The sequence below is a fragment of the Bradyrhizobium sp. CCGE-LA001 genome (assembly GCF_000296215.2).
Taxonomy (GTDB): domain Bacteria; phylum Pseudomonadota; class Alphaproteobacteria; order Rhizobiales; family Xanthobacteraceae; genus Bradyrhizobium.
In genome coordinates this window covers 168,674-224,033 of sequence record NZ_CP013949.1, presented here as the reverse complement: position 1 = coordinate 224,033, position 55,360 = coordinate 168,674, and the positions used below count along the sequence as shown (strand labels likewise).

At 64.7% G+C, this 55,360-nt stretch carries 56 protein-coding genes (2 of these 56 cut by a window edge); 24 read left to right on the top strand and 32 right to left on the bottom strand.

Annotated features, from left to right (window positions below; translation table 11 throughout):
- Together BCCGELA001_RS01050 and BCCGELA001_RS01045 are read right to left on the bottom strand one after the other, a co-directional pair.
- Window positions 1-31 carry the start of a cyclic nucleotide-binding domain-containing protein gene (locus BCCGELA001_RS01050; RefSeq protein ID WP_060734414.1) on the bottom strand. It extends 413 nt beyond the left edge of the window, so only the first 31 of its 444 coding nucleotides appear in the window; it begins with the start codon at window positions 29-31; the stop codon falls past the left edge of the window.
- A gap of 58 nt (window positions 32-89) precedes the next feature.
- On the bottom strand, window positions 90-776 hold the full coding sequence (locus tag BCCGELA001_RS01045) for a response regulator transcription factor (protein WP_007598630.1): 687 nt from the start codon (window positions 774-776) through the stop codon (window positions 90-92).
- Window positions 777-978: 202 nt separating this feature from the next.
- On the opposite strand from BCCGELA001_RS01045, the gene BCCGELA001_RS01040 reads away from it, so the two are divergent.
- Window positions 979-1,548 (top strand): L,D-transpeptidase family protein, encoded by a 570-nt coding sequence (locus tag BCCGELA001_RS01040; protein ID WP_008539560.1) that lies wholly within the window; start codon window positions 979-981, stop codon window positions 1,546-1,548.
- A 6-nt stretch (window positions 1,549-1,554) separates the two neighbouring features.
- Entirely contained in the window at window positions 1,555-2,340 is a 786-nt protein-coding gene (locus BCCGELA001_RS01035) for a 2-keto-4-pentenoate hydratase (protein ID WP_008539561.1), read from the top strand.
- A gap of 51 nt (window positions 2,341-2,391) precedes the next feature.
- Here the strand turns inward: BCCGELA001_RS01035 and BCCGELA001_RS01030 are convergent, their stop codons facing one another.
- Entirely contained in the window at window positions 2,392-3,081 is a 690-nt protein-coding gene (locus BCCGELA001_RS01030) for a YggS family pyridoxal phosphate-dependent enzyme (protein WP_008539564.1), read from the bottom strand.
- 108 nt (window positions 3,082-3,189) lie between these two features.
- On the opposite strand from BCCGELA001_RS01030, the gene BCCGELA001_RS01025 reads away from it, so the two are divergent.
- A complete protein-coding gene (locus BCCGELA001_RS01025) occupies window positions 3,190-4,890 on the top strand; it encodes a diguanylate cyclase domain-containing protein (protein WP_060734413.1) in 1,701 nt (566 codons plus the stop codon).
- A 154-nt stretch (window positions 4,891-5,044) separates the two neighbouring features.
- Here BCCGELA001_RS01025 and BCCGELA001_RS01020 read toward each other — a convergent pair whose 3' ends face one another.
- Window positions 5,045-6,091, bottom strand: coding sequence for a GGDEF domain-containing protein (locus tag BCCGELA001_RS01020; RefSeq protein WP_008539579.1), 1,047 nt, complete (start codon window positions 6,089-6,091; stop codon window positions 5,045-5,047).
- Between the two features lie 192 nt (window positions 6,092-6,283).
- Between BCCGELA001_RS01020 and leuS the strand changes: the two genes are divergently transcribed.
- The 3 genes from leuS to holA all read left to right on the top strand — a co-directional run bounded on the left by leuS (window position 6,284) and on the right by holA (window position 10,608).
- Window positions 6,284-8,908 (top strand): leucine--tRNA ligase, encoded by a 2,625-nt coding sequence (gene leuS / locus BCCGELA001_RS01015; RefSeq protein WP_060734412.1) that lies wholly within the window; start codon window positions 6,284-6,286, stop codon window positions 8,906-8,908.
- Entirely contained in the window at window positions 8,895-9,446 is a 552-nt protein-coding gene (gene lptE, locus BCCGELA001_RS01010; protein ID WP_008539593.1) for an LPS assembly lipoprotein LptE, read from the top strand. Before leuS ends, lptE begins: the two co-directional genes overlap by 14 nt.
- A gap of 133 nt (window positions 9,447-9,579) precedes the next feature.
- Window positions 9,580-10,608 (top strand): DNA polymerase III subunit delta, encoded by a 1,029-nt coding sequence (gene holA, locus BCCGELA001_RS01005; RefSeq protein WP_060734411.1) that lies wholly within the window; start codon window positions 9,580-9,582, stop codon window positions 10,606-10,608.
- 228 nt (window positions 10,609-10,836) lie between these two features.
- Here holA and BCCGELA001_RS01000 read toward each other — a convergent pair whose 3' ends face one another.
- The 7 genes from BCCGELA001_RS01000 to hemJ form a co-directional block, all read right to left on the bottom strand.
- Window positions 10,837-11,724, bottom strand: coding sequence for a ParB/RepB/Spo0J family partition protein (locus tag BCCGELA001_RS01000; protein ID WP_060734410.1), 888 nt, complete (start codon window positions 11,722-11,724; stop codon window positions 10,837-10,839).
- 147 nt (window positions 11,725-11,871) lie between these two features.
- Window positions 11,872-12,738 (bottom strand): ParA family protein, encoded by an 867-nt coding sequence (locus BCCGELA001_RS00995; RefSeq protein ID WP_060734409.1) that lies wholly within the window; start codon window positions 12,736-12,738, stop codon window positions 11,872-11,874.
- Window positions 12,739-12,767: 29 nt separating this feature from the next.
- Window positions 12,768-13,535: a 16S rRNA (guanine(527)-N(7))-methyltransferase RsmG gene (rsmG, locus tag BCCGELA001_RS00990; protein WP_060734408.1), complete on the bottom strand. Its 768-nt coding sequence runs from the start codon at window positions 13,533-13,535 to the stop codon at window positions 12,768-12,770.
- Between the two features lie 9 nt (window positions 13,536-13,544).
- Entirely contained in the window at window positions 13,545-15,425 is a 1,881-nt protein-coding gene (gene mnmG / locus BCCGELA001_RS00985; protein ID WP_060734407.1) for a tRNA uridine-5-carboxymethylaminomethyl(34) synthesis enzyme MnmG, read from the bottom strand.
- Window positions 15,426-15,808: 383 nt separating this feature from the next.
- A complete protein-coding gene (mnmE, locus tag BCCGELA001_RS00980) occupies window positions 15,809-17,122 on the bottom strand; it encodes a tRNA uridine-5-carboxymethylaminomethyl(34) synthesis GTPase MnmE (RefSeq protein ID WP_060734406.1) in 1,314 nt (437 codons plus the stop codon).
- A 308-nt stretch (window positions 17,123-17,430) separates the two neighbouring features.
- Window positions 17,431-18,696 carry a transcription termination factor Rho gene (gene rho / locus BCCGELA001_RS00975; protein ID WP_011083462.1) on the bottom strand — a complete coding sequence of 422 codons (1,266 nt, stop codon included), beginning with the start codon at window positions 18,694-18,696 and terminating at the stop codon, window positions 17,431-17,433.
- 255 nt (window positions 18,697-18,951) lie between these two features.
- The gene (hemJ, locus tag BCCGELA001_RS00970; protein ID WP_008539646.1) at window positions 18,952-19,386 is read right to left on the bottom strand and encodes a protoporphyrinogen oxidase HemJ; all 435 of its coding nucleotides are present in this window, start codon (window positions 19,384-19,386) and stop codon (window positions 18,952-18,954) included.
- Window positions 19,387-19,841: 455 nt separating this feature from the next.
- Here hemJ and BCCGELA001_RS00965 point away from each other — a divergent pair, with 455 nt between their 5' ends.
- Genes BCCGELA001_RS00965 through dnaQ form a run of 4 tightly spaced genes read left to right on the top strand, consistent with a single transcriptional unit; the run spans window position 19,842 to window position 22,696 of the window.
- A complete protein-coding gene (locus BCCGELA001_RS00965; RefSeq protein WP_008539648.1) occupies window positions 19,842-20,681 on the top strand; it encodes a pyruvate, water dikinase regulatory protein in 840 nt (279 codons plus the stop codon).
- Window positions 20,682-20,689: 8 nt separating this feature from the next.
- A complete protein-coding gene (locus BCCGELA001_RS00960; protein WP_060734405.1) occupies window positions 20,690-21,298 on the top strand; it encodes a Maf family protein in 609 nt (202 codons plus the stop codon).
- Window positions 21,299-21,321: 23 nt separating this feature from the next.
- On the top strand, window positions 21,322-21,921 hold the full coding sequence (coaE, locus tag BCCGELA001_RS00955; protein ID WP_008566257.1) for a dephospho-CoA kinase: 600 nt from the start codon (window positions 21,322-21,324) through the stop codon (window positions 21,919-21,921).
- 46 nt (window positions 21,922-21,967) lie between these two features.
- Window positions 21,968-22,696, top strand: coding sequence for a DNA polymerase III subunit epsilon (gene dnaQ, locus BCCGELA001_RS00950; RefSeq protein ID WP_060734404.1), 729 nt, complete (start codon window positions 21,968-21,970; stop codon window positions 22,694-22,696).
- On the opposite strand, the gene secB is transcribed toward dnaQ, so the two are convergent.
- Complete coding sequence (secB, locus tag BCCGELA001_RS00945) at window positions 22,687-23,172, bottom strand: protein-export chaperone SecB (RefSeq protein ID WP_008539662.1); 486 nt, start codon at window positions 23,170-23,172, stop codon at window positions 22,687-22,689. The genes dnaQ and secB overlap by 10 nt on opposite strands.
- Window positions 23,173-23,579: 407 nt before the next feature.
- Between secB and BCCGELA001_RS00940 the strand changes: the two genes are divergently transcribed.
- Genes BCCGELA001_RS00940 through BCCGELA001_RS00930 form a run of 3 tightly spaced genes read left to right on the top strand, consistent with a single transcriptional unit; the run spans window position 23,580 to window position 26,414 of the window.
- Window positions 23,580-24,275 (top strand): Tim44/TimA family putative adaptor protein, encoded by a 696-nt coding sequence (locus tag BCCGELA001_RS00940; RefSeq protein WP_008539665.1) that lies wholly within the window; start codon window positions 23,580-23,582, stop codon window positions 24,273-24,275.
- Complete coding sequence (gene mltA / locus BCCGELA001_RS00935) at window positions 24,253-25,827, top strand: murein transglycosylase A (protein ID WP_060734403.1); 1,575 nt, start codon at window positions 24,253-24,255, stop codon at window positions 25,825-25,827. Before BCCGELA001_RS00940 ends, mltA begins: the two co-directional genes overlap by 23 nt.
- Window positions 25,824-26,414, top strand: a complete 591-nt coding sequence (locus BCCGELA001_RS00930; protein ID WP_060734402.1) for a Smr/MutS family protein — start codon at window positions 25,824-25,826, stop codon at window positions 26,412-26,414. The genes mltA and BCCGELA001_RS00930 overlap by 4 nt, the downstream gene beginning before the upstream one ends.
- Before the next feature lie 160 nt (window positions 26,415-26,574).
- Here the strand turns inward: BCCGELA001_RS00930 and BCCGELA001_RS00925 are convergent, their stop codons facing one another.
- The 5 genes from BCCGELA001_RS00925 to hslV form a co-directional block, all read right to left on the bottom strand.
- A complete protein-coding gene (locus tag BCCGELA001_RS00925) occupies window positions 26,575-27,699 on the bottom strand; it encodes a hypothetical protein (RefSeq protein ID WP_008539674.1) in 1,125 nt (374 codons plus the stop codon).
- 201 nt (window positions 27,700-27,900) lie between these two features.
- Window positions 27,901-29,205 carry an ATP-dependent protease ATPase subunit HslU gene (hslU, locus tag BCCGELA001_RS00920; RefSeq protein ID WP_060734401.1) on the bottom strand — a complete coding sequence of 435 codons (1,305 nt, stop codon included), beginning with the start codon at window positions 29,203-29,205 and terminating at the stop codon, window positions 27,901-27,903.
- A 49-nt stretch (window positions 29,206-29,254) separates the two neighbouring features.
- Window positions 29,255-29,872, bottom strand: a complete 618-nt coding sequence (locus BCCGELA001_RS00915; protein ID WP_008539682.1) for a DUF2585 domain-containing protein — start codon at window positions 29,870-29,872, stop codon at window positions 29,255-29,257.
- A complete protein-coding gene (locus tag BCCGELA001_RS00910; protein ID WP_008539684.1) occupies window positions 29,869-30,351 on the bottom strand; it encodes a GNAT family N-acetyltransferase in 483 nt (160 codons plus the stop codon). Before BCCGELA001_RS00910 ends, BCCGELA001_RS00915 begins: the two co-directional genes overlap by 4 nt.
- 3 nt (window positions 30,352-30,354) lie before the next feature.
- A complete protein-coding gene (gene hslV, locus BCCGELA001_RS00905; protein WP_008539686.1) occupies window positions 30,355-30,915 on the bottom strand; it encodes an ATP-dependent protease subunit HslV in 561 nt (186 codons plus the stop codon).
- Window positions 30,916-31,098: 183 nt separating this feature from the next.
- Between hslV and hisB the strand changes: the two genes are divergently transcribed.
- From hisB to BCCGELA001_RS00865, 8 genes are all read left to right on the top strand, one after another.
- Window positions 31,099-31,692 (top strand): imidazoleglycerol-phosphate dehydratase HisB, encoded by a 594-nt coding sequence (gene hisB, locus BCCGELA001_RS00900; RefSeq protein ID WP_008539687.1) that lies wholly within the window; start codon window positions 31,099-31,101, stop codon window positions 31,690-31,692.
- Between the two features lie 63 nt (window positions 31,693-31,755).
- A complete protein-coding gene (locus BCCGELA001_RS00895; protein WP_008539689.1) occupies window positions 31,756-32,286 on the top strand; it encodes a DUF2628 domain-containing protein in 531 nt (176 codons plus the stop codon).
- A complete protein-coding gene (gene hisH, locus BCCGELA001_RS00890) occupies window positions 32,283-32,933 on the top strand; it encodes an imidazole glycerol phosphate synthase subunit HisH (protein WP_008539692.1) in 651 nt (216 codons plus the stop codon). The genes BCCGELA001_RS00895 and hisH overlap by 4 nt, the downstream gene beginning before the upstream one ends.
- Window positions 32,921-33,664 carry a 1-(5-phosphoribosyl)-5-[(5-phosphoribosylamino)methylideneamino]imidazole-4-carboxamide isomerase gene (gene hisA / locus BCCGELA001_RS00885; protein ID WP_060734400.1) on the top strand — a complete coding sequence of 248 codons (744 nt, stop codon included), beginning with the start codon at window positions 32,921-32,923 and terminating at the stop codon, window positions 33,662-33,664. The genes hisH and hisA overlap by 13 nt, the downstream gene beginning before the upstream one ends.
- A gap of 10 nt (window positions 33,665-33,674) precedes the next feature.
- Window positions 33,675-34,448, top strand: coding sequence for an imidazole glycerol phosphate synthase subunit HisF (gene hisF / locus BCCGELA001_RS00880; RefSeq protein ID WP_018646048.1), 774 nt, complete (start codon window positions 33,675-33,677; stop codon window positions 34,446-34,448).
- An 80-nt stretch (window positions 34,449-34,528) separates the two neighbouring features.
- Complete coding sequence (locus BCCGELA001_RS00875; RefSeq protein ID WP_008539706.1) at window positions 34,529-34,855, top strand: phosphoribosyl-ATP diphosphatase; 327 nt, start codon at window positions 34,529-34,531, stop codon at window positions 34,853-34,855.
- Window positions 34,856-34,876: 21 nt separating this feature from the next.
- A complete protein-coding gene (coaA, locus tag BCCGELA001_RS00870) occupies window positions 34,877-35,833 on the top strand; it encodes a type I pantothenate kinase (RefSeq protein ID WP_008539708.1) in 957 nt (318 codons plus the stop codon).
- Between the two features lie 97 nt (window positions 35,834-35,930).
- Window positions 35,931-36,170, top strand: a complete 240-nt coding sequence (locus tag BCCGELA001_RS00865) for a hypothetical protein (RefSeq protein WP_060734399.1) — start codon at window positions 35,931-35,933, stop codon at window positions 36,168-36,170.
- A gap of 4 nt (window positions 36,171-36,174) precedes the next feature.
- Here BCCGELA001_RS00865 and BCCGELA001_RS00860 read toward each other — a convergent pair whose 3' ends face one another.
- From BCCGELA001_RS00860 to BCCGELA001_RS00840, 5 genes are all read right to left on the bottom strand, one after another.
- Window positions 36,175-37,233, bottom strand: a complete 1,059-nt coding sequence (locus BCCGELA001_RS00860) for an AI-2E family transporter (RefSeq protein WP_060734398.1) — start codon at window positions 37,231-37,233, stop codon at window positions 36,175-36,177.
- 220 nt (window positions 37,234-37,453) lie between these two features.
- Window positions 37,454-38,083, bottom strand: coding sequence for a histidine phosphatase family protein (locus BCCGELA001_RS00855; RefSeq protein ID WP_060734397.1), 630 nt, complete (start codon window positions 38,081-38,083; stop codon window positions 37,454-37,456).
- 108 nt (window positions 38,084-38,191) lie between these two features.
- On the bottom strand, window positions 38,192-40,420 hold the full coding sequence (locus tag BCCGELA001_RS00850) for a PAS domain-containing hybrid sensor histidine kinase/response regulator (protein ID WP_060734396.1): 2,229 nt from the start codon (window positions 40,418-40,420) through the stop codon (window positions 38,192-38,194).
- Between the two features lie 124 nt (window positions 40,421-40,544).
- The gene (locus BCCGELA001_RS00845; RefSeq protein WP_008539739.1) at window positions 40,545-41,012 is read right to left on the bottom strand and encodes a hypothetical protein; all 468 of its coding nucleotides are present in this window, start codon (window positions 41,010-41,012) and stop codon (window positions 40,545-40,547) included.
- Between the two features lie 99 nt (window positions 41,013-41,111).
- Window positions 41,112-42,650: a YifB family Mg chelatase-like AAA ATPase gene (locus BCCGELA001_RS00840; protein ID WP_008539746.1), complete on the bottom strand. Its 1,539-nt coding sequence runs from the start codon at window positions 42,648-42,650 to the stop codon at window positions 41,112-41,114.
- A 227-nt stretch (window positions 42,651-42,877) separates the two neighbouring features.
- Here BCCGELA001_RS00840 and BCCGELA001_RS00835 point away from each other — a divergent pair, with 227 nt between their 5' ends.
- Entirely contained in the window at window positions 42,878-43,123 is a 246-nt protein-coding gene (locus BCCGELA001_RS00835) for a PilZ domain-containing protein (RefSeq protein ID WP_060734395.1), read from the top strand.
- An 81-nt stretch (window positions 43,124-43,204) separates the two neighbouring features.
- Window positions 43,205-43,984 carry a tetratricopeptide repeat protein gene (locus BCCGELA001_RS00830; protein ID WP_060734394.1) on the top strand — a complete coding sequence of 260 codons (780 nt, stop codon included), beginning with the start codon at window positions 43,205-43,207 and terminating at the stop codon, window positions 43,982-43,984.
- Window positions 43,985-44,005: 21 nt separating this feature from the next.
- Here BCCGELA001_RS00830 and BCCGELA001_RS00825 read toward each other — a convergent pair whose 3' ends face one another.
- From BCCGELA001_RS00825 to rsmI, 7 genes are all read right to left on the bottom strand, one after another.
- Window positions 44,006-45,295: an AAA family ATPase gene (locus BCCGELA001_RS00825; RefSeq protein ID WP_008539764.1), complete on the bottom strand. Its 1,290-nt coding sequence runs from the start codon at window positions 45,293-45,295 to the stop codon at window positions 44,006-44,008.
- Complete coding sequence (locus BCCGELA001_RS00820) at window positions 45,292-46,026, bottom strand: CpaD family pilus assembly protein (protein WP_008539766.1); 735 nt, start codon at window positions 46,024-46,026, stop codon at window positions 45,292-45,294. Before BCCGELA001_RS00820 ends, BCCGELA001_RS00825 begins: the two co-directional genes overlap by 4 nt.
- A 57-nt stretch (window positions 46,027-46,083) precedes the next feature.
- Complete coding sequence (locus tag BCCGELA001_RS00815) at window positions 46,084-47,601, bottom strand: type II and III secretion system protein family protein (RefSeq protein WP_008539768.1); 1,518 nt, start codon at window positions 47,599-47,601, stop codon at window positions 46,084-46,086.
- A 13-nt stretch (window positions 47,602-47,614) separates the two neighbouring features.
- Complete coding sequence (gene cpaB / locus BCCGELA001_RS00810) at window positions 47,615-48,424, bottom strand: Flp pilus assembly protein CpaB (protein WP_008539770.1); 810 nt, start codon at window positions 48,422-48,424, stop codon at window positions 47,615-47,617.
- A gap of 405 nt (window positions 48,425-48,829) precedes the next feature.
- Window positions 48,830-49,774 (bottom strand): glutathione synthase, encoded by a 945-nt coding sequence (gene gshB / locus BCCGELA001_RS00805; RefSeq protein WP_008539771.1) that lies wholly within the window; start codon window positions 49,772-49,774, stop codon window positions 48,830-48,832.
- Window positions 49,775-49,784: 10 nt separating this feature from the next.
- Window positions 49,785-50,186 carry a YraN family protein gene (locus tag BCCGELA001_RS00800; protein ID WP_008539773.1) on the bottom strand — a complete coding sequence of 134 codons (402 nt, stop codon included), beginning with the start codon at window positions 50,184-50,186 and terminating at the stop codon, window positions 49,785-49,787.
- Window positions 50,173-51,123 (bottom strand): 16S rRNA (cytidine(1402)-2'-O)-methyltransferase, encoded by a 951-nt coding sequence (gene rsmI / locus BCCGELA001_RS00795; protein ID WP_060734393.1) that lies wholly within the window; start codon window positions 51,121-51,123, stop codon window positions 50,173-50,175. Before rsmI ends, BCCGELA001_RS00800 begins: the two co-directional genes overlap by 14 nt.
- A gap of 332 nt (window positions 51,124-51,455) precedes the next feature.
- Between rsmI and BCCGELA001_RS00790 the strand changes: the two genes are divergently transcribed.
- Window positions 51,456-52,688 carry a penicillin-binding protein activator gene (locus BCCGELA001_RS00790; RefSeq protein ID WP_193409754.1) on the top strand — a complete coding sequence of 411 codons (1,233 nt, stop codon included), beginning with the start codon at window positions 51,456-51,458 and terminating at the stop codon, window positions 52,686-52,688.
- A 117-nt stretch (window positions 52,689-52,805) separates the two neighbouring features.
- Here the strand turns inward: BCCGELA001_RS00790 and hemW are convergent, their stop codons facing one another.
- The 3 genes in view from hemW to rph are tightly spaced (at most 16 nt apart) and all read right to left on the bottom strand, a layout consistent with a single transcriptional unit that may run on beyond the window.
- Window positions 52,806-53,990, bottom strand: coding sequence for a radical SAM family heme chaperone HemW (hemW, locus tag BCCGELA001_RS00785; RefSeq protein WP_060734392.1), 1,185 nt, complete (start codon window positions 53,988-53,990; stop codon window positions 52,806-52,808).
- A gap of 16 nt (window positions 53,991-54,006) precedes the next feature.
- Window positions 54,007-54,642: an RdgB/HAM1 family non-canonical purine NTP pyrophosphatase gene (gene rdgB, locus BCCGELA001_RS00780; RefSeq protein WP_060734391.1), complete on the bottom strand. Its 636-nt coding sequence runs from the start codon at window positions 54,640-54,642 to the stop codon at window positions 54,007-54,009.
- Window positions 54,643-54,652: 10 nt separating this feature from the next.
- Window positions 54,653-55,360, bottom strand: partial view of a ribonuclease PH gene (gene rph / locus BCCGELA001_RS00775; RefSeq protein ID WP_008539796.1) — the 3' portion only. 6 nt of this gene lie beyond the right edge of the window; the window shows 708 of its 714 coding nt (coding positions 7-714); its start codon lies off the right edge, out of view; the stop codon is at window positions 54,653-54,655.

The window sequence follows — 55,360 nt, the reverse complement described above, 5'->3', positions numbered from 1 at the left end:
CGAGAAGCGCTACATCATCGTCGATTGACATTCAGGTCCGAGGCTCAAGGGCATGCGATCTAAAACGATTCGCACGCCCTTCAAGCGTATCACGGCACCAGCTTGTAGCCACCGGCTTCCGTGACCAGGATTTCCGGGTTGGCGGCGTCCTTCTCGATCTTCTGGCGAAGGCGGTAGATGTGGGTTTCCAGCGTGTGGGTGGTGACGCCGGAATTATAGCCCCAGACCTCCTGCAGCAGGGTCTCGCGCGAGACCGGCATCTGGCCGGCCCGGTAGAGGAAGCGGAGGATGGCGGTCTCCTTCTCGGTGAGGCGGACCTTGCGGGCATTCGCCGCCGTCAGCATCTTCGAGCCCGGGCGGAAGGAGTAGGGGCCGACCGAAAACACCGCGTCCTCGCTGGCCTCGTGCTGGCGCAGCTGGGCGCGGATGCGGGCGAGCAGCACGGCGAAGCGGAAGGGTTTTGCCACATAGTCGTTGGCGCCGGATTCCAGCCCCAAAATCGTGTCGGAATCGGTGTCGTGGCCGGTGAGCATGATGATCGGGGCCTTGAAACCGCCCTTGCGCAGCGAGCGAACCACTTCGCGGCCATCGGTGTCGGGCAGGCCGACATCCATCAGAACGAGATCGGGGGCATTGGCCTTTGCGGCGCTTGCGCCTTTGGCGCCGGTATCGACGGCGGACGCTTCAAATTCTTCGTGCAGCGATAATTGCTCCACCAACGTGTCGCGCAGATCGGTATCGTCATCCACGATCAGGATCTTGCGGGCATTGGCCATAGGGGGTCATCCTTTTGGATCCGGCTCGGCGCGCAACCATGCCGCACCCAGCCGCGAGGGGAAGTTCAGGGGTCGCCGTTATTATTGTTGTTCGTGTTGAAGTAGTGGGCTGTTACCGATTCACAAGCCAGAACCACTCTAACCCAAAATAGCAGGGCGTTTTGATGAATGTCCTGTAATGAATTCGACATCGCACGTTCACATGAAAAACAAAGCCGTGTCAGCTAGTTACGCCGAGAAGCAGAGTGCCAGGCCGCTGTCCGCGATCCGCGTTAAGCCTGCTGCCGGTAATCCGCGCCGGGGCTGGCTGACGGCCGGACCACTGGTCATACCGGTGGCGCTGGGGCGGGGAGGCATTCTCGCCAACAAGCGTGAGGGTGATGGCGGCACGCCGCGCGGCAGCTTTCGTCCCCGGCGCTTGTGGTGGCGGGGCGACCGGCATAGCCGCCCGCAGACGTTGCTGCCGGCCCGGATCATCACCGCCGCAGACGCCTGGTGCGAGGACCCCAAGGACCGCCATTACAATCAGGACATCCGGCTCGCTGAAGGGCAGGGCGGTGACCGGCTCAAGCGGGCCGACCATCTCTACGATTTCATCATCGAGATCGACCACAACACCCGGCCGCGGATCGCCGGACGCGGCAGTGCGGTGTTCCTGCATCTGGCCCGCGACAATTTCGGTCCGACCGCGGGCTGCGTCTCCATGACCAAATCCGCGATGCTGCAATTGCTGCGACGACTGGGACCACGAACAAAAATCATCATCGGGTGAGGACACATGCTCGACAAGGATCAGATCGCCGCCGCTTCGCAAGTCCTGGTGAAGCATTGGCGTGACGGTACCAAGCTCGAGGCGTTGGATGCGCGGTTGCGACCGCAGAACCGCGCTGAAGGCTATGCCATCCAGGCTGCGCTCGAGACGACGGCGCCTGGTAAATTGTTCGGCTGGAAGATTGCGGCGACGAGCGAGGCCGGACAGAAGCACATCAATGTCGCGGGACCACTGGCTGGCCGCATCATGAGCGACACCGTGATTGCCGATGGCAGCACTGCGTCGATGAAGGGCAATGAGATGCGCGTCGGCGAGCCGGAATTCGCCTTCCGCATCGGACGCGACCTGCCGCCGCGCGCGGCGCCATACACCGTCGACGAAGTGGTCGCCGCCGTCGCCACCCTGCATCCCGCCATCGAGATCCCCGACTCGCGCTTTGTCGATTTCGTCAGTGCCGGCGAGGCGCAGCTGATCGCCGACAATGCTTGCGCGCATCTGTTCGTGCTGGGGGCGGCGGCGAACGCGGATTGGCGCGCGCTGGATCTCGTCGAGGAACGGCCGCAGATCACGCTACGCGGCGAGCGCTATCTCGGTCACGGCAAAAACGTGCTCGGCGATCCCCGCGCTGCACTTGCCTGGCTTGCCAACGAACTTCGCGGCCTCGGACTCACTTTAAGGGCAGGGGAGGTGGTGACGACAGGCACATGCCATCCGCCGCTGCCGATTCAGGCCGGCGATCATCTTGCCGCGGATTTCGGCGCGCTGGGCAAGGTGTCGGTGGGGTTTGTGTAGGCTGCTCTCCGGCGTCGACCTGGCTGTCGCCACGACCACCTAAAACAACGATCACCGATGCCCGAAGATCGCGCTGCCCACGCGGACATGGGTGGCGCCCAGCATGATCGCGGTGGCGAAATCTGCGCTCATGCCCATCGAGAGATTCTTCAGTCCGTTGCGCGCCGCGATCTTGGCGGTGAGCGCGAAATGCGCAGCCGGCGGTTCGTCCACCGGCGGGATGCACATCAGGCCGGAGATCGTCAGCCCATAGGTGTCGCGGCAGGCCGCGAGGAAGGCATCGGCCTCGCCGGGTGCGACGCCGGCCTTCTGCGGCTCCTCGCCGGTGTTGATCTGGACGAAGAGCTGCGGGTGCTTGTTCTGGGATTCAATTTCCTTGGCTAACGCCTGGCAAATGCTCGGGCGGTCGACCGAATGGATGGCGTCGAACAGCGCCACCGCCTCTTTCGCCTTGTTGGATTGCAGCGGTCCGATCAGGTGCAGCGCGATGTCGGCGTAAACAGACGTTAACGCAGGCCACTTGCCCTTGGCCTCCTGCACCCGATTCTCGCCGAATACGCGCTGTCCGGCCACGATGACCGGGCTAATCGCATCCGCGGCGAAGGTCTTGGACACCGCGATCAGCGTCACCGAGGCGCGATCGCGCTGCGCATCCTTGCAGGCGCGTGCAATCTCGGCCTCGACGGCAGCGAGGGCGTTTGGTGAATGGCCGGTTACCGGCGCGGCATTGGCGTCTGTCATGGCATCGATCGGCTGTGGTCGTACCGAGGTAGGTCCAATTTTACCGAGTTCAAGCAAGAGTTTTTGAACCCTTCGCTTTACCTTGGCTGATTGGGGTGGGTAGCGAAGATGGCAAGCGTCAGTCTCAACCGCAAACGGGCGAAACTCAAGCAGGTTCTCGGAATCCGGGCGCGGCTCGCTTTGCTTGCGGTGATTCTGGTGGCCCCCTTGATGCTCGAGCGCATCCGTTCGCTCGAAGACACGCGCGCGCAGCAGATCGCGCAGGCCGCGGCTGAATTCACCACCGTCGCGAGGCACAGCGCAGATGCGCAGCGCCAAGTGATCTCGTCGGTCGAGACCATCCTTAAGTCGGAGGCCTTCATCCGGGCGTCCGCCGGCGGCATCAGCAAGAGCTGCGACGTGCTACGCGCCAGCCTGCCGTCGAGCCTGCCCTGGATCCGTACGCTTCTGATCGCCGGTCAGGACGGACGCATCCAGTGCGCCACCAACAACATGTATGTCGGTCTCGACCTCAGCGATCGGCCATACTTCCTGCAAGCGCAGCAGACCGGCCGCTTCGTGCTGAGCGACTTCATCCTGTCCCGGCCCGCGTCGACGCCGACCGTCATGGCGGTCTACCCGGTGTCGGCCTTCAGCGGTGTTCCCGATGCCGTCGTGCTCGCCACCGTCAATCTCGACTGGATGTCGAAGGTCATGAGCAATCTCGGCGGTCGCGTCGGCATCACGGCCGTTCTGGTCGACAGCGCCGGCACCGTGCTGGCAGCCCCCGCCGACCAGCACAGCGCGGTCGGCCGCCCGCTCGACAACATGCCGCTGATGTCGGCCATCGCCGATCGCGCCCTGCGCTCGGACCAGGACGAAGGCTCGCTGTCGTTTCTTGCCGCCGACGGCTCGCGCCGTGCAGTGAGCTACATTCGTATCGCCGGCACCAACGCTCGCCTGATCGCCAGCATCGACGAGGACAAGGTGTCCGCTGCGGTCAACCGCGACATCCGCACCGCCTATCTGCAGCTCGCCTTCGTCGTCGTGTTCGTCCTGCTCGGTGCGCTGATCGCCGCCGAGAAGCTGGTGATCAAGCCGATCGAGATGCTGGCGGACATGGCCAAGCGTCTCGGCGAAGGCGATCTGTCGGCGCGGGCGGCGCGCAGCCGACTGCCTGGCGAGTTCGTGCCGCTGGCCCGCGCCTTCAATGCGATGGCCGCTCAGCTCAGCCAGCGTGAGCGCGAGCTGATCGCGAGCAATGACCGCCTCACGGTAATGGCCTCCATCGACATGCTGTCGGGTCTCGCCAACCGCCGCGGCTTCCAGAGCCGGCTCGATTTCGAATGGATGCGCGCGCAGCAATATGGCAGCGACCTCGCGCTGCTGATGATCGACGTCGACCACTTCAAGCTCTTCAATGACACCTATGGCCATCTAGAAGGCGATTCCTGCCTGACCCGGCTCGGGGAATCGCTGTCCGGCATCGCAGCAGACACGATGGGCTTCGCGGCCCGTTATGGCGGCGAGGAATTCTGCCTGCTCTTGCCGAACACGGACGTGAATCGCGCCGTCGAGATCGGCGAACTGGTGCGTGCGGCCGTGCTGAAATTGTGCCTGCCGCACATCACCTCGAACCACATGATCGTCACGGTCTCGATCGGCGTTGCCGCAGCCAAGCCAAACGAGGCCTTGCGTCCCGGTGATCTCATCGAAGCCGCTGACGCTGCGCTCTACGCCGCGAAACACCGCGGCCGCAACAACGTCGTCGAGCACGGCGTGCAGGCGATCGAGACCGGCGCGACGGAAATGATGCTGGCGGCGGGCTGAGCAAGCGCCTCGTCCTTCGAGACGCCGCTCACGCGGCTCCTCAGGATAAGGCTAATCGGCATCTAGCCCGTTCAAACTGCTGCCGCACACTCCCGTCCTCATCCTGAGGAGCCCGCCCAAGCGGGCGTCTCGAAGGATGGCGAAGGGGAATTCGCTAGCCGGCAGCTCCCGCACGATCGAGCTCGATCTCCGTCACCACGCGATTACGGCCGCCGCCCTTGGCGAGATAGAGCGCGCGGTCGCAGCGCTCGATGAGATCGGTGACCGCTTCACCTTGCCGGTACTGCGCCACGCCGATCGACACGCTGATATTGGGCAGGGTCTCGCCGGTCGAGCGGCGGGTGATCCTGGCGTCGGCGATCGCACGCCTGATCCGCTCGGCGATCTCGGCAGCGGCTGCAAGGTCGGCGTCCGGCAGCACCGCCATGAGCTCCTCGCCGCCATAGCGGGCCGGCAGATCCTGCGCGCGGACCTTTTCGCGCAACACTTTTGCCATCAACCGCAACACCTGGTCGCCGACGCCGTGGCCGAAATTGTCGTTGAAGAACTTGAAGTGGTCGATGTCGAGCAGGAGCACGCTGAGCGGCTCGCCCCATTCGGCGGTCGCGTGGGCCTTGCGCAGGAATTCATCGAGCGCCCGCCGGTTTGCAAGGCCCGTCAGCGTATCGGTCCGGGCGCGCTCCTCGGACTTGGAGAGCGAGTCGCGGATCACGTCGAGCTCGCGGGTCTTTTCCGCAAAGCCTGCCTCGAGCCGCGTCGTCCTGGTGGCAGCCCGCGCCAGCTCGTTCATGAGCTGGGCGACCAGCGCCTTCGGATCGACGCCGGCCTTGCCTTGGTCGGCGACTTCGCTGATCGCCTGCATCTGGGAGCGATTGTCGGCAATCGCGGTCGCCAGAAACTCCTTTGCCGCACCCATCAGGGTATGCAGCCGCTCGGAGGTATGAACGACGATGGCACTCACCTGGGGCGCGATATAGGTCTCGAACAGGTCCTGATTGGTTCTGGCATCGAAGGGGCGGTTATGGTCGATCAGGAGATCGATCGCATTGCGCAGATCGTCGTGGCCCCCTGCGAAATATTGGTACCAAACCGCGAAGTTGGTCGGGGTCGGCGCGATGCGCTGCTCGGCCATGGCCTGCATCGCCCGTCCGGCGATGGACGCGGCATAGTCGTAATCGGGATCATCGAAGCTGGAATTCATCGTGGTAATGCGGCCTTGTCGGCCGCAAATTGGCATCGACGCCTTAATCACACCCCAACGGCGGCCTCGGTAGTTATGCGGAGGACTCCCGGCTGGTTCCAGAATTGGGGCAACCCATTGACCCCTTGCGGACTTCTATGGCCTAGTCCGCCGTCTTTAGACGGCCGAACCCAAGAAAAACCAAACGATTCCATGACCTCCGAACGCTATAACGCCCGCGACGCCGAGCCGCGCTGGCAACGTCTCTGGGATGAGCAGGCGATCTTCGTCTCCAAGAACGACGATCCGCGGCCGAAATACTACGTCCTCGAGATGTTCCCCTACCCCTCTGGGCGCATCCATATCGGCCATGTCCGCAATTATACGCTCGGCGACGTGCTGGCCCGCTTCATGCGCGCCAAGGGATTCAACGTGCTGCATCCGATGGGCTGGGATGCGTTCGGCCTGCCCGCGGAGAACGCCGCGATCGAGCGCAAGGTGGCGCCGAAGGCCTGGACCTACGACAACATCGCCGCGATGAAGAAGCAGCTCCGTTCGATCGGGCTGTCGCTGGACTGGTCGCGGGAGATCGCGACCTGCGATCCCTCCTATTACAAGCACCAGCAGAAGATGTTTCTGGACTTCCTGCGCGCGGGCCTTGCCGAGCGCGAGAAGCGCAAGGTGAACTGGGATCCCGTCGACATGACCGTGCTCGCCAACGAGCAGGTGATCGACGGCCGCGGCTGGCGTTCCGGCGCCGTGGTCGAGCAGCGCGAGATGAACCAGTGGGTCTTCAAGATCACGAAGTACTCGCAGGAACTATTGAGCGCGCTGGACGGGCTCGACCGCTGGCCCGACAAGGTGCGGCTGATGCAGCGCAACTGGATCGGGCGCTCGGAGGGCCTGCTGATCCGCTTCGCGCTGGATGCGGCGACGACGCCGGCCGACGAGAGCGAGCTGAAGATTTTCACGACGCGCCCGGACACGTTGTTCGGCGCCAAGTTCATGGCGATCTCGGCGGATCATCCGCTGGCGCAGGCAGCGGCCGCGAAGAACCCTGAGCTTGCGGCGTTCATCGGCGAGATCAAGAAGATCGGCACCGCGCAGGAGGTGATCGACACCGCGGAGAAGCAGGGATTCGACACCGGCATCCGCGCGGTGCACCCGTTCGATCCGTCCTGGAAGCTGCCGGTCTATGTCGCCAATTTCGTGCTGATGGAATACGGCACCGGCGCGATCTTCGGCTGCCCCGCCCATGACCAGCGCGACCTCGACTTCGTCAACAAGTACAATCTCGGCAACACGCCGGTGGTTTGTCCTGAAGGGCAGGATCCGAACAGCTTTGTCATCACCGACACCGCCTATGACGGCGACGGCCGCATGATCAATTCGCGCTTCCTCGACGGCATGACCATCGATGCGGCGAAGGAAGAGGTCGCAAAACGGCTGGAAGGCGAACTGCGCGGCAACGCGCCGGTCGGCGAGCGTCAGGTCAATTTCCGCCTGCGCGACTGGGGTATCTCGCGCCAGCGCTATTGGGGCTGCCCGATTCCCGTCATCCATTGTCCCAAATGCGATGTCGTGCCGGTGCCGGATGCCGATCTGCCGGTGAAGCTGCCCGACGATGCGACTTTCGACAAACCAGGCAACGCGCTCGACCATCACCCGACGTGGAAGCACGTCACCTGCCCGCAATGCGGGGCTAAGGCTCTGCGCGAAACCGACACCATGGACACTTTCGTGGATTCGTCCTGGTATTTTGCGCGCTTCACCGATCCCTGGAACGAGGCGGCACCGACGACGCCTGCGGTCGCCAATCGGATGCTGCCGGTCGACCAATATATTGGGGGCGTCGAGCACGCGATCTTGCATCTGCTCTACAGCCGCTTCTTCACCCGCGCGATGAAGGCGACGGGGCACATCGCGCTCGACGAGCCATTCGCCGGCATGTTCACGCAAGGCATGGTGGTGCACGAAACCTACCAGAAGGCCGACGGCACCTACGTGCAGCCGGTGGAGGTGAAGGTCGAGGTCGCCGGCAATGGCCGTCGCGCGACGCTGCTGGCCTCGGGTGAAGACATCCAGATCGGCCCGATCGAGAAGATGTCGAAGTCGAAGAAGAACACGGTCGATCCCGACGACATCATCGCGACCTACGGCGCCGACGTCGCCCGCTGGTTCATGCTGTCGGACTCCCCGCCCGAGCGCGACGTGATCTGGAGCGACGAACGCGTCCAGGGCGCCTCTCGCTTCGTGCAGCGGCTATGGCGGCTGGTGAACGACAGCGTCGAACTGAGCAAGACGGCGCCGGCCACCCGGCCGGCTTCGTTCGGCCCGGATGCCACCGCCTTGCGCAAGGCTGCCCACGGCGCCCTGGACAAGGTCACGACCGGCATCGAGCGGCTGCACTTCAACGTCTGCCTCGCCCATATCCGCGAATTCACCAATGCGCTGTCCGAGGTGCTTCAGCGGCCCGGCCAGCCCACCCCGGACCTTGCCTGGGCGATCCGGGAGGCCGGCCAGATCCTGGTCCAGCTGTTCTCGCCGATGATGCCGCATCTGGCTGAGGAGTGCTGGCAGGCCTTGGGGCAAAGTGGGCTGGTTTCGGAGGCCAATTGGCCCCAAATCGAACGCGATTTGCTGGTTGAAGACAGCGTGACCCTGGTGGTCCAGGTCAACGGCAAGAAGCGGGGTGAGGTCACAGTTGCAACACTGGCCCAGAATCCGGAAATCGAGGCTGCCGTTTTGGCCCTCGATGCGGTAAAGCTGGCCCTGGACGGCAAGCCCGTCCGCAAGGTGATCATTGTCCCCAAGAGGATCGTGAATGTTGTCGGCTAGGTTCCGCATCGCAGCCCGCTTGCTGGCGGTCGCCGCCCTGGCGGCGCTGACGGCCGGCTGCTTCCAGCCGATGTATGCCGAACGTGGCGACGGCACCCCCGGTCTGCGCGAGAAGCTGATGGGGGTGGAGCTCCCGCCGATCAACAAGCCCAACGCCTCCCGCGACGCGCGCATCGGGGTCGAGGTCCGCAATGCCCTCGCCTTCAAGCTCTACGGCACCGCGACCGGCATGCCGCCGACGCACCGCCTCGACATCCGCTTCAACTCCACCCGCTCGTCCCTGATCGTCGATCCCAACACCGGCCTGCCGAGCACCGAGAATTACGGCATCGACTGCCAATACAATCTGGTCGAGGTCGTCAGCGGCAAGTCGGTGATGACCGGCACCACGTTCGCCCGCGTGTCCTATGACATGCCTGGCTCCTACCAGCGTTTCTCCCGCAACCGAGCGCTGCGCGACGCGGAAGACCGCGCCGCCAACGAGATCGCCGAGAACATCAATACAAGGCTCGCTGCGTTCTTCACCGCCGGCACCTGACCCTCGCGGTCATTCCGGGGCATGCGAAGCATGAACCCGGAATCCAGACATTGCGGATCGAGATTTTCATGTGCGCAATTGCGCACGTAGTTTGGCTGTTCGAGCCGCCCCGGAATGACGCCGTTGAGGCAACATGGTCGCGCTGCGCGGAAAAGAGATCGACGCCTTCCTCGCCCGCCCCGATGCGGGACGACCGATCATCCTGCTCTACGGTCCTGACGCGGGCCTCGTGCGCGAGCGCGCCGAGGCACTGATCGCCTCCGCCGTCGACGATCCCAACGATCCGTTCGCACTGGTGAAGCTCGACGGCGACGAGCTCTCTGCCGAGCCATCACGCCTCGTCGACGAAGCCATGACGGTGCCGCTGTTCGGCGGCCGTCGTGCCATCCGCATTCGCGCCGGTTCTCGCAGCTTTGCCAGCGGCGTCGACACCCTGGCCGAGATGAACGTGAAGGATTGCCGCATCGTGATCGAGGCCGGCGAGCTGCGCCCGGAATCACCGCTGCGCAAGGCCTGCGAGAAAGCCAAGACGGCGGTTGCGATCGGCTGCTATCCCGACACCGAACGCGACCTTGCCAAGCTGATGGACGACGAGCTCCGCATTGCCAATCTGCGCATCGCGCAGGACGCGCGCGCGGCGCTGATGTCGTTCCTCGGCGGCGACCGCCAGGCCTCCCGCAACGAGCTGCGCAAGCTCACGCTCTATGCGCATGGCAAAGGCGAGATCACGCTTGATGACGTGATGGCCGTCGTCGCCGATGCCTCCGAGCTGAAGCTCGATCCCATCGTCGATGGTGCTTTCGCTGGCCGACCGGACATCGTCGAGACCGAATTCGCCAAGGCCATGATTGCCGGCACCTATCCCGGCGTGATCATTTCGGCGGCGCAGCGCCAGGCCGCGTGGCTGCACAAATCGGCGCTCGCGATCGCCGACGGCACGCCGGCTTCGGCCGTGCTCGACAGCGGCTATCCGCGCCTGCATTTTTCGCGAAAGCCGGCGGTCGAGACCGCGCTGCGCAACTTCAGCCCGGCCCGGCTCGCTGCCATCATCGAGCAGCTCGCGACCGCCGCGCTCGACACCCGCAAGCAGGCCTCCCTCGCCCCGGCCATTGCCCAGCGCACGCTGATGGCGATCGCGGCGAATGCAAAGCGGCGGGGATAGGCCCCGGTCTCGCCACGTCATTGCGAGGAGCGTAAGCGACGAAGCAATCCAGAATCCCTCCGCGGAAAGATTCTGGATTGCTTCGCTGCGCTCGCAATGACGGTGGTAGAACCTCATCCTGAGGAGCGCGCTCTTGCGCGTCTCGAAGGATGAAAGGCCCGGGCCCTCGCCCTTCGAGACGCCGCTTCGCGGCTCCTCAGGGTGAGGGTGACAGAATGCGAATGACGACTACAGCCCGCCCTTTGCGAGCCGCTTCATCACCTCATCGAGCTGATCGAGGTTGCTATAATTGATCTGCACGGAGCCGCCGGGGTCGCGGTGGTTGACGGTGACCTTGAGGCCGAGAGCGTCGCTGACGCGCTTTTCGAGATCGATCGTGTCGGGATCCTTTTCCTTGGCGCCGGTGCTGCGCGCCTTCTGCGGCTTGCGCTCGGGCACGCCCTCTTCATGCGCGAGCGCCTCGGCCTGGCGGACATTGAGGCCCTCCGCGACGATGCGCTTGGCGGCGCCGAGCGGATCTGGCACGCCGATCAGGGCGCGGGCGTGGCCGGCGGTCAGTTCGCCGGTTGCGATGAAGGCCTGCACCTCGGCCGGCAGCTTGGTCAGCCGCATCATGTTGGCGACATGGCTGCGGCTCTTGCCGACGACCTTTGCGATGTCGTCCTGGCTGCGTTTGAACTCGTTGGCGAGCGCGTGATAGCCCTGCGCCTCTTCCAGCGGGTTGAGGTCTTCGCGCTGCACGTTTTCCACGATCGCGAATTCCAGCGCGTCGCTGTCGCTGATGTCGACCGGCACGATCGGGACGTCGTGCAGGCCGGCCATTTGCGAAGCGCGCCAGCGCCGTTCGCCGGCGATGATCTCGTAGCGGTCCTGCGCGCCCTTCACCGGACGCACCACGATCGGCTGGATCACGCCGTGCTGCTTGATGGACTCGGAGAGCTCCTTGAGCTCGGTGTCCGAAAAGGTGCGGCGCGGGTTGCGCGGATTGGCCTTGATGAATTCGATCGGCACCTTGCGCTGCGCGCGCGGACGATCGACGTGCTGAGCCTCGCCGCCGACATCCCCGATCAGACTTGCAAGACCCCGGCCCAGTCGCGAACGCGCTTCGTCGGCCATCGCCAGCTCCCTTGGATTCACGGTGCAGCACTCCAGAACTAAATTTCAATCGTAGGGTGGGTTAGCGAAGCGTAACCCACCTCTTCTGTTTCCACAGAGATAGACAGTGGTGAGTTACGCCTCCGGCTAACCCACCCTACGGCAGCATCAATGCGTCGTGCGCAGCTCGCGCTCGCGCTGGATCACTTCGGTGGCGAGCCGCAGATACGCTTCGCTGCCGACGCATTTGAGATCGTAGACCAGCACCGGCTTGCCGTGGGACGGCGCTTCGGAGATGCGCACGTTGCGCGGGATCATGGTCTTGTAGACCTTTTCGCCCATGAACTGGCGGACGTCGGCGACGACCTGATTCGAGAGGTTGTTGCGCGAGTCGAACATGGTCAGCACGATGCCGTGGATCGACAAATTCGGATTGAGCGTCGAGCGCACCTGCTCCACCGTCTGCAGTAATTGCGACAAACCTTCGAGCGCGAAGAACTCACATTGCAGCGGCACCAGAATCGCATCGGACGCCGCCATCGCGTTCACCGTGAGCAGGTTGAGCGAGGGTGGACAGTCGATCAGCACATAGGTGTAGTCCGCATCGGGCGAGACGTTGTTGTTCAGCGCCCCGATGGCATCGCGCAGCTTGAAGGCGCGGCCGGGCGTGGTGCCGAGCTCGAGCTCGAGGCCTGAGAGGTCCATGGTCGAGGGCGCGATGTGCAGCCGTGGCACTGCAGTCGAAACCACCGCTTCACGCAGAGGCGCTTCACCGATCAGGACATCATAGGTCGAGCAGGAGCGGCTGCGGCGATCGATGCCGAGCCCGGTCGAAGCGTTGCCCTGCGGATCGAGATCGACGATCAGGACGCGCTCACCAATCGCAGCGAGCGCCGTGCCGAGGTTGATCGCTGTGGTTGTTTTCCCCACACCGCCCTTCTGATTGGCCAGCGCCAGTATGCGCGGGTGGCCATGCGGCACCTCGGGCTGCTCCTGGCCGGATTGTTCTTGCTGCGGCTCGTCAATGACGCTCATCGCCAATTCCCCACTCAGGCCCTAATGCCTCACCCGCGCCGTTCGACGGACGTCAGTTCGACGATCCAGCCGTCCCCGGTACGGCTTCGATGGAGCTGAGGCTGAATATTCCAATATTTAGCGGCTTCGGTCAATTCTGCCTCTACATCTTGCCCCTTCGGAAACAGCGCTTTTGCGCCCAGGCGCATCAGCGGCTCCGCAAAGCCGATCAGTTGATGTAGCGGAGCCAGTGCACGCGCGGTGACGCAATCGACGGGGCCGGTGATTCTATCCACATTATCCCCGATCTCAGCGAGATGTACGACTCCCGGAGATGTGGTGAGGCGGATCGCTTCACGCAAAAAGGCGGCCTTCTTGGCGATTCGTTCGACGAGATGGACGCTGGCGCCCGGTGTGCCGGCCATCGCGCAGGCCAGCACGACGCCGGGAAAACCGCCGCCGCTGCCGAGGTCGGCCCATCGTTTTGCGGACGGCACGAGGTCGACGAGCTGGAGCGAGTCGGCGATGTGCCGGGTCCAAAGCTGCGGCAAAGTCGAGGGCGCGACCAGGTTGGTCTTGGCCTGCCACTCCCTCAGCAGCGCGATGTAGCAGTCGAGCCGCTCCTCGATTTCACGTGAAACGGGAGCGAGCTGGAGCGCCTTGCGCTTGTCGGCGGCGATGGCCGCGTCGAGCGACCGATCGTTGGCGACAGCTTTGTCGGTCTTCGGCTTGACCGGCTCCGCTTGCCGCCCGCCGCCTTCGCCCGCTCCGGCCTGTCGCGATAGCGGTTTGTCCCCGCCTCGTCCGCGCTGTTTCACGTGAAACGCCTATGCGATTGCCTTGGAAGTCTTCCGAGCTTCACGGCGGAGATAAGCCGCGAGGATGCCGAGCGCTGCCGGCGTCATGCCGTCGATCCGGCCGGCCTGGCCGACCGTGAACGGCCGCGCCTTCTCCAGCTTGGCCCGCACCTCATTGGAGAGTCCGGGGACAAGGCTGTAGTCGACCTCCGACAGCACCATGCCCTCGTCGCGCCGGAAGGCTTCGACGTCGGCGCTCTGGCGCTCCAGATAGACATCGTACTTGGCGTCGATCTCGAGATGGGTCGCAATCACGGGATCGACGCTCGCCAGCTCCGGCCAGATCGCGCGGACCTGGCTCCAGCCGATCTCCGGATACGCCATCAGCTCGAACGCCGAGCGGCGCTGGCCATCACGGTTCAGGGACAGGCCGTGCTTGATCGCCTCGTTCGGCGTGATCGCCAGCGTCTTCGAGAGCGTCCGAGCAGCATTCAGGGCGTCCATCTTGGCGCGATGGTGCTGCGTGCGGGCATGCCCGACGCATCCCAGGGCGATACCCTTCTCGGTCAGTCGTTGGTCCGCATTATCGGCCCGCAACGTCAGCCGATACTCGGCCCTGGAGGTGAACATCCGATAGGGCTCGCTGATCCCACGGGTGACGAGATCGTCGATCATCACGCCGAGATAGCCGTCGGCACGATCGAACACCGTCAAAGCCGCCCCGCTCGCGGCGAGCGCTGCGTTCAACCCGGCCACGATGCCCTGCCCGGCGGCCTCTTCGTATCCAGTGGTGCCATTGATCTGGCCGGCCAGGAACAAGCCACGCAGACGCTTGGTCTGCAGGGTCGGATCGAGCTCGCGCGGATCGATATGGTCGTATTCGATGGCATAGCCCGGACGGACCATCTTCACCCGCTCCAGGCCAGGAATGCTGGTGAGGATCGCGAGCTGGACCTCCTCCGGCAGCGAGGTCGAGATGCCGTTGGGATAGACGGTCGTATCGTCGAGCCCTTCCGGCTCCAGGAAGATCTGATGCCCGTCGCGGTCCCCGAAGCGAACGATCTTGTCCTCGATCGAGGGGCAATAGCGCGGTCCGGAGCTTTTGATCTGGCCGGAGTACATCGGGGAGCGATGGACATTGGCGCGGATCACCTCATGGGTCTCCGCGGTAGTGCGGGTAATCCCGCACTGGATCTGCGGGGTCGTGATCCGCTCCGTCATCACCGAGAACGGCTCTGGCGGCTCGTCTCCGGGCTGCATCTCGACCGCCGACCAGTCGATCGTGGTACCGTCGAGACGCGGCGGGGTGCCGGTCTTAAGCCGTCCGAGGGTGAAGCCGGCGCGCTCAAAGGAGGCCGAAAGACCCATCGCAGGGGCCTCGCCGACCCGGCCGGCAGGCCAGTTCTTCTCACCGAGATGGATCAGACCGCGCAGGAAGGTGCCGGTGGTGACGACAACGGCCCCTGCCCGAAGCTCCCGACCATTAGCCAGGCGCAGACCGGTGACCCTGCCTTCGACCACGATCAGCTCGTCGGCTTCGCCTTCGATAACGGAAAGGCCTTCAGTCTCCCGGATGGCACTCTGCATCGCAGCCGCATAGAGCTTACGGTCAGCTTGGGCCCGGGGACCACGGACCGCGGGACCCTTGCGGCGGTTGAGGACACGAAACTGGATGCCGCCGGCATCGCCGACCCGGCCCATCAAACCGTCGAGAGCATCGACTTCACGGACCAGATGGCCCTTGCCTAGGCCCCCGATGGCGGGATTGCAGGACATCGCGCCGACGGTGGAGAAACGGTGCGTCACCAGAGCGGTCGCCGCCCCCATGCGCGCAGCAGCGGCCGCGGCCTCACAGCCGGCGTGGCCACCACCGATAACGATGACGTCGAAACTCTCTCGCTCTGTTCGCATGGCCGGAGTTCTAGCTCAGAGCCATGAAAGCCGGAAGGGGAAACTCGGACAGCCGGTGTTTCACGTGAAACAGAGGGTTGGACGGATCAGGCACCCCATCCGCGAAAACAACCCCATACACAGTAGAGAGGGCTTTGATGGGCTTACTGTTTCATGTGAAACATGACGCGCCAGAACCGAGACCGATCGATAACTAGATGAGCGCCGCGCCCGTCGTTGCGCGCGTAGCGAAGCCACCCAGAATCCCTCCTCCGAGACAGACTAGATTGCTTCGTCGCAAGAGCTCCTCACAATGACGTGGAGGGATGCAAGTGCTGTTTCGCTGCTGTTTCACGTGAAACAAGGAATGGAACAAGGGCTAGTTCTACATTGAAGAACTAGGGCTACTTTCCGATGCAGAATTTCTGGAAGATGGCCCCAAGGACGTCCTCGACGTCCACTCGGCCGAGCAGACGGCCCAGGGCAAAAGCCCCGGCGCGCAGCTCTTCGGCGGCGAGCTCTTCGCCCTCTTCTACAAGGTCCAGACTCCGGCGCAAGCCGTCGGACGCCCGGATCAAGAGATCCCGCTGTCGGGCCCGGGTGATCACCGCGCCCTCGCTCATCCCAAAAAAATCGGCCGCAAATCTCACGAGCGCTTCCACCAGCTCCGGGATGCCGTCGCCCCGGCTCGCGGAGATTCCGAACTCGCCGGGAGGCTGGCCGGCCCCGACCCCGCCGAGATCGATCTTGTTCCGGACGATCCAGACCGTCCCGTCCGGCCGCTGTGTGGGCTGGCTCCCCTCGACCAGCCACAGCACCAGGTCGGCGTCCTCGGCCCGCGCCCGCGCCCGGCGCACGCCTTCCTGCTCGACCGGATCATCTGTCTCGCGAATGCCGGCAGTGTCGATCACCGTGACCGGGTAGCCGTCGAGATCGAGCTGCACCTCGATCACGTCACGCGTCGTGCCGGCGTATGGCGAGACGATCGCGACCTCGCGGCGCGCAAGTTGGTTGATCAGCGTCGATTTACCGACATTCGGCTCGCCGGCGATTGCAACCACCAGCCCGTCGCGCAAGCGTTCGGAATGTCCCTGTGCCGCAAGGACTTCTGCAATTTCGTCGTGCAGGGCTTTGATCGCTTTGATCGCCGGTGCCATCAATTCTGCGGGCACGTCGCCTTCGTCGGAAAAATCGATGCCAGCCTCGATCAGCGCAGACGCCTCGATGATGCGCTCGCGCCAGTCGCGCGCGCGGTCGCCGAGCAGGCCCTGCAGCTGGCGCAGCGCTTGGCGGCGCTGGCGGTCGGTGTCGGCATGGATGAGATCGTCAAGGCCCTCGGCTTCGGTGAGGTCGAGCTTGCCGTTCTCGAAGGCGCGCTGCGTGAACTCTCCGGGCTCGGCGGCCCGTGTATTCGGTATTACAGAAATCGCGGCGAAGAGTGACGCCAGCACTGCCCGGCCGCCATGGACGTGGAATTCGGCAATGTCCTCGCCCGTCGCGCTGCCCGGCCCCGGAAACCACAGCACGACGGCATCGTCGATCGGCTGGCCTGCGGGGTCGCGGAGCAGCCGACGGCTGGCCTGCCGAGGGGCAGACAGCTTGCCGGCGAGCCTCGTCAGAACGTCACCGGCTTGCTGCCCCGAGACGCGTACCACGGCGATTGCACTCGGTGCCCGGCCGGACGACAGCGCAAAGATGGTCTGGTCGCGTGGATGCATGGCCTATTTGTCCGGCTCCCGATGAAAACGCAAACATCGTCGGTGGACCGACGAATTTGCTGCACGAATACACGCAGCAAATGGCACTATTGCAGCGCAATATATCGGCAGTATTTTGCTGCAGGACTTCCCCACCTGCAGGGGGTTAGCTGCGCAAATTTTCAAGGATTATTTCGAAATATCAACATATTAAGCCAAGAGTAGACAAAGGGCGGAAGCCCGCCTTCATGCTGCATATTTGGCGCAGCAAAGCTGCACAAAAGAAAAGGGCGCCCGAAGGCGCCCTCGAAGGATTTGCTGCACTGCACTCAGGTGTTCATCGAGTCGAAGAACTCCGAATTGCTCTTGGTCGAGCGCAGCTTGTCGAGCAGGAAGTCGATCGCGTCCATCGTGCCCATCGGATTGAGGATGCGGCGGAGCACGTACATCTTCTTGAGCACCTGCGGATCGGTGATGAGCTCCTCCTTGCGGGTACCGGAGCGGGAGATGTCGATCGCCGGGAAGGTGCGCTTGTCCGAGACCTTGCGGTCCAGGATCAGTTCCGAGTTACCGGTGCCCTTGAACTCTTCGAAGATGACTTCGTCCATGCGGCTGCCGGTATCGACCAGGGCGGTCGCGATGATGGTCAGCGAGCCGCCCTCCTCGATATTGCGGGCGGCACCGAAGAAGCGCTTCGGGCGCTGCAGCGCGTTGGCGTCGACACCGCCGGTCAGCACCTTGCCGGATGACGGCACCACGGTGTTGTAGGCACGGCCGAGGCGCGTGATCGAATCGAGCAGGATCACGACGTCGCGGCCATGCTCGACCAGGCGCTTGGCCTTTTCGATCACCATCTCGGCGACCTGGACGTGGCGCACCGCCGGCTCGTCGAAGGTCGAGGACACGACCTCGCCCTTCACCGAACGCTGCATGTCCGTGACTTCTTCCGGACGCTCGTCGATCAACAGCACGATCAGATAGCATTCGGGGTGATTGTGCGTGATTGAGTGCGCGATGTTCTGCATCAGCACGGTCTTACCGGTGCGCGGCGGCGCCACGATCAGCGCGCGCTGGCCCTTGCCGATGGGCGCGACGATGTCGATCACGCGTGCAGACAAGTCTTTCCGCGTCGGATCGTCGATTTCCATACGGAAGCGCTGATTCGGAAACAGCGGCGTGAGGTTGTCGAAATTGACCTTGTGCTTGGCCTTTTCCGGGTCCTCGAAATTGAGCGTGTTGACCTTCAGCAGCGCGAAATAGCGTTCGCCCTCCTTCGGGCTGCGGATATGGCCTTCGATGGTATCGCCGGTGCGCAGGCCGAAGCGGCGGATCTGCGAGGGCGAAACGTAGATGTCGTCCGGGCCCGGCAGATAATTCGCATCGGGCGAGCGCAGGAAGCCGAAGCCGTCGGAGAGCACCTCGACGACGCCTTCGCCGACGATATCGGTCTCGGCCAGCGACAACTGCTTGAGGATGGCGAACAGCAGCTCCTGCTTGCGCATGGTGCTGGCATTCTCGACCCCGTTCTCTTCCGCGAACGAGACCAGCTCGGCCGGGGTTTTCGACTTGAGATCCTGAAGTTTAATTTCCCGCATTGGGGTGGTCCTGTGGGGTAACCTTGGAAGGGGGGTGCGAGGTGGCTCTGAAATGCGGACGCGAGCAGGTGCAGGTAAGGTCCGCAGGTCTGGCAAGGTTAAGTGCCGGAGAGGCTTCAAACCTGATGCGGTGTCCGGCTTTTAAAAAGCTCAGACACAACCACATCCGCCTGCGTTGGGTGGGATGGAGATAATATAGAAAATCGCTTGCCGCTCCGCAAGCCGAAGCGCTGAGCGGATGGTCGCAAGCCTTGCCTAGAACGGCTTCACGATCACCATGATGACGATGAAAATCATCAGGACGGTCGGCACCTCATTGATAATCCGATAGAATTTCTGGCTGCGCGGGCGCCGGTCGGCGGCGAAATCCTTCAGCCAGCGGGAAAAAAAGCCGTGGACCGCAGACATGGCTAGGACCAGTGCCAGTTTTACGTGCAGCCAGCCGAACGAGAACCAATGGCCGGACCAGGCGAGATAAAGCCCGGCGAGCCAGGTGACGATCATGGCGGGGTTGATGATGGCCTTGAGCAGCCGCCGTTCCATGACCTTGAACGTCTCGGACTGTTTCGAGCCGATTTCGGCCTCCGAGTGATAAACGAACAGCCGCGGCAGATAGAGCATGCCGGCCATCCAGGAGATGACCGCGATCACGTGGACCGCCTTGATCCAGAGATAGACGTCTTCGAACATTTTCGGCGCCCGGAATTCATGCCGCGAGGGAACTGGGGATAGTAAGAACTCGTTAAGGTCTCACAGTGCACACATATCCGTCCGCAGTGCCTTCCTCAAATCTAGAATCTTAGATTCTTAAGGTTTGAGTCTGAGTGACCGTGGATTGGACTCACGCAATTCCGTCCGTGACTTCCCGCGCGCTTGTTCACATCCATCAACATATCCTGCGTGGACCCCAGCCGTTAGGATAAGTCACCGAGCCTCAAGGGCTTGCGGCCGCCTGTCGGCAGCTTATCAAGAGACTTGTCCGCGCAATCCCGCTTCCGTGGCGGAGGGCGGGCAAACTTGTTCTGACGGGCAGCGGTGTGAAGAAAATTGGCAGTTGTCCCGTCCCTGGTGTCGCACATCCCTTTCCGAGGGGTTAAGCTCCACAGAAATCCACAAACTGCCCCGCCCAGATTCAAAGAGTTTTTGTGCCGAGCTCGAACAATTACTTCCACCTGCACCTCGTTTCCGACTCCACCGGTGAGACGCTGATCACCGTGGCGCGGGCGGTCGCGGCCCAATACGCCAACGTGACCCCGGTCGAGCACGTCTATCCGCTGGTGCGTAGCCAGAAGCAGCTCGACCGCGTGCTCGACGAGATCGAGGAGGCGCCGGGAATCGTGCTGTTCACGCTGCTGGAGAAGGATCTGGTTTCCAGGCTCGAGAACAAGTGCAAGGAGATCAACGTCCCGAGCCTGTCGATCATCGGCCCGGTGATGCAGCTGTTCGAAGCTTATCTCGGTGCGGCAACCACCGGGCGCGTCGGCGCCCAGCACGTGCTCAATGCGGAATATTTCAAGCGCATCGATGCGCTGAACTACACGATGATCCACGACGACGGCCAGCATGTCGAAGGCCTCGACGAGGCCGATGTCGTGCTGGTGGGCGTGTCGCGCACGTCGAAGACACCGACGTCGATCTACCTCGCCAATCGCGGCATCCGCACTGCGAATGTGCCGCTGGTTCCGGGCATTCCGGTGCCCTCGCAGCTGGAGACGCTAACGCGGCCGCTTGTCGTCAGCCTGCATGCGACGCCGGAACGGCTGATCCAGATTCGACAGAACCGCCTGCTCTCCATGGGCGCCGATTCCGGCAGCGACAGCTATATCGACAAGCAGTCGGTTACCGAGGAGGTCGCGTTCGCGCGCAAGCTGAGCGCCAAGCATGATTGGCCGTTGCTCGACGTTACGCGCCGCTCGATCGAGGAAACCGCGGCGGCGATCATGAAGCTCTACAGCGACCGCCAGCGCAACCGGCCCTCCGAGTAGTTGCGGCGATGGGTCTCTGGCGCGGCAAGTTTCCGTTGATCCTGGCCTCGCAGAGCAGCGCGCGGAAGATGCTGCTGGCGAATGCCGGGCTCGAATTCAAGGCAATTACGGCCGACATCGACGAGCGCGGCATTCAGGCCGCATCGAAGCTTTCGAACCCGCGCGAGATCGGCTTGCTGCTGGCGCGTGAGAAAGCCAGAGCCGTCTCGGCGCATCATCCCGGTAGCTATGTGATCGGTGCCGACCAGACGCTGGCGCTTGGTGACCGCCTCCTCAACAAGCCTGCAGGCCGTGCGCAGGCACTGGCGCAGCTGCGCGATCTCGCCGGAAACAGCCACGAGCTGAATTCGGCGGTGGCGATCGCGCATGACGGCAAGATTGTCTTCGAAGATGTTTCGATCGCCCGTATGACCATGCGGCAGATGTCCGAAGCGGAGCTGTCGGCCTATCTCGACGCAGCGGGCGACGTGGTCACGACCAGTGTCGGCGCCTATCAGCTCGAGGGTCTCGGCATCCATTTGTTCGAACGCATCGAAGGCGATCATTTCACCGTTCTCGGCCTGCCGCTGCTGCCGCTGCTTGTATTCCTGCGCCGCGAGCGGCTAGTTGCGGTGTGAAGGACAGAGATGGCTGGGCTTTGATGCGGATCCTCGGACTGACCGGCTCGATCGGGATGGGCAAATCCACCACCGCGAAATTGTTCGCGGAGGCCGGCGTGCCCGTCTACGACGCCGATGCCTCCGTCCATCAATTGTATGAGGGTGAAGCGGCGCCGGCGATCGAGGCGGCGTTCCCCGGCACCACTGCGAACGGCAAGGTCGACCGGGCAAAGCTGTCGGCGCGCGTCGTGCACGATCAGGCCGCGATCAAGCAGCTGGAGCAGATCGTCCATCCGATGCTCGGCGCGTCCCGGCAAAAATTCTTCGCCGATGCGGAAGCCGCCAAGGCGCCGGTCGTGGTGCTGGATATTCCGCTGCTGTTCGAGACCGGCGGCGAGAAACGCGTCGATGCCGTGGTCGTGGTCTCGACGTCGCCGGAGCTTCAGCGTGAGCGGGTCTTGGCGCGCGGCACGATGGACGAGGCGAAGCTCGACGCCATCATCGCCAAGCAGATGCCGGACGCCGAAAAGCGCAAGCGGGCGGATTTCGTGGTGGATACCTCACACGGGCTCGAGCCGGTGCGTGCGCAAATCAAGCACATCCTGGCCGAGGTCGTTAAGATGCCGCAGCGGCGGGCCTGATTCGCCGCGTGCACACGGCTTCTGAGATCACACGGCTTCGTAGATCATGCGTGAAATCGTCCTCGACACCGAAACCACCGGCCTCGACCCGCTTCGCGGCGATCGCCTGGTCGAAATCGGCTGTGTCGAGATGTACAACCGCATGCCGACGGGTCAGACCTATCACGTCTATATCAACCCCGAGCGGGACATGCCGGCGGAGGCCTTTGCGGTGCACGGGCTGTCGGCCGAATTCCTGTCGACCAAGCCGCTGTTCCACGAGGTGGTCGACGCCTTCCTGGAATTCATCGGCGATGCGCCGCTGGTGATCCACAACGCCTCCTTCGACATCAGCTTCATCAATGCCGAGCTCGACCGCATCCAGCGCGCGGCGATCCCGCGCGAACGGCTGGTCGATACGCTGCTGCTGGCCCGGCGCAAGCATCCCGGCGTGTCGAACCGGCTCGACGATCTCTGCTCGCGCTATTCGATCGACAATTCACACCGCACCAAGCACGGTGCATTGCTCGACGCCGAGCTTCTGGCCGAGGTCTACGTCGATCTGGTCGGAGCGCGGCAGTCGCAGCTGCTGCTGGCCTCGGAAAACGAGGAGATCCGCGTCAATAGCGTCGGCGAAGCGCCGCGGCGGCAGCGCCTGGTGCCGCTCGCGCCGCGGATTTCCGATGCCGAGCGCGAGGCCCATCGAGCCTTCATCGCAACGCTCGGCGACAAGGCGATCTGGAACGAGTACCTTCCTGCTCCCGTTCCAGCTGCCGTGGCGGCCGGTCAGGCCTGACCGGCTTGGCCCTGAGCGGCCATTTGCCGCTCCATGTTCTGGCGATACAGACCAACGAAGTCGACGGGGTCGAGCATCAGCGGCGGGAACCCGCCGTCGCGGACGGCGGTCGCAATGATTTCGCGGGCGAACGGGAACAGCAGGCGCGGGCACTCGATCATGACCAGCGGATGCAGATTCTCCTGCGGTACATTGGCAATCCGGAATACGCCGGCATAGGCGAGCTCGAACGAGAACATCACCTTGCCCGCGGCCTCGGCCTTGCCTTCGACCGACAACGTCACCTCGAACTCCTGTTCGCTGAGGTTGTTGGCGCTGACATTGATCTGGATGTTGATCTGGGGTGGCTGGCTCTGCTGCTGGAGTGAGCTCGGCGCGTTCGGATTTTCGAACGAGAGGTCCTTGGTATATTGCGCCAGCACGTTGAGCTGGGGAGCCTGGGCCGCCTCGGGAGGGGTGCCGTTACCGTTGGTCATGAAAGTCTCTCCTTACCCGATTTGGGCTGAATTTCGCGGCGGTTGGCTAACATAGGGCCGCCTCGTTCCACAAGGACGAACGGCTCCGGTAGCCCTATCCAGGCCGCGCCTGCAACTATGACGTTCAACCCGGCCTTTTGCCGAAATCGCGCCTTAAACGATTGAAGATGCGCGATTTCCTGGCAGGATCGGGTTTCCCCTTAAGCATAAAACGCGCTACACTCCGCGCTGTGCCAAAAGGCGCCATTGGCCGGGCGAGATTTCGTGCCTACATCCCACGGACCAGACGCGCGGACCTAAATGGTGATGTAGACTTGCCGTTCTCGTATGGAACGGTTGACTGGCCGGATTGATTTTCCCGGCAACGACCTGAAGACCCAGAGCAAAGACCAGAAAGCGAATTCGACGTGGACATCTACACTATCATCTTCCTGGCGCTGGCGGTCTTTATCTTTCTGCGGCTGCGCAGCGTGCTGGGGCAGCGCACAGGCAACGAGCGGCCGCCGTTCAACCGCGACGCCCTCCAGGGCGCCCAAGACAAGAACGTCGTGACCATGCCGGGCAAGGTGATTGACCAAGCCCCGCTGGCGCCGGCGGCTGAGCCGACCCCGCCCGCCGACCGCTGGAAGGGGCTAACCGAGCCTGGTACCCCGCTCGCGCAGGGTCTCGACGCCATCGTCGAGAAGGATTCCAGCTTCGACCCCCGTCATTTCATCTCGGGTGCTCGCGGCGCCTATGAGATGATCGTGCTTGCCTTCGCCAATGGCGATCGCCGCGCGCTGCGCGACCTGTTGTCGTCGGAGGTCTATGAGAGCTTCGACGCCGCGATCAAGGAGCGCGAGAAGAACGAGCAGAAGACCGAGACGCGTTTCGTCTCGATCGACAAGGCCGAGCTCGTCGGCGCCGAGCTGCGCGACCGCAATGCCCAGCTCACCGTGCGCTTCGTCTCGCAGATGATCTCGGCCACGCGGGATAAGGCCGGCAATATCGTCGACGGCAGCGCCGACACCGTCGCCGACATCACAGACATCTGGACTTTCGCCCGCGACATCTCCTCTCGCGATCCGAACTGGAAGCTGGTTGGCACCGGAAGCGCGAATTAAGACTGTCCTGAAGACCAGCGCGGCGGCGCTTTGCGCAGGTGTCGTCGCGCTGTCGTCGTTTTCGCTCGGAGCCGAGGCGGCGCGCCGCCATCATCGCAGCCACCACCATCATCTCCCGCATTTGCCCGCCGCCCCGGCGCGGGCCTTGCCCTATCCGCAGCTTCCCTTGCCGTTCGAGATTGCCGGCGCGCAATATCTGCCTGTGACCTGGGCGGACGTGAAGGGCTGGAGTGAGGACAATCATCTCGCCGCCTACAAGACCTTCCGCGCGAGCTGCCGGACGATCAACGCGCAGACCGGCATATCCGAGCCGAAGGCTTTGGCAGGGTCGCTGAACGAGCCGTGCCGGCTCGCCAAAGCGCTTGAGCTCAGCGACGATGCCAAGGCCAAAAGCTTCTTCGAGCAGAATTTTGCGCCGCTGCGCATCTCCCGTCTCGGCGAGCCAGACGGTTTCGTCACCGGTTATTACGAGCCGGTTCTGGAGGGATCGCGCACGCAGACCGAAATCTACAACGTTCCGGTCTATCGCCGTCCGTCCAATCTGTTCGTGCGCGGCTACAAGCAGGACGCGCTCAGCTTGCCGAACAAGGGCCCGGTCTATCGCAAGATCGGTCGCCGCAAGCTGGTGCCCTATTACGACCGCGGCGAGATCGAGGACGGCAAGATCGCCGGCCGCGGGCTGGAGATCGCCTGGCTGAAGGACCCGACCGATCTGTTGTTCGCGCAGATCCAGGGCTCGGCGAAGATCAAGTTCGAGGACGGCAGCTCGGTCCGGCTCAACTATGACGCCTATAATGGTTATCCCTACACCGCCGTCGGTCGCATCCTGATCGAGCGCGGCATCATCCCGCGGGAGGAGATGTCGATGCAGAAGATCAGGGAGTGGATGACGCAGAATCCTGATGGTGCCAAGGAGTTGCGCCGCGCCAACCGCGCCTACATCTTCTTCCGCGAGGTCAACCTCTCCGACAAGGAGGAGGCGGTGGGCGCGCAGGGCATTCCGCTGACGGCCGGCCGTTCGATCGCGGTCGACAAATCGCTGCATGTCTACGGCACGCCTTTTTTTATCGAAGGCGAGCTGCCGATCGAATCCGAACGGGCCAAGACGCCGTTTCGCCGGCTGATGATCGCGCAGGACACCGGCTCGGCCATCATCGGCCCTGCCCGCGCCGATCTGTTTTTCGGCGCCGGCGCGGAGGCCGGTCGCGTCTCCGGGCGGCTACGCCATCCCATGCAATTCGTGATGCTGGTGCCGAAGAGCCTCGATCCCGCAATCCGGGCTGCGCGGCTGCCGGTGCCGGATCCGCGGCCGTCGCAGAAGATCGCCAAGTTGTTTCCGCAAACCGAGTCCGTCAAGGATCCGAAGAATGCAGCGGCCGCAGTGACGCCGGCTGAACCGAGCAAGGCTGGTGCGGCCCCGCCTGCCGCAGCCCAAGACAAAGACGCCGCCGTCGCGGTGGCAAGCCCGGTGCCGCTACCCGAGCCACGCCCCAGCATCAAGCCCGACCGCGAACAGCGCAAGCGCGTGAATCGTCGATCCGACCAGCAATGAAGCGATCGTCTCGTCCGCCCGTGCTGGAGCCTCGCCCCTCGCCGCGCCGCCGTGCGCTGAGCGAGGACGAGCGCGAGCTTTGGGAGCTCGTCGCAAAACAGGTCAAGCCGCTGCGGAAGCATCGCGTGGTGAAGGCGCAGGCGCCGCCGCGCAGCGAGCCCGCAACGATCGCTCCGGTCGCGCGACCCGCGCCATCGCCGCGGCCGATGGCTGCCGCACCGGCGCCGCGTGCCACGAAGCCCGCGATGCCGCCATTGGCGCCGCTCGGCAAGCGCGAGCGGACAAAACTGTCGCGCGGGCGCAGCGAGATCGACGCGCGGCTTGATCTGCACGGCATGACCCAGATGCGCGCCCATCGCGCGCTGACCGGCTTCCTGCACCGCGCCCATCACGACGGCCTGACCTTCGTGCTCGTCATCACCGGCAAAGGCCGCAGCGGTGGCGATAGCGGTGTGCTCCGCCGCCAGGTGCCGGAATGGCTCAGCCTGCCGGAATTCCGCGCCTTTGTCGTCGGCTTCGAGGAAGCCGCGATCGGCCATGGCGGCGAGGGCGCGCTGTATGTGCGGATCAGGCGGGCGAGATTTTAGCGTCACGATGCGAGCGGCTTTCTCTTGCCTCTCCCGCTTGCGGGAGAGGCCGACGCGCGCAGCGCGGTGGGTGAGGGTTCTCTCCTCTCAGGGGTTTTCGATCGCAGAGAAAGCCCTCTCCCCAACCCTCTCCCGCAAGCGGGCGAGGGGGCGCACCTTTCTAAAACGGCCGGATGATTCCGACGCGGGGGATCAGTGTGATGATCACGCCGAAGATGTTCGTCGTCCGATCTTCGGTGGGGATCGGCGGCGTTTCCCGTGCGGCGGGCAGCATCTTCACCGCATGCAGGATCAGGAACATGCAGACCGCCCAGTTCGAGATCCAGCGCGAATAGTCGAACACCATCGCGAACATCACGAGATAGGCAAGGCTGATGCCGATCAGAGCTGCGATCACGAGACGTCGGTGCGCTTCATTCGCGAGCGCACCGATCAGGCGCGCAAGATAGCGCCATAGCGGCGTGTGCAGCCAGATCAGCAGGGCGAACACCGGCACGCCGAGGATGTTGTGCGGGAGGCGTCCCCAGGTATCAGCAATCTCCTTCGCCAGCGGCTGGTACCAGATGTAGCTGAATTGCAGCAGGTCGGTTCTCTCAGGATCAACCATCCGGGTCTTCAGATACGCGACGAAATCCGCCTCGGGGATCGGCATCGTCCCCAGGAACTGGGCCGCGAAGAACAGTGCGGAGACGGCGACGAGGGCGACAATGCCGAACGCAACGTTGATGCGGTTGCAGCCGCACGTCAGGTAATGCCTGATCACGACGATGGTGATGATGGTCGGCACATACATCAAGAGATGGATGTGGTGGATCAGCACCAGCATGATCGCGAACAGCGCCGCCGCTGCCACGAACAGCAGCGAGCCCGCCGGCATCAGCAGCAGCACGATCGCCAGCGCGCAGCCATAAATGTCGAAATGGCCGAGCGTGTGCATGAAGTTCTTCAGGAAGAACGGTGAGCCCGCGGTGAACACGAACAGCGGCAGCGTCGCCGCGGTGAAGCCGAACGTCTTCAGAAACAGTTTTGCATAGAGCCTGAGCGTCACGAGCCACGTCGCCCCGCCCAGCGCGAACACCAGCCAGACCGGCACCTTGTTCGTGAACAGGGCGACGATCGCTCCGATCAGCGCACGCTTGATGAAGCCGAAATGGTAGTCGACGACGAGGTGGATATAGGGGACGTAAGGCGGCAGCTGGACCTTGTGGACGAACACGCCGACGAGGACGGCGGCATTGACCGCGAGCAGCAGGCGCCAGGGGTTTTGCCAGATATTAGCGGGCATATGACTCCCGCGATTTCGCGGCTAACTCGGCCGTCGTCCCGGACAAGCGAGCACCGCGAGCGCCGATCCGGGACCCATAACCACAGGAGGTTATGTGAGGCAGAGCTGGAGCTGCTATCTGTTTCAACAAAGACCGCTGGTGGTTATGGGTCCCCGCGTTCGCGGGGACGACAGCGGCATCAATAGCGCGGCCCTGGTGAATTACAAAATGAACCGGCTCAGATCCGCGTTCTTGGCGAGATCGCCGACGTGCTTTTGCACGAACTCGGCATCGACCCGGACGGTCTCGCCGTTGCGATCGGGGGCGGTGAAGGAGATCTCGTCCAGCACCCGCTCCATCACGGTCTGGAGCCGCCGCGCGCCGATGTTCTCGACGGTGGAATTGACGGCGACTGCGACGTCGGCCAGCGCGTCGATGGCGCTGTCCGTGATGTCGAGCGTCACGCCCTCGGTCTGCATCAGCGCGACATATTGCTTGATCAGCGAGGCCTCGGGCTCGGTGAGGATGCGGCGCATGTCATCGCGGGTCAGCGCCTGCAGCTCGACGCGGATCGGCAGGCGGCCCTGCAATTCCGGCAAGAGGTCGGACGGTTTTGCGACGTGGAAGGCGCCGGAGGCGATGAACAGGATGTGGTCGGTCTTGACCGCCCCGTGCTTGGTCGAGACCGACGTGCCCTCGATCAGCGGCAACAGATCGCGCTGCACGCCCTCGCGGGAGACGTCGCCGCCGACGCGGCCGTCACGGGCGCAGATCTTGTCGATTTCGTCCAGGAAGACGATGCCGTTGTTCTCGACCGCGCTGATCGCCTCCAGCGTGAGCTGCTCGGTGTCGAGCAGCTTGTCGGATTCCTCGTTGACGAGGATCTCGTGCGAGCCCTCCACCGTCAGCCGCCGCGTCTTGCTGCGGCCCCCGAGTTTGCCGAAGATGTCACCGATCGAGATCGCGCCCATCTGCGCGCCCGGCATGCCCGGGATCTCGAACATCGGCATGCCGCCGCCGGACGATTGCGTCTCGATCTCGATCTCCTTGTCGTTCAATTCGCCCGCGCGCAGCTTCTTGCGGAAGGATTCCCGCGTCGCTGACGAGGCATTGGCGCCGACCAGAGCATCGAGCACGCGCTCCTCGGCGGCGAGTTGCGCCCGCGCCTGCACATCCTTGCGCTTGCGCTCGCGCACTTGGGCGATCGCGACCTCGACGAGATCACGCACGATCTGCTCGACGTCGCGGCCGACATAGCCGACCTCGGTGAACTTGGTCGCCTCGACCTTCAGGAACGGTGCATTCGCGAGCTTGGCGAGCCGTCTCGCGATCTCGGTCTTGCCGACGCCGGTCGGGCCGATCATCAAAATGTTCTTCGGCAGCACCTCCTCGCGCAACGAGCCGGTGAGCTGCTGCCGCCGCCAGCGGTTGCGCAGCGCGATCGAGACGGCGCGCTTGGCATCGGCCTGGCCGACGATGAAACGGTCGAGTTCGGAGACGATTTCGCGGGGGGAAAAGTCTGTCATGTCTGCTTAGCTAGGGCGGGAGGCGGCCTAGGACAAGCCGCATTTTATCTCAGATGATCGGCGGGCCCGATTGCCATTGCTTCACGGCGTCGATCGGATGGATCAGCATCAGAATATTCAGCGTCAGATTGTCGCGAATGTGAAGCGCCAGCACGATCTCGAAGGCGAGTCCAAGGAGGACCGTCGCGCTGACCGGGAGCGCGCGCGCGGCAAGGAACCCCAGGATCATGGCCAGATTGTCGGAGACCGAATTGACGATGCTGTCGCCGTAATAGTCCAGCGAGATCGTTCCGGCGCGGTAGCGCTCGATGATGAACGGCGAATTTTCGACGATCTCCCAGGCGCCTTCGATCAGCATCGCGACGATCAGCCTTGCGGGCCAGGAGAGATGGAGGAATGGCAGGCGCACGAACAGCAGCCAGGTCAGGCCGTAGAACAGGAAGCCGTGCAACACGTGCGAGAAAGTGTACCAGTCCGCGACGTGCTGGGAGTTCTCCGAGCTGTTCACCACACCGTGCCACAGCTTGATGGTGCCGCAGGTGCAGATCGGCACACGTCCCATCGCAAGCAGGATCGCAGCTTGTAGCGCCAGCAAAATCAGCGCGATGCCGGCCCAGCCGAGCGGCGGAAATGCGGTCTTGACGGTGGGAGTTGCGGCGAGCGTCATGAATCTCGGATCATCAGGAGTGCGGGGCCATCGGGCGTGACGATCTCGTGCTGCGGCACGAATCCGGCTTTCTCATAGGCACGAATGGCGCGCGGATTGGCGGGGCTGGGGTCGATCACGATACGCGGCACGCCGCGGGCAAAGAGCTGGTCGATGAAGGCACGGATGAAAGCCGAGCCGTGGCCGCATCCGAGCATGTCGGCCTCGCCGATGAACTGATCGAGGCCGCGTGTGCCGACCGGCTGCGGGCCGAAGCTGATATGCCAATCGCCGATCTGGTAGCACTGCAGATAGGCGAAGGATCGGCCGTCCAGGCTGACGATGAACTGCGCCAGATCCGGATGGTCGAGGTCGCCGCCGACGAACTCAAGCGTCTCCGGATCATGCCACCATTCGGCGACATGCGGCGCGTCCAGCCAGTGCCGGATCATCGGCATGTCGGCCGCGGTCATCGGGCGGAAGGTGTAGGCGGGCGCCATGGCCTATCCCGTCGCCAGACTCTCGATCGTCAAATTCCGATTGGTGTAGACGCAGATGTCGGCGGCGATGTCGAGGGAGCGGCGGACGATGGTCTCGGCGTCCTTGTCGGTGTCGAGCAGGGCCCGGGCTGCCGCCAGCGCGTAATTGCCGCCGGAGCCGATCGCCATCACGCCGGCTTCGGGCTCGAGTACGTCGCCGGTGCCCGTCAGCACCAGGGAGACGTCCTTGTCGGCGACGATCATCATGGCCTCCAGCCGGCGCAGGTAGCGGTCGGTGCGCCAGTCCTTGGCGAGCTCCACCGCGGCCCGGGTCAGCTGCCCCGGATATTGCTCCAGCTTGGATTCCAGCCGCTCGAACAGCGTGAAGGCGTCGGCGGTGGCGCCGGCGAAGCCGCCGATGACGTCGCCCTTGCCGAGCTTGCGGACCTTCTTGGCATTGGACTTGATCACGGTCTGGCCGATCGAGACCTGGCCGTCGCCGCCGACCACCACCTTGCCGGCCTTGCGGACCGTCAAAATCGTGGTGCCGTGCCAACCCGGTGAGCTGTTCTGGGAATCCTGCATGAACGATCCTCGTTGTCGGCCTGATTTAGGCGGTCCGGGCGGGGCGCACAACGGGCCGCTCCGGGCCTAATTCGCTCACCATAGGCAGAAGTAGAGGCTCGCCCCCCGTTCCCGCAGTAGCGAAGGCGTCATTTGGCTGTTAAGAGACTGGCGCTTCAGGCCAAAACCCAGCGAAAGCCTCCAATGCGCACCGCGACGATCAAGCGCAAGACCAAGGAAACCGACATCGAGGTCTCCGTGAACCTCGATGGATCAGGCGTGGCCAATATCGCGACCGGCATCGGCTTTTTCGACCACATGCTCGATCTCCTCGCCCGCCATTCCCGTATCGACCTCACGGTCAAGGCGGTGGGCGATTTGCACATTGATCATCACCATACCACCGAAGACACCGGCATTGCGCTCGGCCAGGCGATCAAGCAGGCGCTCGGCAACATGGCGGGCATCACCCGCTATGCCGGCGTGCACATGCCCATGGACGAGACGTTGACGCGCGTGGTCATCGACATCTCCGGCCGCCCCTTCCTGGTGTTCAAGGCTGCGTTTCCCCGCGACAAGATCGGCGAGTTCGACACCGAGCTGGTGCGCGAGTGGTTCCAGGCCTTCGCCATCAATGCCGGCGTGACTCTCCACGTCGAGACCCTATATGGCGATAACAGCCATCATATCGCCGAGTCCTGCTTCAAGGGTCTGGCGCGGGCGCTGCGCACCGCCGTCGCGATCGATCCGAAGGCTGCGGGCGAGATCCCGTCCACCAAGGGCTCGCTCGGCGGCTGACATCCCGGTCGGCGGCGCGCGCCGCTTGCGGTATCACTGAATTCTTAGGAACGGGGCATCACCATGCCTGTCTACACAGTTCATGCTCCCTCTCCTGCCGGAGCCGATCTGCGCGCGACCGACAGATTCGTCTTCGTGCGCGACGGCTTTCATTTCTGGGCGATGATCTTCGGCCCGCTCTGGCTGCTGTGGAACCGGCTCTGGCTGGCGCTGCTCGGCTGGCTGGTTGTCGTGATTGCGTTCAATGTCGCCCTGTCCAGCCTTGGGGTCGGACGCAGCTCGATCTTCTACGCCAATGTCATCGTCGCGATCTTGATGGGCCTCGAGGCCTCGAGTTTGCGCCGCTGGACCTTGTCGCGCGGCAAGTGGCGGCAGCTCGACGTCGTGATCGCCGACAAGGAGGACGCGGCCGAGCACCGCTTCTTCGAGCGCTGGAGCCAGAAGCAGCACGGCATCGCTGGCGATCAATGGGCCGTCGATCGCGGTGGCCCGCCGCCGACCCGCAGCGTGCCGGGCCAGCAGTTCTCGAACCCGCCGCCCGTTCCGGCCGGCGGCATCATCGGGTTGTTTCCAGAACCGGGAGGGTCAAGATGAGCGTCGCCATCATCGATTACGGTTCCGGCAATCTGCATTCCGCCGCGAAGGCCTTCGAGCGCGCCGCACGCAGCCTGGAGAGCCCGCAAAAGGTCATTGTCACCAGCGATCCGGACCAGGCTTACGAGGCAGACCGTCTGGTGCTGCCGGGCGTCGGCGCCTTCGCCGATTGCCGGCGCGGCCTTGACGGCGTCAACGGCATGGTCGAGGCGATCACCGAAGCGGTGCGCGTCAAGGCGCGGCCGTTCTTCGGCATCTGCGTCGGCATGCAGCTGATGGCGAGCCGCGGCAAGGAGCACGTCACCACGGACGGCCTGAACTGGATCGGCGGCGATGTCGAGAAGATCACGCCGCGCGACGAGAGCCTGAAGATCCCGCACATGGGCTGGAATACGCTCGAGGTGCTGCGCGAGCACCCGGTGCTGAACAAGCTGCCGCTCGGTCCCAAGGGGCAGCACGCCTATTTCGTGCACTCCTATCACCTCAATCCCGCCAACGAGGCGGACGTGCTCGCGCGCGCCGATTACGGCGGCCCTGTCACCGCGATCGTGGCGAAGGACACCGCCATCGGCACGCAATTCCACCCCGAGAAGAGCCAGCGCTTCGGGCTGGCCCTGATCTCGAACTTTCTGCGATGGAAACCGTGATCCTCTTTCCCGCCATCGACCTCAAGAACGGCCAGTGCGTGCGCCTCGAGCAAGGCGACATGGCGCGCGCAACGGTGTTCAACCTCAATCCCGCCGCGCAGGCGCAGAGCTTTGTCGAGCAGGGTTTCGAGTATCTCCACGTCGTCGACCTCGACGGCGCCTTTGCCGGCAAGCCGGTGAATGCGCAGGCGGTCGAGGCGATGCTGAAGACGATCAGGATTCCGGTGCAGCTCGGCGGCGGCATTCGCGATCTCGCCACGGTGGAAGCCTGGCTCGACCAGGGTATCAGCCGCGTCATCATCGGCACCGCCGCGGTGCGCGATCCCGAACTAGTGAAGAGCGCCGCCAGGAAATTCCCCGGCCGCGTCGCGGTCGGGCTCGATGCGCGCGACGGCAAGGTTGCCGTCGAAGGCTGGGCCGAGACATCGCAGGTGACGGTGCTTGAGATCGCACAGCGGTTCGAGGATGCCGGCGTCGCCGCCATCATCTTCACCGACATCGCGCGCGACGGCCTGCTCAAGGGCCTAAACCTCGACGCGACCATTGCGCTCGCCGACGCCATTTCGATCCCTGTGATCGCCTCCGGCGGCCTGGCCTCGATCGAAGATGTGAAGGCGATGCTGACGCCACGTGCGAAAAAGCTCGCAGGCGCGATCGCCGGCCGCGCGCTCTATGACGGCCGGCTCGATCCCGCCGCCGCCCTCACCCTGATCCGCAACGCGCGCGCCTAGGAGCTGACAAATGTTCAAGGTGCGCGTGATCCCCTGCCTCGACGTCAAGGACGGCCGCGTCGTCAAGGGCGTCAACTTCGTCGATCTGCGCGACGCCGGCGATCCCGTCGAGGCGGCGATCGCCTATGACGCTGCCGGCGCCGACGAGCTGACCTTCCTCGACATCACCGCGACCCACGAGAACCGCGGCATCATGCTGGACGTGGTCCGGCGTACCGCGGAAGCCTGCTTCATGCCCGTCACAGTCGGCGGCGGCGTGCGGGAGGTCAACGACATCAAGACGCTGCTGCGGGCCGGCGCCGACAAGGTCTCGATCAACAGCGCCGCGGTGTCGCGGCGCGAGTTCGTCAAGGAAGCCGCCGAGAAATTCGGCGAGCAGTGCGTGGTGGTGGCGATCGACGCCAAGCGCGTCAAGCGCCCCGGCGGCGACCGCTGGGAGATATTCACCCATGGCGGGCGCAATTCGACCGGCATCGACGCCATCGAATATGCCCAGGAAGTGGTCTCGCTCGGCGCCGGCGAGATCCTGCTCACCTCGATGGACCGCGACGGCACCCGGCAAGGCTTCGACATCCCGCTGACGCGAGCGATCGCCGACAGCGTGCCCGTTCCCGTGATCGCCTCGGGCGGCGTCGGCAATCTCGATCATCTCGTTGACGGTATCCGCGACGGGCACGCCACGGCGGTGCTGGCTGCCTCGATCTTCCATTTCGGGGAATTCACTATCCGCGAAGCCAAGGAGCACATGGCCCGGCGCGGGCTACCTATGCGCCTGGATGCCTGACGACTCCGGTTCATAAAAATGCTACACGAGCTGGTGAGGACTGGCTCATGCAGCCAGGGTGCGTTTTTCGAGTATCTTGTATGCCGCGTTTCACGATCCACGATCTGGCCGAGACCATCGATGCCCGCGCGGCCTCCGGTGGGGAGGCCTCCTATACCCGCAAGCTTCTGGACAAGGGCGCCGAGCATTGCGCCAAGAAGTTCGGCGAGGAAGCAGTCGAAACCGTAATCGCAGCAGTCGAAAACGATCGCGCGCATCTGATCGCTGAGAGTGCCGACCTGCTCTACCATTTCCTTGTGTTGCTCAAGGCCCGCGGCGTAAAGCTGGAGGAGGTCGAGGCCGCGCTGGACAAGCGAACGTCGATGTCAGGGTTGGAAGAAAAGGCGTCGCGCAAGAGCGGCAACTAGCCGAGGTGGAAAGGTTGCGTCATGGATATCCGCGCACCCGAGCAGCAGTATAATCCGTACCGCGTCTATACGCGCGAAGAGTGGTCGCGTCTGCGCGACGACACGCCGATGACGCTGGAGCCGGGCGAGTTCGATCGGCTGCGCTCGCTGCACGATCGCCTGGACTTGCAGGAGGTCGAGGACATCTATCTCCCCTTGTCTCGCCTTTTGTCGATCTATGTCGACGCCATGCAGCGCCTGTATTACGCCGAGCGTCAGTTCCTCAACATTCGCGACCGCAAGGTGCCCTACATCATCGGCGTCGCCGGCTCGGTTGCCGTCGGAAAATCCACCACGGCCCGTGTGCTCCAGGCATTGCTGGCGCGCTGGTCGCCGCGGCCGAAGGTCGAGCTGATCACGACCGACGGATTTCTCTATCCCAATGCAGTGCTCGATCGGCAGGGCATCATGCAGAAGAAGGGTTTTCCGGAAAGCTACGACCTGCCGCTGCTGCTCAGCTTTCTCTCCGACATCAAGTCCGGCCGCCGCAACGTGCGCGCGCCGGTCTATTCGCATCTGACCTACGATATCGTGCCCGGCCAGTGGGCCGAGGTCGACCAGCCCGACATCCTGATCGTCGAAGGCGTCAACGTGCTGCAAACCGGCAAGCTGCCGCGCGACGGCAAGGCGGTGCCCGTCGTCTCCGACTTCTTCGACTTCTCGGTCTATATCGACGCCGACGAGGCGGCGCTGCGGCAATGGTACATCAAGCGATTCCTGGCGCTGCGCGACACCGCGTTCACCAATCCAAAATCCTATTTCAACCGCTACGCGCTGCTCTCCGACGAAGAAGCCACCGCCACCGCGATCGCGATCTGGGAGCGCACCAACCTCGCCAATCTCGAGGACAACATTCTGCCGACCCGCCCCCGCGCGACGCTGATCCTGAAGAAGGGCGCCGATCACACGGTGGAGAGCGTGGCGCTCAGACGGCTCTGATCGCGCCGTGAACGCTGGCTGATTTGACTAAGTATCTTTTGTTGCAGACCGGCAGCTGGTAATCCGCTATTCCTTGGAAAACGGCGGGAAAGGCACCATGGTCGATCGTCTCAGAAGTGCGGCGGAGCAGCTCGAAGCGCCGATCTGCCCGGACTGTCACATCGAGATGAAGTGGTTCCGCTCGGAGCTGCTGGCAGATGAGCCGACCCCCATCATCGCGCACCTCTTCGTGTGTCCGCATTGCAAGCGCGCGTCTCGGGCAGAGACTGTCTTTAAGGGAGTCCAAGTGCCGCCTGACAAGCTCTCGGCGCCGCGCTTTATCGCCTATGCCGCATAGGAGGTCATTTCCGGACCTCCTGTTGCACCTTCGAACCGACGTAGATCTGCCAAGTCGTCAGAAACATCGCGGCGACGAGTGGGCCGATGACGAAGCCGTTCGCACCAAACGCGGCAAGGCCGCCCAGGGTGGCAAGCAGCACGACATAGCTCGGCATCTGGATCGACTGGCCGACCAGGATCGGGCGGAGAAAATTGTCCGCAAGCCCGATCACGAACGTGCCGAAAGCGAGCAGGATGAGTCCCTTCGTGACCGAGCCTGCCACAAGCAGGTAGAGCGCGGCCGGAACCCAAACCAGGGCCGAGCCGAGCACGGGCAGCAGCGAGAGCAGCGCCATAATGGCGCCAGCGAGCAGCGGCGCAGTCAATCCGAGCAGCCAGAAGATCAGCCCACCCAGCGCTCCCTGAATCAGGGCAACGAGAATGATGCCTTTGATCGTCCCGCGAACCGCGAGGGTGAACGCATGGAGAATTTCGGCAGTGTGGCGCGGCCGTAGCGGAAGCGCGTCGCGGATGCGGAGATTGAGTTCGTCGCCGTCTCGCAGCAGAAAAAACAGCAGGTACAACATCACGAACAGGCTCGCGACGAACTCCAACGTCACCTGACCGATATTGAGCGCATGCCCGGCCAGCTGCTGGCCGGCCGGGACGACCAGATTCGACAGGCGTTCTTTCACGTATGAAAGGTCGATGGCGCCCAGGCGATCCAACAAGGAGGTCGACCAGGCGGGTAGCGCGGATTTCAGCTGCTGCAGGGGATGCGCGAAACTGATCTCCCCGCTCTGAACGCGCTGGTACAGCTCCCCGCCCTGATCGATGAGCGAGGCGATGACGATCGCCACGGGAATCAGGACCATGACGATCACGACGACGACCGTGAACAAGGCTGCAAGATTGTGCTTGCCCGGGAGGGCTTCCAGCGTGCGCCGATAGAGCGGTGCGAAGATGATCGCCAGCAATATGGCCCACAGCAATGCGCCGGAGAACGGCCAAAGCACCCAGGCGAACGCAAGCGAGATGACGGCAAGCAGGACGAGGAATGAGCGGTCTTCCGATGTCTTCACGTGTTCGCCAGCCTTTCAGTCGCCGATCCCAGACGTCGATATCACAGGATCGTGGCGCCGCAGCAAGTCAGGCCGGACCATGCGTTCGTGCACCTCTAAGGCCGGCCTTCCCAGGCAGACCGGCCTTAGGGTTATTCGTCAGAACGATGTTGCGCCGATCTGGATCCACAAAGTCCGGACTTTCCTTCGGGCCGGCAGTCCGGCGCGAATGCCCGGTCTCTTACTTGCCCGCCTTCGCGCCCCAGTCGGCGAGCTTGATGCGGCCTGCAAAGGTAGCGGAGCCGGAGCTGCTGGCCTTGTAGACGAAGGCTTCGCCCTCCTGCACGTCGCCGGCCTCCTTGCCGAAGGCGTCGGCGATGTTGGTCTTGTGGGTGACCAGGACGGTGTTGGTGCCTGTCTTCGGCGGCGCATCGACGAGCTGACGCACGGCCTGGCCCGCCTTCGCGTTGGCACCCGTCGGGTTCGCCATTCCCGACGCACTGGCATTGCTGCTGTCCGTCAGCGCATCGACCGGCTTGACGTCTCGTCCCGAGATCAGCTTGCCGGCCTCGACCGCGCGGTTCAGCCGGCTGGTGTAGATATCGCCGATCGGGATCGTGAGATCCTTGAGCGCCGCCCCGATCTGACGCGCCATGTCCCTGCCCTTCTCGCTGAGCTGGCGCTGCGCGCTCATGTCATCGAACTTGAAAGGAAAAACATCCTTTTGGCTGTCGTCAGTCGCGGTGTGACGGAAGATCAGCACGTAACCGCCCTGCTTGAGCGATGTGATGAGTTCCCGCGTATCGGCCGCGGCGTGCCGGGAAATTCCAGCGAAGAGAACAATGAGTGCGAGGCGGCAAAGCACGTTCATGCGCAAAGTCCTTCGTTGCAAAAAAACGCCCCCGAATATGGTGACGTGCAACGGGACCGATTTCAATTGTCGATTGGCCGCACGGCGGGGTTCCCTTGGGACTCTTGATCAGACGGCCATGTGTCGGGACGCGGCGAGGCCGGCCAGTGCCTCGTCCAGTTTCTCCCGATCGAGCGGCTTGATCAGGAAGCCGTTCATTCCCGCCTCGAAGCAGGCGTAACGATCCTCGACCAGCGTGTTGGCAGTGAGCGCCAGGATCGGCGTGCGCTGGCGACCCGTAGCCGCCTCATGGGCGCGGATGCGCTTTGTCGTCTCGATGCCGTCGAGCTGCGGCATCTGGATGTCCATCAGCACGAGATCATAGGGCGCACCGGCCGATGACGCGGCGAGCCAGGATTCCAGCGCGGCCTCGCCGTGGATTGCGATGACGACGCGATGGCCGAGCTTCGTCAGCAGCGAGCGCATCAGAAGCGCATTGATCTCATTGTCTTCGGCGACGAGGATCGACAGGCCCTTTGCGGGCGCAGCATTCACCGTGGATCCGGCCGACGGCTCCGGCGCCAGATCGGGCGAGGCGACCTCCGGCGTCATCGACAGGCGTGCGGCGAGCGAGGCCGCGCGCAGCGGTTTCATCAGGAAGCCGGTGAAGGCCGGCGAAAACGTCTCGTGGCGCGAGCTCGACGTCAGCAGCACCAGGCGCTGGATCGCATGCGTCCGCGCCGCTTCGCTGAGACGGTCGGCGATGGCGGGACCGATCGCCCGATCGACCAGCACCGCGTGCCATGCGCGTTCCGGCAGCAGGGCTTCCGCGACCGCGGCATCCGCAACCATGCAGGTCTGGGCGCCCCAGCGCTCCAGGCGCCGGGCGATCAGCGAGGCTTCGATGCGGTCGGCAACGAGGAGGATCGGCTTGCCCAAGATATCGGGGCTTGGAAATGCCGCCTGCCCGCTCCCTGTTTGTGAAGGGGCAAGCGGCACCGCGACCTCGAAGGTCGAGCCTTTGCCCGGCTCGCTCTCCAGCGTGATCCGTCCGCCCATGCGCTTGACGATGCGCTCGCTGATGGACAGGCCGAGCCCGGTGCCGCCATAAGTGCGTGCGACGCGCTCGTCCGCCTGCTCGAATTCGTGGAAGATGCGCGACTGCGCTTCTGGCGCGATGCCGATGCCGGTGTCGCGGACCAGGACGCTGATCTCGTTCGGCCAGATCCCGGGCTCGACGATCAGCGCGACGCCACCGTGAGCCGTGAACTTGATGGCGTTGCCGGCGAGATTGAGCAGCACCTGGCGGAGCCGCGCGGCATCGCCCACCACTTCGAGCGGCAGGCGCTCGTCGATATAGGAGGCGATCTCGAGGTTCTTGGCCTGCGCGCGCGGCGCCAGGAGCTCGGTGATTTCCTCGATCAGCGTGGACAAAGCGAAGGGACGCAGCTCGAGATCGAGCTTGCCGGCTTCGATCTTGGAATAGTCGAGCAGCTCCTCGATCAGCGCCATCAGCGCCTCGCCCGAGGTTTTCACCGCCTTGGCGTAGGTCGCCTGCTCCGGCGTCAGCGTGGTGTCGAGCAACAGGCCGCCCATGCCGAGAATGCCGTTGAGGGGCGTGCGGATTTCGTGCGAGGCCATGGCGAGGAAGCGCGACTTGGCGCGGTTGGCGGCATCGGCCTGGTCGCGCGCGTCGGCCAGCGCGCGTTCGGTCTCGGTGCGGTCCGTGACGTCGCGCCCGACGCTCTGGAGTTCGGCGGGCTGTCCGGCGTCGCGCCGGACATAGCCCTCGCGCCAGGCGATCCAACGCGCGCCGAGCTTGGTTGCGATCCTCTGGTCGTGAATGCGTGTGCCGTTGCTTTCGCGCGCGCTGTCGCCCTGTTCCAGCACGTCGAAATCGAAGCGCGTGCCGATCAGCGAGCTGCGCGTCTCTCCGGCCAGCGCGCAATAGGCGTCGTTGGCAAAGGTGATGCGGCCCTCGGCGTCGCGCAGCACGATCAGATCGCCCTGCTGCTCGAACAGGCTGCGGGCGCGCTCTTCGGCTTCCTTGAGCTCCCAATTGCGGTCTATCAGCGCCTCGTTATGGGCGGCCAGCGTCCGCAGCCGCTTGTTGACGAAGCGCAGCCGCATGCTCAGTGTGGCAAGGCCGAGACAGGCGAGCGCGAAGAGGAAGCTCGCGCCGATCGCAAACGCATTCGGATCGTAACCGGAATTCTCGGAACGGCTGCCGGAGACAAAACCATAGGCGGCGCCGAACGTCGCCATGAAGATCATGAAGGAGCGGAGCGCGAAGGCGATACGCGGATGCTGTCGCCTGAAGCGGCGCATGCGCACCTTGATCCGGAACGTCCGACCCATCACCACCGACCCCGACTCTTGTCCGAAACCCGCGCTCGCCCTCTGCGACGATGTCGTCCCGACCTTGCGAACAGCTTGAGGCTCTGGCGCCGCCTCCAAACAGGGTTGACGAGATGTTAAAGCTTCAGAGCGACGCGGCTTGGAAGTGACCGGGGCCGCCGCGGGCGCCGACGATGAGCGCCGCTGCCTCGCGCTGCGAGAACGTCTTCGAGCGGACATAGATGCGGTAATCGGCCGGCCCGTCGGTGGAGAGATAGATCACCTGGCCGCCGTCGACGGGCTGCGCGGCGATCGAGATCAGGCGTCTCGACGGACCGGCCTGGCAGCTGTCCGCTTCCGAGCCGGGGCCGTCGTCCACGACAACGAAGTCCGCAGCGTCCGCATTGTCGGTGACCTGAACCCGCACCGTGGCCTGCGCGGGATTCTCGGTGAAGGCGACATGCGTGCCGGCGGTCCAGAACAGGGAGGTGAGCTCGACCGAGGTGTCGCCGAAGGCGATGCAGGGATGCGAGACCGATCCGATCTCGGCGCGGGCGAACACGGCTGCCGCCAACAGGGGAACAACGGAGGCCAGGATCTTGAAACGCAACATGACACTCTACTCGCCGGGCCCGGTACGGGAACTGATGGGCCTTATGGTTTGCAGAGCGTAAAGGAAACTCGTTACCGCCGGGTTGATGCGCGCAAATGTTCACGCCAGCTGCCGCACATCCTCCGCGAGTGCGCGGTAGGACAAAGCCTCGGCGAGATGCAGCCGGCCGATCTTGTCGGATTTGTCGAGATCGGCCAGCGTGCGCGCGACCCTCAGCACGCGGTGATAGCCGCGGGCCGACAGCCGCATGGTCTCGGCGGCATCGCGCAACAGTTTGGCGCCCTGCGCATCGGGCTTGGCGATTTCTTCCAGCACCGAGGCCGGCGCCTCGGCATTGGTGCGGACCTTGGGCAGGCCGGCATCGGCATAGCGCGCCAGCTGGATGTCGCGCGCCGCCGCCACGCGCGCGGCGACCTCGGCCGAGCCTTCCGCCGGCGGCGGCAGGATCAGATCGGCCGCGGTCACCGCCGGCACCTCGATGCGCAGGTCGATGCGGTCCATCAGGGGACCTGAGATGCGCGCCTGATAGTCGCCGGTGCAGCGGTCGATGCGGCCGCGCTTGCAGGCATAGCCGGGCTCGAAGGCGTTGCCGCAGCGGCAGGGATTCATCGCAGCGACCAGCATGAAGCGGGCAGGGTAGGTGACGCGGTGATTGGCGCGCGACACTGCGACCTCGCCGTTCTCCAAGGGCTGGCGCAGCGAATCCAACACGCGCGGATCGAACTCCGGCAATTCGTCGAGGAACAGCACGCCCTGGTGCGCCAGCGAGATCTCGCCGGGCTTGGCGCGCATGCCGCCGCCGGTGAGCGCGGCCATGCTGGCGGAATGATGCGGCGAGCGGAACGGCCGCCGCGCCGTCAGCGCGCCGCCTTCGATCTCGCCGGCCACCGACGCGATCATGGAGACTTCGAGCAGTTCTGCGGGCGACAGCGGCGGCAGGATCGAGGGCAGGCGCGCGGCCAGCATCGATTTGCCGGCGCCGGGCGCGCCGACCATCAGCAGGTGATGCCCGCCGGCCGCCGCGATCTCCAGCGCCCGCTTGGCGCTCTCCTGGCCCTTGATGTCGCGCAGGTCGAGGGAGGAGGCGGCGGCCTCATGCACCTTCGGCGAGGGCCGCGACAGCACCTGCGTACCCTTGAAATGGTTGGCGATCTGGATCAGCGAGCTCGCTGCGATGATCTGGATGTCCGGGCTCGCCCAGGCCGCTTCCGAACCGCAGGCAGCAGGGCAGATCAGGCCCTCCTCGCGCGCATTGGCGCCGATCGCGGCGGGCAGGACACCTGCGACCGGCGCGATCGAGCCATCGAGGCCGAGCTCGCCGAGCACGGTGAAACCGGTCAGCGCATCCGGCGGGATCGCGCCGATCGCCGCCATCAGCCCGAGCGCGATCGGAAGGTCGTAATGGCTGCCTTCCTTGGGCAGGTCGGCCGGCGCCAGATTGACGATGATCCGCCGCGCCGGCAGCGCCAGTCCTGATGCGATCAGGGCCGAGCGGACCCGCTCGCGCGCCTCTGACACCGCCTTGTCCGGCAAGCCGACGATGGCGAAGGCCGGCAGGCCAGGAGCGACCTGCACCTGCACGTCGACCGCGCGGGCCTCGATCCCCTCGAAGGCGACGGTAGAAACCCGCTGAACCATGCTCGAACCAGCCTGCCCTTTGCTCAATCGAGGGTAGCAGGGCGCGCGGCGCTTCGCAAGAACAATACGGGAACGTCCCCGAGGGCCAAGCCAACCCTTAACCAGTCGTAAACGCGACGCGGACACTACGCCTCGAATGCGAGCTTCCGCCCTCAGCACATTCCAACGAATGTCCGCTACTCCTAGGCCTGCGGGATGGGCCGTGGTCTAACGGGTGAAGAGTTCAAATGCTTGCAAATCGCCGGAGAAGCGAACGCCGGGTGTGCAGCCGGCTTGCCAAGATTCATTTGGGAGCGGGCTCGCTGCCGCGCGATTGCACCATCACGGATATTTCGGACGGCGGCGTGAAAGTGGTGGCGGAATTTTTGGAAGTGCCGCCGCAATTCACCATCATCTTCGCACCCGATTATTCCCGCCAATGCCGTCTGCGCTGGCGCATCGGCTGCGAGTTCGGCGCCGAGTTCGTCGATTGAGGCCGGCTCGGCCCGCCTCCTTAACCGGGCTTTAGCGTTAATCGGTCAGCATCTCTGATCAGTCGCCCGAGTGATCAGAGTATGTTCAAGCGTTCGTCTCCCGCCTTTGCTCCGGCGAAGTTCCTGCTTTCTGCATTCGTGGTCCTCACCCTTGGCGGCTGCCAGACCAATGGCGTCGAGGACGTGACCGGATCGCTCGGCGCCAGAGCCGAAGCGAAGGCCGAGGCCAAGCCGGACGCTAGGCCGGACCTGGACGCCCTGCGCGAGCGCTACCGCGCCAAGCCCGGCGATCCCGCAATTGCGCTCGCCTATGGCAAGGCGCTGCGCGACACCGGTCAGCGCGCGCAGGCGGTCGCGGTGCTGGAGCAGGCCGTGCTCAACTCTCCCCAAAACAAGGCGCTGCTCGCCGGCTATGGCCGCGCGCTCGCCGACAACGGCAATTTCCAGCAGGCCTTCGACGTTCTCGGCCGCGCACATTCGCCTGAGGATCCGGACTGGCGCATCCTGTCGGCGCAGGGCGCCGCGCTTGATCAACTCGGCCGCAACGAGGAGGCGCAGCAATATTATGCGAGCGCTCTGAAGATCGTGCCCGACGAGCCGCAGGTTCTGTCCAATCTCGGCCTGTCCTACATGCTCCAGAACAATCTGCCGCGGGCCGAACAGGTGCTCGGCCGCGCCCATCAGCGCAATCAGAACGATGTGCGGATCCGTGCCAATCTCGCACTCGTGCTGGGATTGCAGGGCCGTCAGGCCGAGGCCGAAATCCTCGTCAAAGCGGATTTGCCGCCGGACCAGGCCGCGGCCAAGGTCACGGCGCTGCGCGAGCTGCTGGCCAAGAAGCAGCAGCGGGCGGAGAGGTAGTCCGCCTCTTCTGGTGTGCGCCTACGACGCTTTGCGATGCGGGGCGGAGCTGCGGCCCGACTTGCCCTTCAGCTTCTTCAGCAGCGGTCCGAGCAGCGAGCGCTTCGGCGGCTTCACCTCGCCGCGACCGGCGAGGCGGTTCGCCATGGTCTGGAATAGCGCGGTGGTGCGGTGGTTCTTGGCGACCTCCGCGATCATCTGGCCGTTGTTGGCGGCGGTCGAGAACAGCTTCGAATCGAACGGGATCACTGCGAGCGGCTGGCTCTCCATCGTCTTGGCGAAGGCCTTGACCTCGATCTCGGCGCGCTTGTGCATGCCGACCTGGTTGAGGCAGTACAGCGGCGGCCGGTCGTTCGGCCGCGCCGCCTTCAGCACGCTCAGCATGTTCTTGGTGTTGCGTAAGTTGGCGAGGTCGGGCTCGGCCACGATCACGATGTCATCGGCATTGACCAGCGCGCGCCGCGTCCATGCCGACCATTGGTGGGGAACGTCGAGCACGATGCAGGGCGTGGTCATGCGTAGCGTGTCGAACACGGCGTCAAAGGCTTCGGCCCCGAAATCATAGACGCGGTCGAGCGTCGCGGGCGCCGCCAACAGGCTGAGCCGATCGGTGCATTTGGCGAGCAGGCGCTCCAGCAGCGCGGTGTCCGGCCGGTCCTGCGACAGCACCGCGTTGGCGATGCCCTGCACCGGGTCCTGATTGTAGTCGAGGCTCGCGGTGCCGAAGGCGAGGTCGAGATCGATCACCACCGAATCGAGCGCGAGGTCGCGGGCGATGGTCCAGGCGACGTTGTGTGCGACCGTGGACGCGCCGACGCCGCCCTTGGCGCCGACCACAGCGATGACGCGGCCGGTGATGATGGCTTCGGATGCCGAGAACAGGCTGCAGATCGAGCGGACCACATCGAGGGTTTCGACCGGCCCGACCACGTAGTCGTTGACGCCGCGGCGGACCAGCTCGCGATAGGGCGCAGTGTCGTTCGGATTGCCTATCACGACGACGCGGGTGCCGGGATCGCACACGCCGGCGAGGTCGTCGAGCCCTTCCAGGATGTCGCGCGTGCCGTCGGATTCGATCACGATCACGTTCGGCGTCGGCATGGTTTCATAGACTTCGATCGCCGCGGCAAGGCCACCGTCCTTGGCGGTGAGATGCGCCTTGGCGAGACGCCGATCCTGTCCCGCCGCGGTCACCGCGGCGAGCGTCTGCTCGGTCTCGCAGAACGCCTGCACCGAGATCCGGGGAACCGGCGCGATGTGTTCGTCCGGGTGGCGCGGATCGTCCGCGTCTTCGTCGTGGATGCCTGTCATTTGCCGGTATCGCTGAGTTTGGCCTTGTCGGCCTCGGGATAGGTGGTGGTCGTCGTCGAGCCCTTGCGATAGCGTTCGAAGGCGATGTCGCGCCGCGCGGTGTAGGCGGGCGTCTCGGCGCGCGGCTGCTCGAGGTCGGCGGGGTTGTCGATCATCGCCGCGAGATTGCGCTGACTGGCGCAGCCGAGATTGAAGTACGGCTGGTTCTCGTTGTAGCCGGGATCGAGGATGTTCGGACCGACGTCTTCCGGCCACAGCCCGCAGGGGCCGGCCGTCGCGGTGATCTTGGAATAGCTCAACCGGATCGTCGGCAGCAGGCCGGGGTCTTCAGGGCGATAGGGATGCTGGACGATGGCACGCGACGGCACGCCGCCGGACGCGAGCACCGCACGGATTTCCCGATAGGTTGCTGCGGCAGCGCGCGAATTCGCGGTGTCGACGGGGACATCGACGACGACGGAGCCGGTGCCTTCACGCATCCAGTCCCGGGCGATGCCGGCGACATCCGCGTGCTGCGCAGCCGAAAGGCCGCCGCGCGCCTTGCCGACGAAGATCACGATCGATTTCCTGCCTTCCTGCACCGCGATCGGATGGCGCTGGCGATAATCGGTCGGCACCGTCTGAGTGACGATCTCGCCGGCGGTGTTGCACGCGCCCAGCATGACGGAGAGCGCCGTCAGCGCCAGCGCGATGCTCAAATTGCGACGTCGATCGGTCATCGTTTTCGTCATCGCTTCTTCTCCTCGCCCCGAATTCCCGTCCCGCTTCCCAAACCCGTCCGTTCGTCTTCAATCGATGATGAAGCCGAAATCGCCGGGCGCGCCGTTGATCGGATCGACCCGCCGCGTGACGCCGTAGAGGCGGTTCATGCGGCCGAGCAGTGCGGTCTGCGCATCGGAGGCGGGCGCGAAGCCGTCGTCGGGGCGCGACAATTCCTTCTGGGCGACCGCGCGCACCACATAGGGCGTCACGATCACCATCAGCTCGGTCTCGTTGTTGACGAAGTCCTGGCTGCGGAACAGCGCGCCGATGATCGGGATCTGGTCGACGCCGGGCAGGCCGTTGATCGCCTGCTTGGTCTTCTGCTGGATCAAGCCGGCCATCGCCATCGAGCCGCCGGAGGGAATTTCCAGGGTGGTTTCGGCGCGGCGGGTCTGGATCGACGGGATGGTGACCGAGTTGCTCGAGGTCGAGGAAAGCGCCTGGGTCAGCGTGATCGCGTTGGTATTCGACAACTCCGAGACCTCGGTCATCACGCGCAGGCTGATGCGGCCTTCGCTGAGCACGACCGGAGTGAAGTTCAAGGAGATGCCGAACTTTTTGTAGGTGATCTGGGTGGTACAGACGTGGGTGACGGGATCGCAGGAATAGCCTGCGGGAATCGGGAATTCGCCGCCGGCGATGAAGGTGGCGGATTCGCCCGAGATCGCGGTCAGGCTCGGCTCGGCGAGCGTGCGCATGACGCCGGCGCTTTCCATGGCGCGCATCGTGGCGCTGACGGTGGCGACGCCCTTGGCGAGGCCGGCGACGCCGAGCCCGTTGCTGCCGACGATCGGTCCACCCGAGACCGAGAACGGATTGGAATTATTGAAGTTGACCACCGCGGTGCCGGCGTTCAGGCTGGCGCTGAGGTCGACGCCGAGCTGCTTGACGATGTCGCGGCGCACCTCGCCGACAACGACCTTGAGCATCACCTGGTCGCGGCCGCGCACGACGATGTTGTTGACGACCTTGTCCGCGCCGCCGACGAGCTTGGCGGCGACCTCGCCGGCCTGCTGCGCCTCGACCGGGCTCGACACCGAGCCGGTCAGCATTACGCTGTCGCCGACGCCTTCGATCTGCACGCCGGGCAGCGACTGCCGCAGCGCGGTGCGCATGCCATTGAGGTCGCGTTTCACCGCGATGTCGTAGGCGGCGACCTGCTGGCCGTCGGCGGAGAAGAACACCACGTTGGTCTGGCCGACCTGGCCGCCGATGATATAGGCCCGCTGGGACGAGCGGATCACCGCGTTGGCGATCTTGGGATCGGCCACCAGCACGTCCTTGACCTCGCGCGGCAGGTCGATGACGACGGACTTGCCGATGCCGAGCGCCAGAAAGCGTGTTCGCGCCGACGCGATCGACGAAACCGGCGACAGGCCCAGATCGGGCGCCTGCATCGGCGCCTGGTCGCCGACCGGCATCTCCCCGGCGCTGACCGGGTCTGGGGCTGCAAGCAGCCCCAGCATCAGCATCGTCCCCTTCCAGACCGAGCGCGCGCGCTTCCCCCGAATGCGCAGGCCCGTCCGATCACCCCCAAACTTCATGCTATCCCCATCATCACTTCTGTGACGTCAGTTGCCGCGCCTGCACCCCGTAGCGGATCACGTTGACGCCGTCGGAACGCTTGGCCGCCTGGTCCTCGATCGGATCGTCGACGGCCTTGGCATCGACGATGCTCCGCAGCGCGAGCTGGAGCGTGCCGCCCTGGCGTGCGGCCGACAGCGTGGCGACCTGTTCGGGCTTGAGCTCGAGCGTGACGGTCTTGCCGACGACGGCGGTCTGGCCGTCCTTTTCCTTGGGCGCCTGGTCGATCGCGAGCACGCGGATGTTGGTCAGGATGACCTCGGACAAGATGAGATCGTTGCCGGTCGTGCCGTTGGGGTCGGGATTCTTCAGGCGGCGGGTCAGCACGATGTCGACGCGGTCGTTCGGCAGGATGAACCCGCCGGCGCCGGTCTCGGCTGAAATTTCGGTGGAGACGGCCCGCATGCCGGAGGGCAGGATGGCGGCCATGAAGCCGGAGCCTTCGGCCCTGACCAGCTTCTGTTCGCGGATCGGTTCGCCCTGCATCAACGGCACGCGTGCGATCGAGCCGGCGATCTGGATCTGCGCGTCGGGCCTGCCGTCGCGGCGGATGAAGGCGCTGCTCGCGGTCGCCGCCGGCCAGACCTGCCATTGCAGATCCTCGGGCTTCACGGCCTGGCCGAGCCCGATGTCGTTCTTCGCGACCAGGACCTCGACCGTCGGCAGCTTCTCGGCGACGGGCAGAACGGGCGCGGGTTCATTCTGATAGCCGCTCGCCAGATACGCAGCGACGCCGCCGGCGCCGAGCGCGATGACGAGAACGACAATGCGTGCGGTATTCATACGCTTCTACTCTTACGCGGGGCACTCGGACCGCACCTGGCGGGTTCCCCATGTCGATGAGTAGGGAGTAAAAGTATAAGGGGTGTTGCGAGGCCGAATGTGATGGCCGGTCACAGCGCTGGTTTTCCGCGAATGGTGAACGCGGCGTTATTCGCTCGGCCAGCGGCCCCGTAGTTTCACGCAGAGCAGGCGCATCCGCTCGCATGATAGCGGCGGCGTCATGGTGAATAGGTGGTTAGGGGGGCGTGATGTCAGGGCGCGCGACGTTGTCATCGCCCGCGAAGGCGGGCGATCCAGTATCCCAGAAGCGGCAGTGATTGAACCGAAAGGCCGCGGCGTACTGGATGCCCCGCCATCGCGGGGCATGACAGCGGAACTGGGGGCGGCTCCCTCCGCATTACGAAGCTACTTCTTCCGCTTCGCTTCGATCGCGTCCCAGATCTTCGCCGCAACGTCAGGGCCGCCGAGCCGCGCGATGGCACGGATGCCGGTCGGTGAGGTCACGTTGATCTCGGTGAGGTTGCCGTTGATGACGTCGATGCCGACGAACAGCAGGCCGCGCTCGCGCAGCGCCGGGCCGACGGTGGCGCAGATCTCGCGCTCGCGCGGGGTGAGCTCGGTCTCCTGCGCCGCGCCGCCGCGCACCATGTTGGAGCGGAGGTCGTCCGCGGCGGGGACGCGGTTCACGGCGCCGGCGAACTCGCCGTTGACGAGGATGATTCGCTTGTCGCCGTGCTTCACCTCGGGGATGAATTGTTGGATCACCCACGGCTCCTTGAAAGTGACGGAGAACATGTCGAACAGCGAGCCGAAATTCATGTCCTGCGGCATCACGCGGAACACCGCCGCGCCGCCATGGCCGTGCAGCGGCTTCATCACGACGGCGCCGTGCTTGTCGCGGAACGCGTTGATCTCGTCGAGGTCGCGCGAGATCAGGGTCGGCGGCATTAGCTGCGGAAAGTTCATCACGAACAGCTTCTCGGGCGCGTTGCGCACCGAGACGGGGTCGTTGACGACCAGCGTCTTCGGATGGATGCGTTCGAGGAAATGCGTCGAGGTGATATAGGCGAGGTCGAACGGCGGGTCCTGGCGGAGCAGCACCACGTCGAAACCGTTGAGCGCCTCGCGCCGGGGCTCGCCGAGGGTGAAATGATCACCCGGCTCATCGCGCACGGAGAGGAGCTGAACCGGCGCGACGAGTTCGTCGCCGACCATCGAGAGCTTGTCGGGCGTGTAATAGGACAGGCCGTGGCCGCGCTTCTGCGCCTCCAGGAGCAGCGCGAAGGTGGAATCGCCCTTGATGTTGATGCGGGCGATAGGGTCCATCTGGACGGCGACGTTGAGTTTCATGGTCTGCCTTTCAGGTCGAGGCGTCGAATGCCGCCAACACATGGCGCGGAAGTGACCGCGGCGCAATCAGCATGGCGTCGAATCGCAATTCGAATTCGGCATGCTCGGGATGCGCCACGAGCCATCCCTGCGCCGCGTTGACGATGCGCTGCTGCTGACGCGGCGTCACGGCGAAGGCGGCGTCATCCAGCGTGGCGCGTGCCTTGACCTCGACGAAGGCGATCAGATTGCGGCGCCGCGCGACGATGTCGATCTCGCCATGCGGGGTGCGGTAACGCTTGGCGAGGATACGATAGCCCTTGGCCATGAGATAGGCGGCGGCGCGGCTCTCCGCCGAGATGCCGGTGCGGAACGCGGCGACGCGCTCGGGCGAGGCGACTTTCGGTTCCGCCGGGATCTCAGGCTTCGCCATCGCCGCCTCGCAGGTCCTTTGCAAGTTCGAGCGCGCGGGCATAGACCTCGCGGCGCGGCCGGCCCGACAACGCGACCGCATGCGCCACGGCATCCTTGACGCTGTGCACGGCGAGCTGATCGCGCAAGAGATCATCGAGCGCACCCGATGTCAGCACCTGCGCGTCGGATGCCGGCGGCGCGATCACCAGCACGAATTCGCCGCGCGTCTCCAGCGCGTCCGCGTCGCGCGCCAATTCGGCCAGCGTCGCTCGCGAAATCTCCTCATGCAGCTTCGTCAGCTCGCGGCAGATCGCGGCCTCGCGTGGTCCCATGATCTCGGCGAGCTCGACCAGCGTGTCCTGCACGCGGTTGCCGGAGTCGAACATCACCAGCGTCGCATCGATGCGGGCAAGCTCGGCGAGGCGGGCGCGGCGCGCAGCCGATTTCGCCGGCAAGAAGCCCTCGAAGAAGAAGCGATCGGTCGGCAGCGCCGCGACCGACAGCGCGGCCAGCACCGAGGACGGGCCGGGCAGCGCGTAGACCGCGTGGCCGGCGGCGCAGACCTCGCGCACCAGCTTGAAGCCGGGATCGGAGATCAGCGGGGTGCCGGCATCGGAGACCAGCGCGATCGAGCCGCCGGCCGCAAGCGCCTCGAGAATCTTCGGGCGCGCCGCTTCGGCGTTGTGCTCGTGATATGGCTTGAGCTGCGCGGTAATGGCGTAGCGCTCGGTCAGGCGCCGCGTGATGCGCGTGTCCTCGCAGGCGATGACGTCCACGCCGGCAAGCGTCTGCAGCGCGCGGACCGTGATGTCGCCGAGATTGCCGATCGGCGTTGCGACCAGATGGAGGCCAGGCGCGGCCTTCGGCGCCGCAAGCCGATGGGCATCGATGGAGAATCCGCGCGGGGCGGCCTTTGTGTCTTCAGGCGTATTTATCGGGGCCGGCTTTGCGCGCATAATGAAGTCAACTTAGGCACGATCCGCAGGGCTGGGAACCGGCTCGTCGAAAAAGATCGCGCCGAGGCGAGGGGTGAGGAAGACTGGAATCTGATCCGGCAAGCATCACATTCCCAGGGAATGAAGTACCAGCGTCATATTCAGGGCGGAAACGCCACCTTGATGCTGGACGGGTGGACAGCTAGCCAAAAGTTCAGGATACGGCCGCGTTAAGCGATCATTATCCTTTTGTTTTAGTTAACTGTTTGCCGACAATATGCCTGAATCCCGCGGCTTGTGTCGCGGAACGAGTTGTAACCGGCTGGCAACGGCTGGTCGGAAGAGAAACTGCCATGGTGGGGCCGCAACATCCAAAGTCTTCCGTTTCGGGACCCCCGATCTCAGGGGCGACCCGGCGGAGTGCGCTTGGCCTGTTGCTCGGCACGCCCCTGCTCTCGGCTTGTGCCGGCGTGCAGCAGAGTCTCAGCCAGTTCTCCAACCCGTTTTCCAGCTCTTCACCTCCGGCGCAGCCGGCAGGTCCCCCGCAGCAGGCCACCACCGCGGGCACCGGCGGCGTCAAGGTCGCCGTCATCCTGCCGCTCTCGGCCGCCGGCAATGCCGGCCTCGCCGCGCAATCCATGCGCAACGCCGCCGAGATGGCGCTGGCCGAGTTCCAGAACCCGAACATCCAGCTCCTGATCAAGGATGACAATGGCAGCCCGCAAGGCGCGCAAGCCGGTGCGCAGCAGGCGGTCGACGAGGGCGCCGAGATCATCCTGGGACCGCTGTTCGCGCAATCGGTGCCGGCGGTGGCGCAGGTCGCCCGCACGCGCGGCATCTCCGTGATCGCGTTCTCGACCGATTCCAGCATCGCCGGACGCGGCGTCTACCTGCTCTCGTTCCTGCCGGAATCCGACGTCAACCGCATCGTCGAATATTCCGCCAGCATTGGAAAGCGCTCGGTCGCCGTGCTCGTGCCCGACAATGCCTATGGCAATGTCGTCGAGGCCGCCGTGAAGGCAGCGGTGCCGCGGCGTGGCGGGCGCATCGTTGCCTTCGAGAGATACGGCGCGGATCGTGCCACCCCGGCGCGGACCGTGGCGCAGCAGCTCGGCAGCGCGGACGCGCTGTTCATTGCCGATGACGGCGATGCCGTCGTGTCGGTGGCGGATGCGATGACGGCGGCGGGCGCGAATTTGCGCAACATCCAGATGCTCGGCACCGGTCTGTGGGACAATCCGCGCGTCTATGCCAGCGCCGCGCTGCAGGGTGGCCTCTATGCGGCACCGGATCCGGCCGGCTTTCGCGCGTTCTCCGGCCGTTACCGCACCAAATACGGCGCGGAGCCGATCCGTACCGCGACCCTCGCCTATGACGCGGTCGCCCTCGTCGCCGCGCTTGCACGCACGCAGGGGGGCCAGCGCTTCTCCTCTGATGTACTCACCAACCCCTCCGGCTTTGCCGGCATCGACGGCCTGTTCCGCTTCCGCGCTGATGGCACGAACGAGCGTGGACTTGCGGTGATGAAGGTGACGCAAGGCGGCGGCGCTGCAGTCGCGGGCTCACCGAAGAGTTTTGGGGCGTAGCTCAAGACGACAGTGCCGTAGGGTGGGCAAAGACGCACTTGCGCCGTGCCCGCCGTCTCTCCGGATTGCATGGAATTGCGTGGGCACGCTTCGCCTTGCCCACCCTACGAGGGCTCGCTACGCCGCCAAATCCGCGACTACCGCATCCAGCACCGGGAATCCGCTGCTGGTCACGCGCAGGCGTCCCGTCGCATCGACCGTAATCGCGCCTTCCTCGCGCAAGAGCGCGATGCGTTTGGGATCGAGCGGGCGGCCGGAGAGGGTTTTGTAGCGCTCGGGGTCGATGCCTTCGGCAAGACGCAGTCCCATCAGCAAAAACTCGTCGGCGCGTTCCTCGCTGTTGAGGAGCTCGTCGGTGACGACGCCATGGCCATTGGTCTCGACCCGCATCAGCCAGGCTTCGGGACGCTTCTCGGTGGCGGTGGCATGGCGCACGCCGTCGATGTCGAGACGGCCGTGGGCGCCGGGTCCGATGCCGGCATATTCCTCGCCGCGCCAATAGACCAGATTGTGCCGGCACTCGGCGCCGCGCCGCGCGTGATTGGAGATCTCGTAGGCGGGCAGGCCGAGCTTATCGCAGGTCTCCTGCGTGACGTCGTAGAGCGCGCGCGCGACCGCCTCGTCCGGTGTCTTCAATTTGCCGGCCTGGTGCAGGCCGAAGAACGGCGTGCCTTCCTCGACCGTCAATTGATAGAGCGACAGATGCTCGGCGGCTTCCTCGATCGCGAGACGCAGCTCATCGGCCCACACCGCCGGCGTCTGGTCGGGACGGGCATAGATCAGGTCGAATGAGTAACGATCGAACGAGCGGCGCGCGATGGCAACGGCATCGAGCGCTTCGCGGGCGCTGTGCATGCGGCCGAGCGCCTTCAGCGAGGCATCGTCGAGCGCCTGCACGCCGAGCGAGACGCGGTTGACTCCGGCGCTGCGATAGCCGGCGAAGCGCGTGGCCTCGACGCTGGTGGGGTTGGCCTCCAGCGTTACCTCGACATCACCTGCGACGGACCAGTGCTTGCCGATGGCGTCGAGCACGGCGCCGACGGTTGCAGGCTGCATCAGCGACGGCGTGCCGCCGCCGAGGAAGATCGAGGTGACCTCGCGCCCGGGCGCGCGCTCGGCGGTCGCCGCGATCTCGCACTCAAAGGCGGAAGCAAACCGCGCCTCGTCGATCGCGGCGTGGCGGACGTGGCTGTTGAAGTCGCAATAGGGGCACTTCGACAGGCAGAACGGCCAGTGCACGTAGACGCCAAAAGCTTGGCATTCTTGTTTTGACGCGTTTTCCTGGCGCGAACCGGTATCCACTTCGCTCGAAAACGCTCTATCGCGGCTCAAGGCAGATCTCCGCCAGTTTCACGAAGGCGCGGGCGCGGTGCGACAGGCCGAGGCCGTGCGGCGGCAGGCCGTGTTTCTCGATGCTGGTCATCTCGCCGAAGGTGCGGTCATGGCCGTCGGGCAGGAACATCGGATCGTAGCCGAAACCGGCGGTGCCGCGCGGCGGCCAGACCAGCGTGCCGTCGACGCGGGCCTCGACCTCTTCGCGATGATCGTCGGGCCAGGCGACGCACAGCGCGGAGACGAAGTGCGCTCTTCGGCGGTTCGGCGTGGCGGCGCCGCGCTCCTGCAACAGGCGCTCGATCTGCGCCATCGCCGCGTTGAAGTCCTTGGACGGACCGGCCCAGCGCGCGCTGTAGATCCCAGGCGCGCCGTCGAGCGCCTCGACGACGATGCCGGAATCATCGGCGAAGGAGGGAAGTTTCGTCGCTCGTGCTGCCGCGATCGCCTTGATCGCGGCATTGCTGCGGAAGTCGTTGCCGGTCTCTTCGGGTTCGGGCAGGCCGAGCTCACCGGCCGACACCGCCTCGATGCCGTAAGGCGCGAGCAGCTCCTTCATCTCGGCGAGCTTGCCGGGATTATGGGTCGCGATGACGAGCTTTCCGGTGATTCGGCGATGCATGGCCTATTGACTACGCTACAGCCAGTTTCTGCAAGTCCACCAGACGCGCGATGCCCTTCTGCGCCAGCGCGATCAGCTTCAGGAACTCGTCCTGTGTGAACGGCTCGCGTTCCGCGGTGCCCTGCACCTCGATGATGCGGCCGTCGCCGGTCATGACGAAATTGGCGTCGGTCTCGGCTTCCGAATCCTCGGCATAGTCGAGGTCGAGCACCGGCGTGCCGTTATAGATGCCGCAGGAGATCGCGGCGACGTTGTCGCGCATCACGTTGGCCTTGACCATGTTGCGCGCCTTCATCCAGCCGATGCAATCGGCAAGCGCAACCCAGGCACCGGTGATCGAGGCCGTGCGCGTGCCGCCGTCGGCCTGGAGGACGTCGCAATCGACCGTGATCTGGCGCTCGCCGAGCGCTTCAAGATCGACGATGGTGCGCAGCGAGCGGCCGATCAGACGCTGAATCTCGACGGTGCGGCCGCTTTGCTTGCCCGCCGAGGCCTCACGGCGGGTCCGCTCGGAGGTGGCGCGCGGCAGCATGCCGTATTCGGCGGTGACCCAGCCGCGGCCCTGGCCCTTCAGCCACGGCGGCAGGCGGTCTTCCAGCGTGGCGGTGACCAGCACATGGGTGTCGCCGAATTTCACGAGGCAGGAGCCTTCCGCATATTTGACGACGCCGCGCTCCAGCGTCACGGGGCGCAATTCGTCGGGCGCACGGCGGCTTGG

Bases quoted from the DNA above. Each gene is read 5' to 3' on its own strand.
- BCCGELA001_RS00910 (WP_008539684.1), bottom strand. From the start codon at position 30,351: ATGGCGCCCGCCTACACCTTCCGCCCGATGACCGCGGCCGACATGCCG.
- BCCGELA001_RS00915 (WP_008539682.1), bottom strand. From the start codon at position 29,872: ATGACGCTCGCCGCAACTCCCACCGTCAAGACCGCATTTCCGCCGCTC.
- BCCGELA001_RS00865 (WP_060734399.1), top strand. From the start codon at position 35,931: ATGGTCGATCGTCTCAGAAGTGCGGCGGAGCAGCTCGAAGCGCCGATC.
- BCCGELA001_RS00800 (WP_008539773.1), bottom strand. From the start codon at position 50,186: ATGGCGAAGCCTGAGATCCCGGCGGAACCGAAAGTCGCCTCGCCCGAG.
- rdgB (WP_060734391.1), bottom strand. From the start codon at position 54,642: ATGCATCGCCGAATCACCGGAAAGCTCGTCATCGCGACCCATAATCCC.
- BCCGELA001_RS01025 (WP_060734413.1), top strand. From the start codon at position 3,190: ATGGCAAGCGTCAGTCTCAACCGCAAACGGGCGAAACTCAAGCAGGTT.
- rsmI (WP_060734393.1), bottom strand. From the start codon at position 51,123: ATGCGCGCAAAGCCGGCCCCGATAAATACGCCTGAAGACACAAAGGCC.
- coaE (WP_008566257.1), top strand. From the start codon at position 21,322: ATGCGGATCCTCGGACTGACCGGCTCGATCGGGATGGGCAAATCCACC.
- BCCGELA001_RS00995 (WP_060734409.1), bottom strand. From the start codon at position 12,738: ATGAGCGTCATTGACGAGCCGCAGCAAGAACAATCCGGCCAGGAGCAG.
- BCCGELA001_RS00850 (WP_060734396.1), bottom strand. From the start codon at position 40,420: ATGGGTCGGACGTTCCGGATCAAGGTGCGCATGCGCCGCTTCAGGCGA.
- BCCGELA001_RS00835 (WP_060734395.1), top strand. From the start codon at position 42,878: ATGCTTGCAAATCGCCGGAGAAGCGAACGCCGGGTGTGCAGCCGGCTT.
- BCCGELA001_RS00855 (WP_060734397.1), bottom strand. From the start codon at position 38,083: ATGAACGTGCTTTGCCGCCTCGCACTCATTGTTCTCTTCGCTGGAATT.
- hisH (WP_008539692.1), top strand. From the start codon at position 32,283: ATGAGCGTCGCCATCATCGATTACGGTTCCGGCAATCTGCATTCCGCC.
- coaA (WP_008539708.1), top strand. From the start codon at position 34,877: ATGGATATCCGCGCACCCGAGCAGCAGTATAATCCGTACCGCGTCTAT.
- BCCGELA001_RS00790 (WP_193409754.1), top strand. From the start codon at position 51,456: ATGGTGGGGCCGCAACATCCAAAGTCTTCCGTTTCGGGACCCCCGATC.
- BCCGELA001_RS01020 (WP_008539579.1), bottom strand. From the start codon at position 6,091: ATGAATTCCAGCTTCGATGATCCCGATTACGACTATGCCGCGTCCATC.
- lptE (WP_008539593.1), top strand. From the start codon at position 8,895: ATGTTGTCGGCTAGGTTCCGCATCGCAGCCCGCTTGCTGGCGGTCGCC.
- leuS (WP_060734412.1), top strand. From the start codon at position 6,284: ATGACCTCCGAACGCTATAACGCCCGCGACGCCGAGCCGCGCTGGCAA.
- BCCGELA001_RS00930 (WP_060734402.1), top strand. From the start codon at position 25,824: ATGAAGCGATCGTCTCGTCCGCCCGTGCTGGAGCCTCGCCCCTCGCCG.
- BCCGELA001_RS00820 (WP_008539766.1), bottom strand. From the start codon at position 46,026: ATGACGAAAACGATGACCGATCGACGTCGCAATTTGAGCATCGCGCTG.
- BCCGELA001_RS00925 (WP_008539674.1), bottom strand. From the start codon at position 27,699: ATGCCCGCTAATATCTGGCAAAACCCCTGGCGCCTGCTGCTCGCGGTC.
- BCCGELA001_RS00825 (WP_008539764.1), bottom strand. From the start codon at position 45,295: ATGACAGGCATCCACGACGAAGACGCGGACGATCCGCGCCACCCGGAC.
- rho (WP_011083462.1), bottom strand. From the start codon at position 18,696: ATGCGGGAAATTAAACTTCAGGATCTCAAGTCGAAAACCCCGGCCGAG.
- secB (WP_008539662.1), bottom strand. From the start codon at position 23,172: ATGACCAACGGTAACGGCACCCCTCCCGAGGCGGCCCAGGCTCCCCAG.
- BCCGELA001_RS00845 (WP_008539739.1), bottom strand. From the start codon at position 41,012: ATGTTGCGTTTCAAGATCCTGGCCTCCGTTGTTCCCCTGTTGGCGGCA.
- BCCGELA001_RS01030 (WP_008539564.1), bottom strand. From the start codon at position 3,081: ATGACAGACGCCAATGCCGCGCCGGTAACCGGCCATTCACCAAACGCC.
- BCCGELA001_RS00840 (WP_008539746.1), bottom strand. From the start codon at position 42,650: ATGGTTCAGCGGGTTTCTACCGTCGCCTTCGAGGGGATCGAGGCCCGC.
- BCCGELA001_RS00830 (WP_060734394.1), top strand. From the start codon at position 43,205: ATGTTCAAGCGTTCGTCTCCCGCCTTTGCTCCGGCGAAGTTCCTGCTT.
- BCCGELA001_RS00960 (WP_060734405.1), top strand. From the start codon at position 20,690: ATGGGTCTCTGGCGCGGCAAGTTTCCGTTGATCCTGGCCTCGCAGAGC.
- hisB (WP_008539687.1), top strand. From the start codon at position 31,099: ATGCGCACCGCGACGATCAAGCGCAAGACCAAGGAAACCGACATCGAG.
- hemJ (WP_008539646.1), bottom strand. From the start codon at position 19,386: ATGTTCGAAGACGTCTATCTCTGGATCAAGGCGGTCCACGTGATCGCG.
- gshB (WP_008539771.1), bottom strand. From the start codon at position 49,774: ATGAAACTCAACGTCGCCGTCCAGATGGACCCTATCGCCCGCATCAAC.
- mnmG (WP_060734407.1), bottom strand. From the start codon at position 15,425: ATGCGAACAGAGCGAGAGAGTTTCGACGTCATCGTTATCGGTGGTGGC.
- BCCGELA001_RS00815 (WP_008539768.1), bottom strand. From the start codon at position 47,601: ATGAAGTTTGGGGGTGATCGGACGGGCCTGCGCATTCGGGGGAAGCGC.
- holA (WP_060734411.1), top strand. From the start codon at position 9,580: ATGGTCGCGCTGCGCGGAAAAGAGATCGACGCCTTCCTCGCCCGCCCC.
- hisA (WP_060734400.1), top strand. From the start codon at position 32,921: ATGGAAACCGTGATCCTCTTTCCCGCCATCGACCTCAAGAACGGCCAG.
- cpaB (WP_008539770.1), bottom strand. From the start codon at position 48,424: ATGAATACCGCACGCATTGTCGTTCTCGTCATCGCGCTCGGCGCCGGC.
- BCCGELA001_RS01040 (WP_008539560.1), top strand. From the start codon at position 979: ATGAAAAACAAAGCCGTGTCAGCTAGTTACGCCGAGAAGCAGAGTGCC.
- hisF (WP_018646048.1), top strand. From the start codon at position 33,675: ATGTTCAAGGTGCGCGTGATCCCCTGCCTCGACGTCAAGGACGGCCGC.
- mnmE (WP_060734406.1), bottom strand. From the start codon at position 17,122: ATGCATCCACGCGACCAGACCATCTTTGCGCTGTCGTCCGGCCGGGCA.
- BCCGELA001_RS01035 (WP_008539561.1), top strand. From the start codon at position 1,555: ATGCTCGACAAGGATCAGATCGCCGCCGCTTCGCAAGTCCTGGTGAAG.
- BCCGELA001_RS01000 (WP_060734410.1), bottom strand. From the start codon at position 11,724: ATGGCCGACGAAGCGCGTTCGCGACTGGGCCGGGGTCTTGCAAGTCTG.
- BCCGELA001_RS00895 (WP_008539689.1), top strand. From the start codon at position 31,756: ATGCCTGTCTACACAGTTCATGCTCCCTCTCCTGCCGGAGCCGATCTG.
- hslV (WP_008539686.1), bottom strand. From the start codon at position 30,915: ATGCAGGATTCCCAGAACAGCTCACCGGGTTGGCACGGCACCACGATT.
- BCCGELA001_RS01045 (WP_007598630.1), bottom strand. From the start codon at position 776: ATGGCCAATGCCCGCAAGATCCTGATCGTGGATGACGATACCGATCTG.
- hslU (WP_060734401.1), bottom strand. From the start codon at position 29,205: ATGACAGACTTTTCCCCCCGCGAAATCGTCTCCGAACTCGACCGTTTC.
- dnaQ (WP_060734404.1), top strand. From the start codon at position 21,968: ATGCGTGAAATCGTCCTCGACACCGAAACCACCGGCCTCGACCCGCTT.
- BCCGELA001_RS00875 (WP_008539706.1), top strand. From the start codon at position 34,529: ATGCCGCGTTTCACGATCCACGATCTGGCCGAGACCATCGATGCCCGC.